Origin of the sequence: Advenella incenata (assembly GCF_004217095.1) — a bacterium.
Classification (GTDB): domain Bacteria; phylum Pseudomonadota; class Gammaproteobacteria; order Burkholderiales; family Burkholderiaceae_B; genus Advenella; species Advenella incenata.
The window spans coordinates 288,358-346,028 of the sequence record NZ_SHKO01000001.1 but is presented as its reverse complement, the minus strand read 5'-3'; the positions used below and the strand labels follow the sequence as shown (position 1 = coordinate 346,028).

Here is a 57,671-nt window from a genome sequence, read left to right as displayed (position 1 = left end):
GCGGCGGCGACAGTACAATGGGTGGCTTCGCCCTGTCTGTTATTCCGGTCAACAAAGAAGATGCCACCCGCATGTTCAACGCGCTTGCCGAAGGCGGCACGGTCACCATGCCGCTGGGCGAGACCTTTTTCTCCCCCTGCTTTGGCATGCTCAAAGACCGTTTCGGCATGGAATGGATGATTGCCATGCAACCGGCAGAGCAGGCGGCACAAGCCTGAGGCACACACGCGCCAGACCAGCTTTCCAGCACTGCTATCCGCAGCAAAAACGCGGGCGCCACCCGGATGCAGTGTATCCCACCAGATATCATTCGGGTGGGTGCACTGCAATAATTTGCTTCGCCCCCTTAGCTATCAACCAATATCGCGCGTGCCAGATCAAACAGTCTTGTCGATACCAGCGAGACCGTTCTGGAAGGACCCTTGCTTTTTGAAATGGCCATTGAAATCAACCGTTTTACCGGTGGGTTCACAATACGTGAGGCCTGGAGACGGCCGCCGGCGACATCATCCAGGACAGAGTGGATGGGCAGTGTTGTATGCAGTCCCTTTTGCGCGACCATCAGTTTCATCAGGGGCAATGAGTTTGTCTCCATAGAGACCAAAATAGAAAACCCCATATCACGCGCCAGCGACTCCAACGTACTGCGCAGCTCATTCGGCGTTCCTGGCAATACAAACGACAAATTCGCCAGTTCGCTGAATTGGACTTCAGCACGGGACGTCCACCGATCGGCAGTGCTGCCCACCAGATAACTGTCTACCGTCGCCAGCTCAAACTCATGTTCAGGGAGCGTATCTCCATATCGATACACGATGCCGATATCTGCACGTCCATCGGCAAGCCAGGCTTCGATCTGCCCCACATTGCCTTCCATATAAGACAAGCTGACACCCGGCGCATCCTTGCGAAGATCATCATATAGCCGGGCAGCAAGGGTCGACCCTATTGACGTAAAGCAGGCAAACGTGACCTTGCCGATAGGCGCTTTGACATAGTCCTGTAACCGTTGATCCAGCTGCTCTGCGTCTTTGAGCAGCGCCACGACCCGATCGAAGATCAAGCGCCCCGTCTCGGTAAGTGCTACGCCCCGTCCCGTCCGGTTAAAAAGCCGGACACCGCACTCACGCTCTAGCGCATTCAGCTGGCGGCTTAGTAAAGATTGATTGCTATCCAGAAAGGTCGCGGCACGCGTCAGGCTGCCCAGTTGAGCAATCACTACAAAGAACCGCCATCGGTTCAAATCCGACGATAAGCTAATTTGAAAATCGGTGGCGGCACTCTCTGGCTGCATGACGTTCTATTCCCAAGGCAGCCTCTTAGCCTGCCAGTATTGACAATTGCGTCTGCAGCTTACCATTCAATTGAGCTTGATATTTCCTTTTTCGGCGATGTGTTTCCACTTGCTGAACTCTGCCATCATCGCCTCGCGATACTGCTGGTCATTCAAATTAGCCGGCGCACCACCTTGTTCATGCAGAAATTTTTTGACATCTTCATTGGCATTCACAGCGGTCACCGCCTGTTCCAGACGATCAATCACCGCCCGGTCCATGCCAGACGGTCCAATCAGACCGTACAGCGTTTCCATAATGACCCCGGGCAATCCAGACTCCACCGTTGTCGGCACATCCGGCAATTGGGGCAAGCGCTCGTTACCGACAACAGCTACCACCTTTAGTTTGCCCGCACGGTGATATTGCAATACCGGGGCCAGATCTGACAATTCATATTGCACTTCGCCGGCCACCAATGCGGTGGTAGCAGGCGCAGCCCCTTTATAGGGAATATGCAGCGTTTTTATGCCCGCTTCCTGGGCAAATAACTCGGCACCAATATGTGGTGTCGTACCATTACCCGCCGAGCTATAGTTGAGCTTACCTGGTGACTTTTTCGCTGTATCCACCAGTTCCTGTAACGTTGATATACCGGATTTGACACTCACCGAAATCACAGGAGGGTACTTGACTACCCCGGCGATATATTGGATGTCCGATAGTTGATACGGCAGTGTCTGTAGTGCAGGTAGCCCGGCAACAGGGCCAGGCGCGACAAGCGCCAACGTGTAGCCGTCAGGTGTGGCCCGCAGTACTTCCCCCACACCAATTGCACCTCCTGCTCCTGGTCGGTTTTGCACCACCACCGTTTGCCCCAGCTGTTCTTCCAGGTGCTGGGCAATAAGTCGGGCAACGCCATCGGTAGGTCCACCGGCGCTATACGGCACAATCAGGCGCAGTGGCTTAATAGGCCAGGAAGCGGCATTCGCAACCGGCGCAACCACACAGGGGCACAACAAGGTGAACATCAGCAATAGCTTGCGCATAAAAACGTTATCTCCACATGGTTTTATTGTATTTTTCCGACCAGGCAGCGCATTTGCTGTCTGCAAGCGCGGCCACGATAACCCTTACTGTATGACGTCTGTATCTCTGCCGGCCAGCGCAGCAACTGCAATTCTGAATTGCAGATTTTGAGGTAGCTGGCAACCCGCGGCAACCGTATCATGCCAACAAGCTGGGAATTCTGGCACCTAACAACCATCGCTGCGGCCTGATTTGGCATGTTCTATCGCCTGAGCCGCGCACCTACACAGGAACATTGCATTGGAAATCGCTAACGTCAACATCAAAGAATGTACTCAGCGCCTGAAAGACCCCAGCTGGAAATTTGCGCGTGCTCTGGTGCCCCAATTGGAGGGGCATATCCTTGAATTGACCGACGATGCGGGTGTGACTGGCCTGGGATACGTGCACGCCATACCGGCAATTACCACTCACGGCGCCGGCGCGCGCAGCGCTCTGGATTGGATCAGACCTGTACTGCAGCAGCGGCGGATCGACAGCATTGCGTCTGTCATGGAGGAGCTGGATCTGCTACTTGCGTTCAACTGCAGCGTAAAAGCTGCTGTAGACATGGCTCTGCACGATCTGCTGGGCAAACGCAAGGGGCTCAGTGTTGCCACCCTACTGGGTGGACGTATGCACGACGCAATTGCTCAATCGCGCATTCTGGCCATCAAATCGCCATCAGAAATGGCCCACAGGGCAGAATTGCTGGTCACGGCGGGCTACCGTCAACTCAAACTCAAGCTCTCGGGAGACACCACGCTGGACATTGATCGGATCGCCGCAGTGCGCAGCGCGGCCGGTGCGAGTACCGTATTGACGCTGGATCCGAATCAGTCCTACAGTTGCAAGCAGATGTTGCATGCCTTTTCGAAAATGGAGCGTTACGATATCGCACTGATCGAGCAGCCCGTGCCCGCATCGGACACCGAAGGTCTGGCGTTATTGACCCGGACCTTGCCTGCGGCCATAGAGGCCGATGAGAGCGCGCAGACCGTCAGCGATGTGTTCAGACTGGTGGCGAACCGGCAGGCTGATGTGATCAACCTGAAAATAACCAAGCTCGGTGGTATACGACGGTTTATGCAGGCGGTCCATATTTGCGAAGCAGGTAATGTGATCTGCCGGGTTGGCGCTGCATTCGGCCCTGGTCTGCTTCAGGCGATGGCCGTTCAGGCTGCCAGTGTCGTCAAACAACTGCCCTATGCATGTGAACTGTCCGAACATCAGCACCTGGAGGACGATCCCTTCGAAAGCCTGCCCGTCGAAAACGGTCACATTGCCGTTCCTGACCTGCCGGGCGGCGGTATTTCCTATTTGCAAAAATAAATCGAACACATCCACTGGGAGCAGCCGCAGGCGTTCAATACATCTGTCCTCAGTTTCATTGCAAACATCCTGCCACTTAGCCGGTAAGAGCGATTGGCCTGCTTTACTCCTGCACAAGCCTCGCTGTATTATCTGGCATCGTGACATGATGCAAAACAGGAGAACAGGATGGATAAAACTGCGTTGATTACCGGCGGAGGTCGCGGCATTGGCGCGGCAACCGCCAAATACCTGGCCGCCAGAGGATATGGCATTTGCATTAATTATCATCGAAATGAACCGGCCGCCCAGACCCTGGTTGCCCAGATCAAGGAGCAATTTTCAGTCCCGTGTATTGCCATTGCCGCCGATGTCTCCGAAGAAGAACAAGTGTTGCGGCTCTTTGCTGAAATGGACGAGCTGCTGGGCCCGGTCACCCATCTGGTCAATAATGTAGGCGTGCTGTTCAAGCAGATGAAAGTGACCGAAATGGATGCAGAGCGCATCAACAAAACGCTCTCCACCAATGTAACCAGTTATTTTCTGTGCAGCAGGGAAGCGATAAAACGCATGCAACCTGGAGGCGCCATCGTTAATGTTTCCTCGGCGGCTTCCCGCACCGGATCTGCCGGCGAATATGTGGATTACGCTGCATCCAAGGGCGCAGTTGACACATTCACCCGCGGCCTGTCGCTGGAGCTGGCCCCGCAGGGAATCCGGGTCAATTGTGTGCGGCCGGGATTTATCTATACAGATATCCACGCAGATGGCGGCGAGCCCGGCCGGGTTGATCGCATCAGCAGCCAGATCCCCATGCTGCGCGGCGGCCAGCCAGAAGAGGTCGCATCGGCCATAGCCTGGCTATTGTCTGATGATGCGTCATACGTGACCGGCTCATTTATTGATCTGGCCGGCGGACGCTAGGCCTGCGCAAGCCCTGACCGGCAAGTGATCGCCCGGAAAGCCGGCCTGCGGCTTTCATTCACTATAGCAATCGTGTTACCGTATAGTATCCCCAGAGCCAGCGTGCCGCATACCTGCGAGCTATGCCTGTCAAGCGTGTTAAATCAGGTGTTATGTCAGTAGTGTTATATCGGTAAATAGCACACATCATATTGCAGCTGTAATAAGAATGTCATGGCTGCCGGCCTCTGAGTAACCCTATTGGACAAGGAGGTAGCGCAGTGCTTGAACGGTTCGCGACAGGGTCGCAGATATCCAGACTAACGGGCGAGCAGGCAGCCAGATCGTTGTCCGCCCTTGTACCTACCCTTATCCTCCGGTTATTTCTCCCATTTTTTCTGCTGCTCGCTGCACTGCTTTATCTGAATACGGCAGGCGCCCAGACTCCCCCCTCTTCTGAACCTGTCATCGCGCCTGCCTCTGCCGCGCAACTGGCCGATTTGCTGGAAAACGAAAAGACGCGCAAGCAACTCATAGAGCAACTGCGCGCGCAGGCGCCCACTGCACAACAAGCGCAGTCCGGCGAAGCGCCGCACGCTTCGGCACAGGGCAGCCTTGACGACTCCTTGCCTCGCCGGGTCGCCGACAGCACGCAATTTTTTCTGACCAAGCTACTGAACGATATGGGCGATGCAGCGGCTGCAATCGGCGCCATGGCGCGCGGTGAAAGTACGGGCGCCGCCGGCATGGCCGACTGGAAATCGGCGCTGGCCAATTTTGCACTGGTTATCGCAGCCACGGTCGTCGCCTTTATTCTGTTACGCTTGCTGGCCGCTCGTATTTTCTCCATAATCAATCGCTGGGCCGGACAGCCGGCTCCCGCCCTCGGGCGGCGGCGCCTGGCCCAGCCAGCCACATTGAAAAAAATAGCGGCTGTCATTGGCGCACTCATTGTTGACATTGCTGCCATTGCCCTGGCCGGTGTTGTCGGATATAGCGTTGCGCTGGCAGTCGCGGGGCCCGACGCAACAGTGGGCACATTCGAATCGCTATTTGTTAATGCCTTTGTCGCCGTTGAAATTGCCAGGGCGCTGGTGCGCACGGTATTTGCAACGCGCTTTCCGCAACTGCGACTGTTCACAATGCGTGATGAAGTTGCCATGTACTGGAACGGCTGGCTGTGCAGCCTGGTTGGCATCACCGGCTACGGCATGCTGGTTGTCGTACCGGTCGTTACAGCCCTGTTTACCGCAGCATTGGGCAATCTGGTCGGCCTGCTCATCATGCTTGGCATGTATATATATGCCTTGCGGGTGGTCTGGAATAACCGGGCCCTGATACGTGAGCGAATCGTAGAACGCGCCAACCAAACTTCCACTGCATTTTTTGCAACCATGCTGCGCCTGCTCGCCCGTGTCTGGCATATTCTGGCCATTATCTATTTCACCGTTCTGCTCGTGGTCAGCCAGGTGGATCCGGTCGATGCACTGCCATTTATGGCACGCGCCACGGTGCAAAGCCTGGTGGCCATTGCCCTTGGTCTGCTGGTCTCAGCCATTCTGACAGCCATTCTGAGTCACCCGATCCGGTTATCCGATGAGATCCGGGGCCGGTTGCCATTGCTGGAAGCGCGCGTCAATTCATATGTTCCGGCAACGCTCAAAGGCCTGCGTTTGATTACGCTTGTCATCGTGGTGCTGTTTGTGCTGGATGCATGGCATGCATTCGATCTGTCTGCCTGGGTCATGTCCGAATCGGGCCGCGCAACCATCAGCGCAGTTGTGCATGTGGCCATCATCCTGCTGTTCGCCGCCCTGGCATGGACCATTATTGCAAGCATCATCGAGAGTCGCCTGAGCGGCACGGGCAACCGGGCGCCCAGTGCTCGAGAAAAAACGCTGCTGTCACTGTTTCGCAATGCTGCACTGATCGTGATCATCACCATGACGATCCTGATCCTGCTATCACAGATCGGCATCAATATCGGCCCGCTCATTGCCGGCGCCGGTGTAGTAGGTCTGGCCATTGGTTTTGGCGCACAAAAACTGGTGCAGGACATTATCACGGGCATCTTCATCCAGCTTGAAAACGGCATGAATGTGAATGATGTCGTGGAAGCGGGCGGGGTTTTTGGCACCGTGGAAAAAATGACCATCCGCTCGGTGGGCATTCGCACCATGGACGGCGGCTATCACCTGATTCCATTCTCATCAGTTGACGTCGTTGCTAACCACATGCGTGATTTTTCCTATCACATGGGCGAGTACACCATTGCCCATAGGGAAAATGTGGACGACGCCATCGAACACCTGCGCGCTGCATTTGCAGAATTGATGCAGGATGAGGTGCTGTCGCCCGAAATACTGGAAGAAATCACCATTCCAGGCGTGACTGCCATCAATGAACGCGGCGTGACTATTCGAGTGCTGATCAAAACCACACCTGGCATGCAATGGGCAGTGCAACGCGGTTATAACCGCCTGGTCAAGAAACATTTCAATGCCGCCAATATTGAGCTCCCATACCCGCATACCGTGGTTTATTTTGGCCAGGACAAGGACGGCAATGCACCTTCGGCACGGGTGGATCTTGGACGCAAGGCCGAGCAGGCGCAAATGCCCAAGGGCAAGGCGCCAGCAGCCGGGCACACACCGCGCAAACTGGCGCCACGCCGCGGTGGTTCGGAAGATGTACTGGGCAATGAGTTGGAACAACGGGTGCCTGATGAAAACGAGAATGGCGAGGCGGACGACTCGCTGCGTCCTGGCCCGGCATCCTGACAAGGCCGCGGCCTTGCTTGACCATACCAGCTAAGCCAACCGCGCAGGCGGCCAGCCGCAGCCCCCCCTGCGCACCGCGCTCTGGCCAATGCAGCGCCTGTCTCAGTGCGCTGCTATGTCAGGTGTAATGAACGCAAATCCGATTATTCTGCCATTCGTGCACGACCACATCCAGTCCATATAATTGCTTGAGCACTGGCGGCTGGATGAAGGTCTGCGGCGGGCCCTGGTGCAGAACCTTGCCGTTGCGCATCCCGATAATCAGATCCGAATAACAGGACGCAAAGTTGATATCGTGCAACACCATCACAACTGTCTTATGCAGCTGGTCTGCGGCGCGCCGCATCACCTTCATGATGTCAACTGCATTTTTCATGTCCAGGCTGTTCAGTGGCTCATCCAGCAGGACATACTCTGTGTCCTGGCACAAGACCATGGCAATGAAAGCACGCTGGCGCTGCCCGCCGGAGAGCTCATCCAGGAATCGCTGCTCCAGCCCATTGAGATTCAGATAGGCGATGGCGCGCTCGACATGACTGCGGTCCTGCACCGTCAGGCGACCGTGCGTATGCGGATACCTGCCAAACGCCACCACATCCTGGACCGTCAGGCGCAAGGGAAGATGATTGTCCTGGCGCAAAATGGACAAATGCCGGGCCAGCTCGGCCGTATCGGTGCGAGCGATATCCAGCCCGCCAACCTGAACCGATCCGGCAGACATGGGCAACAGGCGGCTGATCATGCCAAGCAATGTGGATTTGCCTGCACCGTTGGGGCCGACAATGGAAGTGACACCGCCCCGTGGAATTTCAACTGAAACGTCATCCACCACGCGCAGATTTGCGTAGTCCTTGCTGACACCATTGACCTTTATCATCGTTGCCCCTTGCGCACAATCAGCGCGATAAACATCAGCCCGCCGGCAAACTCAATCACGACGCTGACCGTGGTATTCAGAGCCAGGCCATGCTCCAGCACGGTCTGGCCGCCTACCAGTGCAACAACACCAAGCAGTACGGCAGCCGGCACCGTATATTTATGTTTGTCAGTCTGCATGATCATGTATGCGAGATTGCTCACCAGCAACCCAAAAAACGTCACTGGCCCCACCAGCGCAGTTGACACCGACACCATCACGGCAATCAGCACAAGGGTGAGCCAAAGTGTCTTGCGGTAATGGATTCCCAGGTTGATCGCTACCTCGCGACCAAGCGAGAGGACATCATAGGCCCGGCGCAGCCGCCAGCCGATCAACGACACGCCCCCTACCATCACCACCGAGGCCAGCAGCAGGTTGGTGCGAATGGCGTTGAAGCTGGCAAACATTTTGTCCTGCAGAAACAGAAACTCGTTGGGATCAATCATTCTGACCATCAGGCCGGACAGGCTGCGAAACAGTAGTCCGAACACAATCCCGACCAGCAACAGCAAGTGCAGACTATGCGAGGCGCCGGAGAAAATCCACTGAAACAGCAGGCAGGCGAAAACGGTCATGACACCCACTTCCAGCACGAACTTGCCCGTCATGCCCCACTGGCCAGCTGCAGTCATGCCGAACCAGAAAATCACTACAGCCTGGATCAGGGTATAGAGCGCATCAAATCCCATGATCGATGGAGTGAGGATACGATTATGCGTGATGGTTTGAAAAAGCACAGACGACACCGCAACGGCATAGGCCACCAGCAGCATCGCGGCCAGCTTGCTGGCGCGGAAAGAGAGCACGAAGTCCCAGTGCCCGTTGGCGCCCCATGTCATGAACGCGGCCACCGAGGCCAGCGCAAAAAAAGCCAGCAGATAAAGTCGAAAGGCGGGTGACAGCTTAGCCAAAACGAGACCGCCTGTTCAGAAGTAAATAGAGGAACAGCCCGCTGCCGACCACCCCCACCACCGTACCGATTGGAATTTCATGCGGATAAATGATCAGGCGACCAACAATATCGCAGGCTAGGACAAACAGCGCCCCAAGAAAGGCCACCCACGGCAGCGAGCGCCGCATATTATCGCCAAAGATCAGGCTGACCACATTGGGCACCAGCAGGCCCAGGAACGGCACACTGCCCGCAGTGACCACGACCACGGCACTGATGGCCGATACCAGCACCATGCCAATCAGCATAAGACGTTTGTGATTAAGGCCCAGGTTGGTGGTAAATTGCTCGCCCATGCCCAGCACGGTGAAGCGGTCTGCCGCGAAATAGGCAGCGCAGGAAAGGGCAAACGCCACCCATAGCAGTTCGTAGCGTCCCCGCAGGACACCTGAAAAATCGCCCATGGTCCACGTATGCAAGGCCTGAAGCAGATCGTACTGGTAAGCAAAGAAGGTGGTAACCGCCTGTATGACGCCCCCCAGGACCAGGCCGACTACTGGAACCAGAAAGGCAGAACGCAATGGAATGCGTCGCAGGATCAGCAAAAACAGCGAGGTGCCGGCCAGAGCGAACAGGGCGGCAACCAGCATTTTCCCAAGCACAGAAATGCCCGGCGCCAATAATGTGACAGCCAGAATTCCCATGGTGGCCGATTCAACAGTCCCGGCCGTGGAGGGTTCGACAAAGCGGTTGCGCACCAGCATTTGCATGATTAACCCCGCAACGGCCAATGAGGTGCCTGCCAGCACCAATGCAAGGGCGCGCGGCAGGCGACTGATCAGCAGCAGTTGCCAGGCTTCGCTATCGAAGCGCAATAACGCGGCCAGTGACATATCACCCGCGCCCAGAAACAGACTGACCAGAAACAGAAAGCACAAAAGCATAAGCAGCGCGCTAACCAGTATCGGCCCGGCCTGTTTATTGCTTCTGCGCCCTTCGGGATAACCGCTCATGAAAGACCCGCAATGGCGTCAATCGTCAAGGACGCCGGGATCCGGACTTGCGAGCGCCCCATGATTACTGCTTGCCGTCCAGCGCGTTGGATAGCTGGTCCACGTTCTGCTGCATGGCGGTCAAGCCGGCGCTGCCGAGCAAGTACCAATCCATGGCGTTCAAATAGACAATCTGCTTCTTTTTCCATGCGGTGGTTTTATGGATTAGCTCGTTATCCAGCAATTTGCCGGCGGCCACACCCTCGCGGCCGATAGCGCCATCCCGGTCAATCACAAAAAGCCACTGCGGATCGGTTTTATAAATAAACTCAAATGACACCGCCTGCCCGTGATTTGACGTGGACAGCTCGGGCGCCGCAGCAGGAATGCCGAAGGTATCATGAAGAATACCGAAGCGGGAACCTGGACCATACGCACTCACTTTGCCGCCGGTGGTAAGAATAATCAGCCCCGAGCCGGCCTTGCCAGCCTTTTGTTTGAGCGCGGCAATGGATTGGTCCAGCCGGGCCAGTTGTTCCTTGGCTTTGTCCTGCTTATTGAAAATATCGGCCAGCGTAAGCGTGTTGCGTTTGACGCTGGCCAGCAGGTCTTTGGCATTGACGGTCAGATCAATGGTGGGCGCCAGTTTGCTCAGATCCGCATACTTGGGGGCCGAACGACCACCCACAATAATCAGGTCTGGCGACAACGCGTTGACTGCTTCGTAGCTGGGCTCAAACAGTGAGCCCACCTTTGGAACCGACTTTTCCGCGTAGGCAGCCAGTTGATTGATGTATTTGGCCTCGGGCACGGCGGAAGCCTGTACGCCTAGCGCATGCATGGTATCCAGTGAGGCAAGGTCAAAGACAACCGTTTTCTTTGGCTCGCCTTCGATGGTGGTTTTCCCGCTTGCATGGTCAACGGTCAGGGCAAAGGCCTGCCAGGGCAGCACGACGCTGGCGGCGGCCGCCAGTATGCCAGCGAGCAACCCGCGACGAACTTGAGACTTCCAAATATGCATGAAAAATGACTCCGCTTCTGATTCAAACTGCAAAGGTTACCCTCCTGAACACATTGCGGCATGGAGCTGCCGCAGGCCAAACGCCACACCGGGTATTGTGCCGCCTGTGCCTGGGCGCCTGCCGTGAGCTATAAATTCGCACGACAGTCAGACGCCACCCTGATGCCCCAAGATGCAATAAGCACGCAATTTACGCGCACACAAAGCCCGGGACAGAGTGTAGAGAGGGTAACAAAATGATTGATTTGACAACAGAAAATTGTAGCATAACTGCTAATAAGATGTATTCTTATTTGAGCTTTTCATACAGCGCGTCCCCTGAATTTGGGGCGCAAGCGGCATACAAGGTATGCCACAAGACAAAACGGCAATGGGGTCGATCCGGCGTGTGAACGCAACGCCGCTCGAACGGCCTGTAGCGCCCTGCCAGGCCTTACTGGCACTCACCGCTACGCTACGGGCCGATTGTTCGACTGCGCCAGAACCGGCCACGATAGCGTGGCCAGGTTGCGCGTCTTATTTTTTCAGTTGCAGGGCCAGCTGATCAAGCGAGCGTTGCTGTGCGGCTTCGTACAAGGCAAACTCGTCGTTCACTTTTGCACCCAGCGCCTCTTCGAATGCGGCCTGAGCTGCACTGACCTGATAGCTTTTCTGGTCATCGCCGCCCAGATTCGACTGAAAAATACCGGCAGCGCTGACGGGCAGAAAGTCCTCGTAAATAATCGGCTCAGCGTGAACCAGGCCGGCATCAATCAAGGCGTCGATATCGCTCGCATTGGTGGTCTGCTCGCCATTGGCCGCGCGCCCGTTTGGCGTCAGGCTGTAGCGGAAGTAGCCCAGGCCGCTCTTGCGGATCGTCGCCAGATCGTCCGGAAACTCAGCGAACACCCGCGTCAGGCGCTCTGCATAACTGCCGTCAGCCTGTTCGCCCGATTCGCGGGCACGCAATAACAACTGATCATACAAGGCGCGTCCCTTTGGCGTCAGGGCCAGACCGCGCTGTTCAATTTCACCGAAGCGCGCAGTATGGGCGCCGACCACTTTTTCGGTACCGGAATCGAACGTTACATTCTCTTCCAGCGCCTTGAAGCTGGTCTGGCGCAACAGAATCGGATGGCGCCTGGTCGGCGGACCCTCGATGGATTCCTTGGCAGGAATATTGCGATTGAGCATTTCCTTTTGTGCCGCGTCAATATCCAGCGTGCGGGGAGTCAGATGGTTGATATGGGGACCTTTGAAGCAAACCACATCTGCAATTAACCGATGGGCCTCAAGCAACTGGTTATACGTTTCAACACTTACCGTCGCTTCGTTGTGCCAGCGGAAAATATCGGTGGCCTGGATAACGAACTCATCAGCGTGTTCGCTGCTCAGGCCGCCTTCGGTTTCAAATTTTTCTGCCAGTTCCAGAACGCGCGCGCTGAATATGGAGCGTTTCTCCAGAATCGCAGCAGCCTTGGTGCGCAGCGCTTCATCGTCAATCAATTCCAGACGCAGCAAGGAAGTGAACACCCGAAACGGATTGACTGCCAGCGACGCATCATCCACCGGCCGGAACGCCGTGGCGTGTACCGGTACCCCTGCCACCGACAAATCATAATAACCCACCGGCTGCAGCCCCATCACCGCGAAAACACGCCGAATGCCGGACAGCTCGGCAGGCGTACCCAGACGGATGGCGCCATGCCGCTCCAGGTTCAGGCGCAGGATTTCGCCGGACTCATTCAATTGCGTTTGCAATTGCGGATTGTCCTGCAGCGTCTGTGCGTTAACGTCGGCAACCAGCTCCAGCAGATCGCGATAAAGCGGCACTTCCTGTCCATACATATTGGACATGGCAGTTGAAAACCGGGTGCGGATTTCGTCGGTCGAGACGAAATGATTGTTTTCCATAACGAGGATACTCTTTGTGGTTCAGTTGGCAAAATAAAGACAGGCGGACCACCCATGGCCCTGCCTGTAAATAGACACATTCCGGCTACCGGATTTACCCAGCGGGCAAACAGCAAAATGTGACCATAAAGTCACTTTTTAGTATAGCCGAATCAAACGGCGCGCCGTTACTATTTTTCTCTTGTAGAATGGGTTATCGGCATCACTGATGCAGTTTTCATACACTTGCGGATACCTATGTCCCGACGTCAGCAAACAGAACAACAGATCCTCCAGGCCCTGGAGGCCCAAATCCGCGAAGCCGGGATGGGAGGCATTGGTATCAATGCCGTTGCCCGTCGCGCCGGCGTAAGCAAGGAACTGATTTATCGTTACTTCAACGGGCTGGACGGTCTGCTGCTGGCCTGGATGCAGGAGCAGGATTTCTGGACCGGACACCGCGGAATGCTGGGCAACGACGAATCGAGCCAGCAGACGCCCCAGCAACTGGTCCTGTCCATGTTGCGCGCGCAGGTTGATGCGCTGGCCAGCAACGACACATTGCGTGAAGTGCGCCGCTGGGAACTGGTGGAACTCAATGAGGTCACGTCCAAGCTGGCGCAGCGGCGCGAAAAGGCTGCCCGCTCATTCATTGACCGGGTCGATGGCCTGACTCCGGAAATCGATATGCCCGCGACCGTGAGCATCATGCTTGCCGGCGTCCTTTATTTAATGTTGCGCGCCAAGACTGAAAGTCAGTTCCTGGGCATCCCCATACGCACGGACGAAGGCTGGGAGCGCATTTTCAACGCACTGGAAGCCATGACCGCCGCTTTCCCGCAGGCACTGCGCGAGCAGTCGCTGGATGAACTGGAAGCACAGCGCGAGCCAACATCATCCTGATTGACGAATGTAATATGACGCCTGCTCTGGCGCCAACTTGGGGGGGTTGGGCACAATGACGATGATGGCATTTCAGACAGGCAAAGCGCATACCTGTATCGCGATCAGGCAGACTACACTTCCCTGATTGCCAGAGCCACTGGGGCATATCATATCTTTGCCGGGTGCAAATACAGATTGGGCGGCGTGCCCAGCGCACGGCGGAACATTGCGCTAAACGCACTGGGGCTGCGGTAACCCAGTTCTCGTGAAATGGTGCCGATAGACTGGCCCATCGATAGTCTGCATACCGCATCGGCCAGCCTGACCTGCTGCAGCCACTGACGATAATGCATTCCCAGCTCTGACTGAAACAGCCGGATCAGCGTGCGCTCACTGGCACCCACCGCATCGGCCCACGCCCCCAGCGGGCGGTTCAGTCCGGGCTGATCCATGATGGTGGTGCAGATGGATATAAGGCGACGGTCCCGCGGCCACGGGATCTGGGTGGCCACCGTTTCGGCTGAGGGCAGTTCCGAAAGAATCAGCGCTGCTATCTGGCCACCCCGTTCATTTTGCGAATAGACAACAGGCTCGGCAGTCAGGCTCAGGATCAGCTCGCGCAGCAGGTTGCTCACTTCAATCACCTGGCAACCGGCCCACAACGATCTGGCGGCGCCTGCATCAATATACAGCGTGCGCATATCCACGTGGGAAACCGCTATCGTGCTGTGTGGAACATTGGGCGGCACCCATAAGGCGCGCAGCGGCGGCAGTAGCCAATACCCCTTGTCGGTGCTTACACGGATCACGCCGCGCGATGCAAAAAGCAGTTGCGCGCGCCGATGCGAATGCGTCGCCGATCCCGTACCGGCCGCAAATTCCTTGGACATGGCGGCCACGGCAGGGGCGATGTTCTGGTAATCTTCTGCGTTGATGCTTCTGGGAAGCGGATGCATCACTGTCACTTTCTCGACGAAAATTGGCACTTGCAATAATTCTAGCACGGCTACACTTATCAATTGCGAATGTCATATATATGTTGAATGCAATGTCGATAGAATCCACCGCAATACGCCCCTCCCAGCCAGAAAACAGCACCGCCTTCAAGGTGCTTGGCGCGATCAGTGTCGCCCATATGATGAATGACATGATCCAGTCCATTCTGCTGGCCATTTACCCGATGCTCAAGGATGACTTCAGCCTGAGTTTTGCGCAAATCGGCCTGATCACGCTGGTCTATCAGATTACCGCCTCGCTGTTGCAACCCCTTATCGGCCATTACACCGACAAGCACCCGCAGCCCTATTCGCTGACCATCGGCATGGGCTCAACGCTGCTGGGCTTGCTCCTGCTTTCGGTCGCGCCTTCCTTTCCGTTTCTGCTGCTGGCCGCCGTTCTGGTGGGCACCGGTTCGTCGGTATTTCATCCGGAATCGTCCCGCATTGCCCGTATGGCCTCGGGCGGGCAACATGGCCTGGCGCAATCGCTGTTCCAGGTTGGCGGCAATGTCGGCTCTGCACTGGGGCCTCTGTTTGCTGCGCTGATCATCCTGCCTCATGGTCAGGGTAGCGTTGCCTGGTTTTCACTGGCTGCGCTGTTGGCCATGGTGGTGCTGCTGCAGATCGGACGCTGGTATGAGCGCAACCGGGGCCTGCTTGTCCTGCGCAGCAAACGCTCGGCCAATGCGATTGAACTGCCGCGCAATAAAATCATCGCGGCGCTGGCTGTGCTGGGCGTGCTGATTTTCTCGAAATACTTCTACATGGCTTCCATGAGCAGCTATCTGACGTTTTATTTGATGGAAAAATTCGCCCTGTCCATACGCACCTCCCAGCTTTATTTATTCGTTTTTCTTGCTGCCGTCGCCGTTGGCACCATCGTAGGCGGGCCGATCGGCGATCGCATCGGCCGCAAGCGGGTCATCTGGGCGTCCATTCTGGGTGTCGCCCCCTTTACCCTGTTGCTGCCGTACGCCAATCTGTTCTGGACCGGCATCCTCATTGTCATTATCGGTCTGATCCTGGCATCGGCGTTTTCCGCCATTGTGGTCTATGCCCAGGAACTGGTGCCCGGTAAAACCGGCATGATTGCCGGTCTGTTCTTCGGCTTCGCGTTTGGCATGGGCGGCGTGGGTGCTGCTGCGCTGGGACATCTGGCAGATACCACCAGCATCTCCTATGTGTATAGCGTTTGCGCCTATCTGCCGCTGCTGGGTATTGTGGCCGCACTGTTGCCAGATACAGAAAAGCGTACTCTGGCACTCAGGCCATAATCTTATGAACGCGCCGCACTCGGCCTGGTCGGTATGACCACCCGCTCCGCTCCAGCCGCTGATCAGGGATCATGTGCCGCCCCGTAACGACATTGAACTGCCCTATTGTTGTCGGATAATTTGCGTTGCTGGCATGGGCACTGCCAGCGATCGCGACACATGAACTTGGGTACAATGGGCAAAATACGTTATGCGCCCTCACCGAGGCCGCCTCAACCTACGACAAGGAAGCCGCTCATGAGTACTCTGCCCAAATTTGCAGCCAACGGATGGCGGCGTCTTGATAATGGCAACGTTCAGCATCTGTCTGGGCTGGAGTTTGCGCCCGACCCTCATGAACGACTCAAACTGGTTGATGCCTCACTGTCTGTGTTTATCAGGAACCTGCGGCATGAAGGCGCCACCGAACAGCAGGCAGAACGCCTGCTGCACAAGCTCACGCAACAGGCGGCCCAACAGTTTGTTGGCTTGCATTAACCCACGACATGGGCTGTTATCTTGATTGGCCTCAAATAACAAAATCGGCTGGGCATATACAATTGCTTGCCAGCCAACCTGGCGTAATGCGCTAAGATACACAAAATAATTATTCCATCGACAAAGGAGACGCTGTAATGATTAAAGTCAGTGTGATGTACCCCAATACCCCAGGCGCGCGCTTTGACCACGATTACTATCGTGACAAGCATTTGCCTCTGCTCAAGGAGCGCATGGGCGAGCGTTGCCGATATTACACCATAGACCGGGGTATCGCCGGTGCCACGCCCGACGCGCCTCCTACCTATATCGGCATGTGCCATATTTTCTGTGACAGCGCCGAAGACTTTCAGGCTGGGTTCGGCCCCCACGCCGATGAGATTCTGGGCGACATTCCAAACTACACAGATCTGAGCCCGATACTGCAGCTCAGTGAAGTGGTCACCGATACTCGCAACTAGCGGCGTTGCCACACACGTTTTCTGAAGTTTCAAGCGCGATCAGCGGCTGGTTCCGACGCCGGTACATCAGACCGTCGATAGCCGCCATCGAGCTTGTGATATCTCCCAGCAATAAAGGCACGCCAGACGGTCATGAACGAAAGGTGATCGAATGGTAATCTTCTGTTCATGCACGACAGTGAGGGTGCCCCTTATGATAGACCTGATCTGTACCCGAGGGCGACTTTCATGCGTACGCCGATCAACGATCGACGCAGCATGAACCTGGCACCAACGGCGCTGCAGATCACGTTTGCCCCGGTCCCGATCGCACCGCCCAGCGATATCAGTTAACGGAACTGGGAAGAACAGTGTGTAAGTCAGCGAGTGGCACGTTAAATCAAACCCTGACAGGCGGCACAATGATATTCCCGGGCACGGGTAACCTTCCATTGGGGCCGCCATCTTTTGGCCTTTTCGGCGCGATAGTGCACGACAGGCACGCCCGCGGCGGCAACCGTCAACAGCCGCTTTGCCAGGGCCACTGCTGTTGCATCAAAAGCCGTATCAATAACCGACCGTGAAACGCGCCCGTACGTGTCGGGGCGTTTCCAGCTCATCGATCATGGCCAGCGCAAAATCCTGGGTAGAGATACGGCTCTGACCGCCGGCATCCACGATCAGCTCATCGCCGGCCTGCCTGAATGTGCCGGTACGCTCGCCTGGTTCAATGATTGCCGACGGGCTCAGCATGCTCCAGTCCAGATCGCTTTCATTACGCAGTTGTTCCAGGACATCCCTGGCGCCCTGCGCCGTGGCTTTCCACTGTTGCGGGAAATCGGGCGTATCGATGACCAGCACGCCTGGCTGGGCGTACAGACTGCCTGCCCCGCCGACAATAAGCAGGCGCTTGATTGCTGCTTGTTTTGTTGCGGCAATAATCGAATCCACACCTTTCATGTAGTACCCGTAGACGTCCTGCTGGGCATGCCCACTGAATGCACTGATCACTGCATCATGCCCTTGGAGCTGCGCCGCCAGTTTTGCGCCATCCAGCACATCGGTCTGCTCAATCGCCAGATTATCCTGCGCTTGTAATTTTTCGGGATGGGCCACCAGGGCAGTTATCTGATGCCCACGAGCCAGCGCCTCTGTCAGCAAGGCGCTGCCGATAAAACCCGTAGCACCGATGAGTGCGATTTTCATATTGAACTCCTGAATGTAATTTGACCAATGCCTGGAAACCTTGCGTATCCGAACGGCCAGAAAACACATCATTACAGAATTCATTGATTCGATAAACAGGTAAAACTATAATTCATTGTTTCTATATCATTAACAATGGTTATCATGAACACTGCTGCCGGCATTGATTTGAACGCCCTCGCTATTTTCTGCATGGTGGCCCGTTTGCGCGGGTTCACGGCGGCAGCAATGCAGTTGGGCATGACCAAAGCCAAAGTCAGCATTCAAATAAGCCGCCTTGAAAAGCATCTGGGCACCCCACTGTTCACGCGAACCACGCGCCAGGTCAACCTGACCGATGCCGGCAGGCGACTGTTCGAGCAATGCGAACCCATGCTGGGCCAGCTGCAGGAAACGCTGGATCAATTGGAGGAAGATAGAACAACGCTGTCCGGTACCTTGCGACTGAGCTCGACGGTAGATCACTCCATTCTGTCGCTAGCCAGTGCAGTGGCGATTTTCGCCCGGCGCCATCCTGATCTGCACATTGACCTGCGCTCAAGCGATCGTGTCCAGGACCTGGTCAGCGAAGGCATTGACGCCTCAATTCGGGTGGGCTGGTTGCGTGACTCGTCCATGCGCGCCATCAAGCTGGGGGGCATGCGTCAATTCGTCGTTGGTTCCCCTGCCTATTTACGCGACGCAAAACCCATCCTGACACCCGCCGATCTCGCAGACCATCCCTGGATTTGCCTGTCCTTGCTGCCTGCCCCGCTCACCTGGACCTTCGAGCATACCAATAACGCGAGCACGACCATACACGTCAGGTCACGCATCCGCGTCGACTCCCCCGGCGCACTGCGTGCCATGCTGCGCGAAGGTTACGGCATCTCGATATTGGACGAGCACAGCGTAACCGGAGACATCGCAGCAGGCAGGCTTGAACCTGTACTGCAGCAGTGGACGTTACCGCAGGTCGGCATCTACGCGGTCTACCCGCCAGGCCGTCGGATCTCTTATCGCGTGCAGCGGTTTATTGACTTCTATCGCGGCTATCTGAACGATCTGGAAACCATAAAGTGAGCAATGTGAACAGGTATTGAATTTTTTCATAACGGTGCCCGGTTGGTCACGAACACTGCGCAATGCGCCCTGCACGACGGTCGAAAACCTCGTTTGCGCCCCTGACCCCGGGATGTCCACATAGCGCATACCACATGAAACCTGGCCAACCGACAAAGGCTAAAGACTATCCCGCCAATCTTATACAGGCCGGCAACGCAATGTCAGCCTGGTCCAATGCACGAGGCCAATTCAACAAATATTCAGGTTACCATGGCAATTCATTTTCTCTACACGCCTTTTTGCCGGGCATGGTCGAGACAGTCATGCTCCCGGACACCACACACTGTTGCTGGTGTCTGACGTGATCAAACGTGCTCAAAGGTGCAATTTCCGGAGAAAATGATTTGTCGAATAAAAGGAGCAACATATGAATAACACTGCGCTTGCGCTGCTTGCATTTCTGCCGCTGATTCTGGCGGGCGTGCTATTGATCGGATTCAGAATGACCGCCAAAGTGGTCATGCCTATTGTATTTATTGTCACGACCGTGATCGCCCTTACTGCATGGCAGATGAGCGTCAATCGCGTGGTCGCTTCAGCCCTGCAGGGCCTGATTCTGACCGCCTCCATTCTATGGATTATCTTTGGCGCAATTTTGCTGCTCAATACCCTGAAGCACTCGGGCGGCATCACTGCCATCCGCAACGGATTCTCGGACATCAGTCCCGATCGGCGGGTACAGGCCCTTATTGTCGCCTGGCTGTTCGGCTGCTTTATTGAAGGCGCCTCGGGCTTCGGTACGCCGGCCGCCGTGGCCGCACCACTGATGGTGGTTCTTGGTTTCCCTGCCCTGGCAGCAGTTGTTGTCGGCATGATGATACAGTCAACTCCCGTCTCTTTCGGGGCAGTTGGTACGCCCATCGTGGTAGGGGTATCCGGCGGGGTCGACAAGGCAGGCATCACTGAACAATTAGTGGCGCAAGGCTCATCATGGGAGGAATATTTTCGCCTCATCACTTCCGAAGTGGCCTTAACTCACGGCGTGGTTGGCATATTGATGCCACTGATCATGGTCATGATTATGGTCAGGGCCTTTGGCGCAAATCGTTCGTGGAAGGAAGGGCTTGCCATCGCGCCATTCGCCCTGTTCGTGGGCATCTGCTTTGTGGTTCCCTATATGTTGGCCGGTGTTTTCCTCGGACCTGAATTCCCATCACTGATTGGCGCCCTGGTGGGATTGGCCATCGTCATTCCTGCGGCCAAGCGCGGCTTTCTGGCCCCTCGCGAGATATGGGATTTCCCTGAGACAAGCCGCTGGCCAAAAAGCTGGATTGGAGACATCGATGTCCAGCCGGTAGAAACAGCAGGAAAAACGCCGATTTCCACCTTCAACGGCTGGGTGCCCTATATTCTGCTGGCCGTCTTCCTGGTTATCTCCCGCACGGTTGAACCCGTCAAGCAGGCGCTCAATGCCGTGAGTTTCGGCTGGAGCGATATCCTGGGGGAAGACAAGGTGTCTGGAACCCTGGAGCCACTGTATCTGCCCGGCGGTATTCTGGTGTTCGTTGTGCTCATTACGATTTTCCTGCATCGCATGACTCGTAACGATATACAGCAAGCGGTGGGCGAATCATGCCGCACCATCCTTGGCGCCGGCTTCGTTCTGATTTTCACCATTCCAATGGTGCGGATTCTGATCAATTCGGGCGTTAACGCTGCGGACCTGGTATCCATGCCTGTAGCCATGGCGCAATTTGTTTCAAACAGCGTGGGAAGTGTTTACCCCTTCTTTGCGCCGGCGATGGGTGCGCTAGGTGCCTTCATTACCGGTTCCAATACGGCCTCCAATCTGATGCTGGCTGATTTCCAGTTCAATGTGGCTCAACAGCTGGGCGTCTCCACCGCGATGATGATTGCGGTGCAGGCTGTCGGGGCTGCTGCGGGCAACATGATCGCCATTCACAACGTCGTAGCCGCCTCGGCAACGGTGGGCCTGCTCGGTCGTGAAGGTATCACCCTGCGCAAAACCATCCAGCCGACGCTGTACTATCTGATTTTCACCGGCATTATTGCCATGTTGGCTTTCTATACGTTCGGCATAACTGATCCGCTGATCGGCAAGTAACAACCTGCCCGTCAGCCATTTGGCCGCCCCAGATTGAACAGACTGGGCGGCCAAATTATTTATACTTTTGCCTGCGCGCGAGCGTTTGATCCGGATAAGCAAGGGTCGGAAGCCCTGTTCCAATATCCGCATGGCGCGCTGATGTAATTTTTTATTTCTTTTGTGATCAAACAGCAGGTTCAGCCCTCCGTGTTTGCCACTGCAATTAAACTCGATGCGCGCGCTGCCAGCGCACTGGCAGAAAAAAAATCATTTAATATCTGAGACCATTCCCAAGGAGAAAATAACATGCTCGTCAAATTACCCCGTCGCCGCGCGATTCTGGCCACGCTTGCACTATCCACAGTACTGGCCGCTTGCGCCCACATGCCGGGACAATCCCCGAAAAATACGATAACGGTTATCTCGTCGGGCGGCTTTGCCTCTTCGGTCGAAGCGCTTGCCCCGCAATTTGAAAAACAGTCTGGCTATCACGTGCAAATTGTCCATGGCTCGTCCATGGGCGGCGCGCCTGATTCCATCCCGGCCCGACTGGATCGCCAGGAGCCCGCAGACATGGTTATCCTGGCCCGCAAATCACTGGATCAGCTCGTCAATAAAGGACAAGTCGTCAAGGGCAGCCAGGTGGACCTGGTGCGTTCGCTTATCGGCATCTCCGTGCAGAAGGGTGCCCCCAAACCTGATATCAGCAGCGCCGAGGCGGTCAAACGCGCCCTGCTGGCTGCGCCTTCCATCGCCTATTCGGCCAGCGCCAGCGGCACCTATTATGAAAAAGAAATGATCAAGAAGCTGGGTATTGAAGCCCAGGTCAAGCCCAAGAGCAAGCGCATTGTTTCCGAGCGCGTAGGTGCCGTGGTAGCTCGCGGCGACGCGGCGCTCGGCTTGCAACAGGTCAGTGAATTGTTGCCGATCAAAGGGGCCGATTACGTGGGCGTGCTGCCGCCGGCCCTGCAAAAAGCAACCGTCTTTTCGGCTGGCGTGACTACACACGCGCGCAATCAACAGGGCGCCAACGATCTGATCAAATTCCTGACTTCCCCGGCTGCGGTCCAAACAATTCGGCAAAACGGCCTGGAACCGGCCTTCCCCGCACAATAAACAGGATCAGCCCCGCCCGTAGGTCCATCGGCTTGTGGCCATTGTGGACCACGAGTAGTCTGGTAACAGAAGCGCAAGCTGTCGCGGATCATCCTATGATCCGCGACACATGTACACGCCGATCCGGTCTCCTCGCGCAAATGCGCATATCCTGACGGGCAGTCGCCGCCCCGGCGCGTACACTAGGTGCGGGCCATCACCGTCGGAGCAGAAGACTCATTGGCCGGCGCGGGCGCCGCCTGGCATTCAATTGTCAAATGTGATATTTCATGGACTGGCTGCAACTGCTCGCGTATTTGTCGGGCCGTCAGCCCGCCGCCTGCCACGCTGACAATAGCTGCGCGAGCCTGTGGTCCGACCTGCCATACGTGCAGGTCTGTAATTTTCATATCGGGCACCGGCGCCAGAATGTCGCGAATCTCCTCTGCTACGTGTTCGTCTGTCACATCCAGCAACACAGCTGCGCTGGCTTTCATCAGGCTATAGGCCCATCTGCCGATAACCAATGAGCCGACAACGCCCATGACAGGATCCAGCCATACCCAGCCAAAATAACGGCCCGCCAACAGAGCCACAATGGCCAGGACCGAGGTCAGGGCATCGGCCAGCACATGAATGTATGCCGCCCGCATGTTATTGTCGCCACCGGTTGCATGCCCATGCGCATGGTCGTGTTCAGCCGCATGGCCATGATGATGGTGACTGTGATGATCGTGTCCGTGATGATGCCCGCCCGACAGCATGAGCGCACTCACAATATTGACCAGCAAGCCCACCATCGCGACAATTGCCGCCTCCCCGAACGCAACGCTGGTCGGATTCAACAATCTGGCGACCGACTCAACTGCAATGCCAAGGGCCACCATGGCAAGGATGAGCGCAGACGCAAACCCGGCCAGGTCTCCCACCTTACCGGTTCCGAAACTGAAGCGCTGATTGTTCACATTACGCCGTGCAAAGGCGTAAGCCCCTGCCGCAATACCCAGGGCGCCCGCATGCGTGGCCATATGAAAGCCATCAGCCAACAAAGCCATGGAACCGGTCACATAGCCAGCGGCAATTTCCACAACCATCATGACAAAAGTCAGGGTAACGACCCACAGGGTCCGCCTGGCATTTTCATCATGGGCCGCGCCCAGAAACGCATGGCTGTGGGTGCTGTGTTCCGAATACATCATCTGTTCCTATTATTTCGAATACTGGCGAATCGCTTTGAGCAATTCATTCAAGCCCGCCTGGCGTTGTTCATCGCTAAGCCCCGGATCGGCAACATGAAATTGCGCATGGGCCTCAATAATCTGTTCAAGCAACCCGTTCAATGCCCCGCGCGTTGCCGCCACAAGATGCAGTGTTTTGCCACAATCGGCCTTGGCCTGGAGCGCGCGCTCGATGGCCTGGACCTGTCCGGCAATTCGGCGAACCCGTTTGAGCAACTCGTCATTATCGGCGTGCAAATGAGACATACCCTACCCCCCTATACTATATAGGCACTATCATAAGCCAGCCGGACCATTTGCGCAATCGACATCGGGTGCTGCGTATATTCCTGCGCTGCACCTGTGCGGGCTAACCCCTACTTGTTTATTTCAATTGTGCTTATTAATATGATGATATGCACAATGAAATAAAACCTCGCAACGAAAGCCGCATGCCACTGTACCTGCAAGTGGCCAAGCTCATGCGCCAGAAGATCGAAAGCCAGCAATGGCGTTTCGGCGAGCAGATTCCTACCCTGGACAATCTGGTGGCGCAGTTCGAGGTGTCGCGAATCACCTTGCGCGCCGCACTCAACCTGCTGGAAGACAATGGCATTATCCGGCGCACGCGTGGAGTTGGCACGTTTGTCGCAAAGGACCTGTCAGAACAGCGCTGGTTCAGACTAGCCAACAGTTTTGGTGAACTGGTACAGGCGGTATCGACGCTGAAAATCCGCATGCTGCCAATAGAGCCAGGCGAGCGGGCGCCGGATCCGGCTTTCGGCTTTGATGGCAACAGCGCTGCTTACCAGCGATTGCGCCGAGTGCATTATCGTGAAAACACACCTTATTGCCTTATTGATATTTATCTGGACAAGACGATTTTCAACAGCGACCCGGAAGGCTTTCGCACTGCGCCGGTAGTGCCGCAGCTGGCCAAACGGCCTGATATCAGCATTCATCAGGCCCGGCAGATCATGCGCATCACCGTATCGGATAAGGAGACGGCGTCGCATTTGAACATTGGCGTGGGCGATCCGATTGCCGATGTCTGCCGAGTATTTAAGGATCCCTCGGACAAAATCCTGTATTACGCGCATATTCAGTATCCTGCGCAGCTGATACAGATTGACACCGATCTGCTGCAAAACGATATTGCCCATCACCAGTACTGAGGTCACTGGACGCTGCACCCTAAAAAAACATATGGAGACAAGGATGGCAAAAGCCACAAGAAGCAGCAACCGGCTGGGCAATCTGGCCTGGTCCGTTTTTCCGTTTATCTGCCTGATTGCAGTCTGGATGCTTGTTCACGCTTCGGGCTGGATCAGCCCGGCATTGCTGCCGTCGCCACTGGAAGTGCTGCAAACGTTCTGGACACATCTGACCCAAGGCGGGCTGCTGGTGAATATGGCCATGTCCATCCAGCGCGTCGTAGGCGGGCTACTACTGGGTATGCTGCTGGCGGTACCTATCGGCTTTCTGATCGGCTGGTACAAGCCCATACGGCGTTTTGTCGATCCGCTGATCAATTTCTTTCGCGCCCTGCCGCCCATCGCGCTTATTCCACTTGTGATTGTGTATTTCGGCATTGGAGAAATGGCCAAGATTGCCATCCTTTTCTATGCCTCCTTTTTTGCCGCCGTCATTGTGATGTACGAAGGCATGAACCAGATCAGCCCTGTATATATCCGCGTGGCCAAGACGCTGGGCGCCACGGATATGGAAATTTTCCTCAAAGTCATGGTGCCCATGACCGTGCCTCACATGCTGACTGCGCTCAGGGTTGCGCTTGGCGTGGCCTGGGCAACCCTGGTCGCGGCTGAACTGGTGGCAGCCCAGGAAGGCCTGGGCGCGATGATACAAAACGCCTCTGCATTCTTTGATCTGCGCGCCATTTATGTTGGGATTATTTGCATTGGCGCCATTGCGCTTTTGATGGATGTGGGCATCCGCAAATTATCGAACCGATTGATCAGCTGGCAGGATAGGGCCGGGGAATAGACATGCAGACAAACAAAGAACGGATTGTTTTCGACAATGTGTCCATGCAATTTGATACACCGGGTGGTGTACTGGAAGTTGTCCGGGATATGTCCTTTAGCGTTAACCAGGGCGATTTTATTTCACTAGTGGGACCATCCGGCTGTGGCAAGACCACTCTGATGAATATGGCTGCAGGCTTTATCAAACCAACCAGCGGCGCGGTTATGCTCGATGGCAAACCAATTGAGCAGCCGGGCCCGGATCGGGGCGTCATGTTCCAGGAGTATGGCGTTTTCCCCTGGCTCACGGTCGAGCAGAATATTGCATTTGGGTTACACCTGAAAGTAAGCAAGAACCTGAATGCCGCAGACAAGAAAGCGATTGTTGATCGTTATCTGAACTTGATGGGACTGGCCGATTTTCGCAAGGCATTTCCAAAAACACTGTCTGGCGGCATGAAGCAGCGCCTGGCGCTTGCCCGGACCTATGCGGTACGCCCCGAATTTGTCCTGATGGATGAACCGTTTGGGGCGCTGGATGCGCAGACCCGCAGCGCGATGCATGATCTGCTGCTGGATGTGCTGTACGCGGAAGGCAAAACGGTCATGTTAATTACACACTCGGTCGAAGAAGCCGTCTATCTATCCAATAAGGTGCTGATCATTTCTGCACGCCCTTCGCGCATTCGGGAGGTGATCGACATCCCCTTTGCCTATCCGCGCAATCGATCGTTGCAGGAAACACCGGAATTTAATGCCCTGCGCGCCCGTATCCACAACAGCGTAATGCAGGAATACGCGGCACAGGAAGCATTGGCAAAGGAAAAACGCGTCGCCTAGACGCACTGGCTGTCAAATACCAAAGGAGATCGTTGCTATGAAACGTAGAACTTTTATCAAGATGGCGGCCGGCACCGCAGCCGTTGGGTTACATGCCTCACCCGTTTTCGCCCAGAGCACCACCAAAGTCAAGGTTGGCTATCTGCATACCCTGGCCGTAGATGGTCAGATCTGGCTGGCCGAGGACATGGGTATCTGGAAGAAGAACGGGCTGCAGATGGAATTCATTCAATTTCAGACTGGTCTGGAACTGTTTCAGGCCATGAGCGGCGGCAGTATCGACGTACTGAGCACCGGTGCCGTCATGTCCAATTTCCCTGCTCGCGGACAAGGCAAGGTATTTCTGATGAATGACGTGGAGTTTGCCACGGCACAGTTGTGGGTGCACCCGGATATGGGTATCAACTCGATCGCTGATATGAAAGGCAAGCAGATATCCACCACCACAGGCACGACTGCGCATGTGTTCCTGGACAATGCCCTGCGCAAAAACGGACTGGACCCCAAGAAAGACGTGAAAATCATCAATCAGCGCATGCAGGATGCGGTCACTGCGTTTATTTCCAAAGCGGTGCCGGCCATTGCCTTATGGGTTCCGTTCAACATTCCCATTCGCAACAAAGTGCCCAGCGCAAAAATGCTGGTAGATGCCTCCAAGTTTTATCCCGAAGCGGCCATCATGGGTGGCTGGGCGGCGCGAAACGATTATTACGACAAGAACAAGGACGTGCTGGAAAAAATTATACGTGGCTGGGCCCAGGCTAATGACTATCTGATTGCCAATACCGACAAGGCGCTAGAAGCAATTCAGGCAAAACATTACCCCCAGGTGCCATTGGCAGATATCAAGGAGCAATACGCGGCCCAGAAAATGTTCACCTCTGCGGAATGGGCCAAGCTGTATGCCGACGGTTCCGTCACCAAATGGCTGCAGCGCGTCAGCGATTTCTTCATTGATTTTGCCAGCATTCCGAATGCCACACCGGCAGCCCAGTATTTTGATCCCAAACTTTATCTGAACGTGATCAAAGCATGAACCAAATGAGTGAACAACGGTCGATACAGCATTCTGGCGCCTACGATTATATTATCGTGGGCGCCGGTTCGGCCGGCTGTGTCCTGGCCAATCGGCTGTCAGCCAACCCAGCCGTGCGTGTGCTGTTGCTCGAAGCGGGTAAGCCAAACAAAAATTTCTGGCTTCACCTGCCGGTCGGCTATTTCAAAACCATTTACGATACGCGTTTTTCCCGACTTTTCGATACCGAACCGTGTGAAGGCACGGCGGGCAGAAACATCATCTGGCCGCGCGGCCGGGTGCTGGGCGGATCCAGCTCCATCAATGGCCTGCTGTACATTCGAGGCCAGCATCAGGACTACGACGATTGGGCCGCCAGGGGCGCCACCGGCTGGAATTATCAATCGGTATTGCCTTTCTTCAAACGCTCCGAGGGCTACGAACATGGTGAAAGCCAATATCACGGTGGTCGCGGTGAATTGGGCGTATCCGATCTGAAGAACGACCATCCTTATTGCCAGGCGTGGCTGGAAGCCGGGCAGCAGTTCGGGCTGCCCTTCAACCCCGATTTCAATGGCGCCACCGAATTTGGCGTAGGCGCCTATCAGTTGAGCATGAAAAACGGCTGGCGCTCCAGTGCAGCAACCGCGTTTCTGCGACCGGCTCAGGCCCGCGCCAACCTTACCGTACTGACCGAAGCGCATCTGACCCGAATTGTGTTCAACGGTACAACAGCTACTGGTGTGCAATGGCTGCAAAATGGCGCGCTCCATCAGGCGCAAGCAGATGCCGAAGTGATTCTATCGGCCGGCGCCGTGCAGTCTCCGCAAATATTGCAGTTGTCAGGCATAGGGCCCAAAGCGTTACTGGAAAAGCATGGTATTCCCGTGGTCTTTGATGCGCCTGAAGTGGGGGAAAACCTGAAAGACCACTACCAGGCGCGCACAATTGTTCGTCTGAAAAAGAAAATGTCGCTCAATAATGACGTTCGCAATCCGCTGAAACTGGCGGCCATGGGTTTGCAATGGGCGTTCAGGCATGCCGGCCCGCTTACCGTTGGTGCGGGACAGGTTGGCGGATTTGCAAAAACACAATACGCGACCGACGATCGCTCAGATATACAATTTAATGTGATGCCATTATCGGTAGACAAGCCCGGCACCCCGTTGCACGCCTACCCCGGCTTTACCGCCTCGGCATCGCAATGCCGACCGGCATCACGAGGCAGACTGCAGATCCGCAGCGCCGATCCATTGGCCCCGCCCGCTATTGAAACCCGTTATCTGAGTGAAGAGATTGATCGCCAGACGCTGGCCGCCGGGCTGCAAATGCTGCGAGACATATATAACCAGCCGGCTTTCCGCGACCTGATCGACACCGAAGTGCTGCCCGGCGGCGACCGCCAATCACGTGAAGGAATGATTGCATTTGCTCGTGAATGCGGTGGCACGGTTTTTCATGCCGTTGGTTCCTGCCGCATGGGCTCGGACAACCGTGCAGTGGTCGATCTCATGCTCAAGGTCCAGGGCGTGCAGCGTCTGCGGGTGATCGATGCGTCTGTCATGCCCGAAATGATCTCGGCCAATACCAACGCCGCCTCGATCATGATCGGCGAAAAAGGCGCGGATCTGATCCTGAACGCAAAAGGCTAGCGCGAGCGCAAAAAAGAAATTTCAATCGCAATAAAGGATAATCATGCAGGACACCGATAGCCAAAGCGCTGGTTGCACCACGCGGGAACACAGCGCGGATGCCGATCTGCAATTGCAGCCGATCAAGCTGTCACACGTGGATGCGCTGGTTTTTCGCGCCCCCGTCAGCGAGCCGGTGCAAACTTCATTTGGCATCATGTACGATCGGCCGGCAGTGCTGGTGCGAATGCAAAGCCAGGACGGCCTGGTCGGCTGGGGCGAAATATGGTGCAATTTTCCCAGCGTCGGCGCCGAGCACCGCGCCCGCATTCTGCAATCATGCATTGCACCGATATTGCTTGAGCGCACCTGGGACAACCCCAGGCAGGCATTCCAGACCCTGCACCAGCGCCTGCATGTGCTGGGCATACAGAGCGGCGAGCCGGGCACGCTGGCACAGGCCATCGCCGGCGCCGACATCGCCCTGTGGGACCTGGCGGCAAGGAAGGTGGGTAAACCGTTGTGGCAGCTATTGGGCGGCACATCAGAGATTGCCGTTTACGCTTCCGGCATCAGCCCCAGCGACCCGGAAAAACTGGCCCTGGCCAAGCAGCAGGAAGGCTATCGCGCCTTCAAGCTGAAAGTGGGATTCGGCCGCGAACGCGATATCGGCAATCTGCGCAGTCTGCGTGAACTGCTGGGACCGGACACGCCTTTGATGGTGGATGCGAACCAGGCCTGGTCTGCGGACGAGGCACAGCACATGGCCAGGCTTCTTGCGCCCTTTACGCCCGACTGGCTGGAAGAGCCGATGACGGCCGATTCACCGCTGGGCGCCTGGCAGCAACTGGCCGCAGCCAGCGACATTACCCTTGCCGGCGGCGAGAACATCCGGGGAGAGGCCAATTTCCGCGACATCGTTGATTCAGGCGCTTTCGGCGTGATCCAGCCCGATCTGGGCAAATGGGGCGGCTTCAGTGGCTGCGTACCGGTTGGCCATTATGCCGTCGCCCACCAGCGTCTGTTCTGTCCACACTGGCTGGGCGGCGGCATTGGCCTTGTGGCCTCCATGCATCTGAAAGCCGGTGTCGGCGGCCCGGGCTATGTCGAAGTAGATTCTAATCCGAATCCGCTGCGGGACCTGATTGCCGGGCCTTATCTTAAGCCATATGAAGGCCGGATATCGCTTTCTGATGAACCCGGAATTGGTATCACACCCGACATGGACCAGCTACGACAATTCCAGTTGAAATATTAAGCCGACAGCCGCCAGAATGCCCTTCAAAGATTGATTAACGCTGCCTCCTTGGCGTCTACCGGCGCATCTCCCTGCATGACGATAATGCTGTTGGTCGCAGAAGCGTCGGTTGAACCTGCCTTGGCCGGCGTTCTCAACGGTGCGATCATCGTACCGTTAGCATTGCCTTTCTGATCAGTCTGAAAACTTGCTGCCGGCATCTCTTTGCCATTCAGATAGACGCTATATACGGTCTTGGGCTTCAGACGAAACAGATTGACTTCCAGCGCGTCAACCAGCCCCAGATTACGCAACACGACAAAACCACGCGCGTCCTCTTTGACCGGTTTCAGGGACAGATTGGCCGGATCACTATTTACCCGTGGTACCAGATTGTCCTTGCCTTCTCCCTGCGTGATGACATTTGACACATACGCCAGTGCCTGTGGCGCCTGGCCAACCGGGATACGCGCCACCACTTTACCTGCCGCCGGATCAATCACGTCCACGGCATCGCCATTTTCCAGACCTACATAAAGACGACTGCCATCGTCCGAGCGCCATATGCCGTGCGGCAGAGCCCCAGTGGGAATGGTCGACACCAGTTTTGCCTCTTTATCTGTCGTATATACCTTCACGGCATTTTCACCACCCACGGTGACATAAGCAAGGGTCTTCCCGTTCACTTCGGCAAAAGCCAGATGGTTGGTAATGAATCCGATATCCATCACACCGGTCACCTTCAGCGTTTTGGTATCAATCCGCGTGACCTTGCCCACATCCTTGTGAGTCATCCAGATCTCCCGGAAATCGGGCGTGAACTGCACGAAAGGAGAAAACGGGCTGACCACGTCGATTTTCTTGATGATCTTGTGGGTCTTCACATCGACCACCGACACTTTCGCCGTGAAGCTAGAGACCACAAAGGCAAGTTTGCCATCGGGTGCGAACATAACCATGCCCGGTCCCGGATCGGTCTGGATACGCCGTTTTTCCTTATAGGTTTTTGGATCGATCACCGAGACGTAGTCTTCGCCACGCACCACCACCCACACTTCGCTACCATCGGCAGTGAAGAAACCTTCGTGCGGCGAACGGCCCACATAGGTTGTGCCTTTCACGGCGTTGGTTGCAGTATCGATAAAGGTAACGGAATTGGAACCATTGGATACCACAACCAATGTCTTGTGATCCGGTGAGAACCCCATGCCATGCACGTTGATCTGTCCCTTGTATAAGGGGGAAAGCAGATCGGGACGCGGGTTGCCCAGCTTGATCTGGCCAAGCAATGTATTTGTGGCCGGATTGATCACCGAGACGGTATTGCTGTTCTGATCCGCGGTGTATACACGATCATGCGATGAAGGAGACGCGGCAACGGTGCTGCCATACAAAGCGGTGGCCGCCAGTACCGGAAGTGCGGAGAATTTTTTCATACTGAATTCGCTTATAAAGTTCGTTGAAGATGTGATAACGGAATGCGCTGCTCGCATCATTCCGAAGTATTTTCGGCATGTTTCTGCAGAAAAGTCTGCATCACATTGATCTCGTTTTGCTGTTCGGCAATAATGCCCAGCGCCAGGTTACGAAGGCCGGTATCCCTGGAATACAGCAGCACCGCTTTGGCCATATCCACCGCACCCTGATGGTGGGGTATCATCATCGTGACAAAATCGTGCTCGGCATTACCATTCATGGGGGCCTGCAGCATTCCATAATCCATCACCGCCATAGCGTCGTTCATCAGGGCATCAAAGGATTTGGCGGTGCTGGCGACAAAAGCAGGAGGTTTGGTGTTGGTCTTTGTTGAACTGGTCTCGGACGAGCTCGCTCCATGGTGGGCATGCCCGGCATGCGCATAGGCAAAGGTGCCCGACAAGCCCATGCACAGGCACAGGGCGGCAGCGACAATGCGCGCTCTGACAGGCAACGCAGTAAACTGAATAGGCGACATATCACAAGTCCTTAATCATTAGGGGTTTCAAAGCAGGGGTTGGCCTCGCGCTATCATCGTTGTGATAGCCAAAGCCTTCATATGCATCGTAACGATCGGCTCCTGTCAGCAACATGGCTTTTTGATGACATATTTGTCATTAACCGCTTAAGATAACGTGGTACGATTTCCTGCCCAATCCCGTGGAAGCGACCGTGACCATTCTCGTTATTGAAGACGACTCAAAAACCGGTGATTACCTCAGAAAAGGCCTGCTTGAATCGGGCTATGCCGTCGATCTTGCCCGCAATGGCGTGGACGGCCTGCATCTGGCTCAGACACAGGACTATGATCTAGTCATTCTGGATGTGATGCTGCCCGGCAAAGATGGCTGGCAGGTCATGAGCGCGTTGCGGCGCGAGCGCGATGTACCCGTCATATTCCTGACCGCCCGCGACCAGGTGGATGACCGGATTCGCGGCCTGCAGCTTGGCGCCGACGATTATCTGGTCAAACCATTTTCATTTACCGAACTGGTCCTGCGCGTTCGTACACTGTTGCGGCGTGGCGTCGTACGTGATTCTGAAGTATTTCAATTGGCGGACCTGCAACTGGATCCCTTGCGACACAAGGTGACCCGCCAGGGAGTCAATATCGTTCTGACCAATAAGGAATTCATGCTTCTGCATTTGCTGATCCGACGGCAAGGCGAGGCGCTGTCACGCAGTGATATTGCCTCGCAGGTTTGGGATATGAATTTCGATAGCGATACCAATGTGGTCGATGTTGCCATCAAGCGGCTGCGCGCAAAGATTGACGCCCCGTTCGACCGCAAGCTGATCCACACCGTGCGCAGCGTCGGCTATATGTTTTCGGAAGAGTCCTGATGCCCGGCAAGCGCCGTTCGCTGGCAATCTGGGCCACGCTGTCGTTTGCGGTTATTTCATGCCTGATTGTCTCTTCACTCGGATTCTATCTTTATTCCTCGGCGAAACAGGCACTGGAAGTACGCGCCGACTACACACTGATCGGCCGCGTTGAACGCTTCCGTGCCCTGTTGCACGACTTGTACAATGTGCGGCAAATGGAAGAGCGCCCGGCAATTTTTGAAAGCATGCTGGGCAACGAAAAAGATGTACGGATCTTCCAGCGCGAAAACGGGACTCCATTTATTGTCGTCAATCCCGATCGCATGACGCCCCCGCCCATGATACCAGTGCCTGTCGGCCAGCGGCTGACCATCAATGCGCTGCATGCCGGAGAACGCGCCGACGGCATCAGGGTGCGCTGGGTATCGGCGCTGGCGGACATTGGCGATCAGGGAGGCACGGTACGGATCACTGCAGCCTATGTCATGACTCAGGAAGCCGGCCTGCTGCATGATTATCTGCTGCGCGTTATCGGCGCCATTGTACTGGCAGTGCTGCTGACCACACTGCTGAGCTATCTTCTGCTCAAACGGGGTCTGAGGTCTCTGACCAGAATGAGCCAACTTGCTGCACAAATCACACCATCACAATTGACATTGCGCTTTCCCGATACGGGAGTACCCAGCGAGCTGCACCAGCTTGCGATTGCCTTTAATGCAATGCTTGACAGGCTGCAAGGTGGCTTTGAGCATCTGTCCCAGTTCTCTGCCGACCTGGCCCACGAGCTTCGGACGCCGGTAAACATTCTGATGGGGCAGACACAGGTGGCGTTGGGAAGAGTTCGAACAAAAGAAGAATATGAACAGTTGCTGGAGTCCAATCTTGAGGAATTGGAGCGTATTGCGCATATCATCGAGAACATCCTGTTCTTGTCTCGCGCCGATCACGCCACAATAGCCATCGAACGCGCGCCGCTGGATCTGGCCACGGAGCTGCACAAGATAGGCGAGTATTTTGAAGGACCCGCCCAGGAGCGGGGCATGGCGTTGCACGTCAGTGCCAGCGGCCAGGTGGTGGCCAACACCGTCATGTGGCGTCGCGCCGTGAACAATCTTGTGATCAACGCCATACGCTATGGCAGGTCCGGCATGCCCATACTGCTATCTGCGCATGCAGAGCCGTCAGGCTGCACGGTGACAATCGAGAATACCAGTGAGCCGGTATCCCAGTCTCAGGCCGAGCGCATGTTCGACCGCTTTTATCGTGGTGATCAATCGCGCAATGAATATACCGAATCGAACGGACTGGGTCTTGCGCTGGTCAAGGCCATCATGGCCCTGCATGGTGGTACCGCTACAGTGCTTGCCATGCCCGCTGGACAGATACGCTTCGCACTGCATTTTCCTGCAGATCCGGCATCTTCACAAACGTGATTCGATTGCCGGGCGCTGCATCAGCAGTGCGTGCATGACTGCATGGCTTATCCGGAACGCAGCGAACAGCCGGTGCGCCACAGCCACGCCGGCGCCGTCCGTGTCGCATATAGCATAAAGCCAACGCGACGCCTGACAATCCCATGGCGTGACCTGCCGCAGCACTTGTGGCTCCGCGAGACTTCTGATCAGAACGTGCCGCTGTACATACCGCCATCAATCAGCATGTTCTGGCCTGTGATATAACCGGCCTGCTGACTGCACAGAAAGGCGCACAGGGCACCGAATTCGTCAGGATGGCCAAACCGTTTGGCAGGAACAACCGCCTGCTGAGCCTGTCTGATCGTGTCCTCGTCCTTGCCTGATTTGGCGGCCGTCACTTTGATATTGCCTTCCAGGCGATCGGTGGCAAATTTTCCCGGCAGAATGTTGTTGATGGTCACACCCTTTTCCGCGATGCTCGAGCGCGCTACACCGGCAACAAATCCCGTGAGCCCCGAGCGTGCTCCGTTTGACAACCCCAGGATATCGATGGGTGCCTTCACTGCGCTTGACGTGATATTGACGATGCGCCCGAAGCCGCGTGATGCCATGCCATCAACGGTAGCCCTGATCAGTTCGATCGGTGTCAGCATATTGGCGTCAATCGCTTTTATCCAGGCGTCACGCTCCCATTCTCGGAAGTCGCCCGGAGGAGGCCCACCCGCATTGGTCACCACAATATCGAAGTCCTTGCCAGGACCGCCTGCGGCACTGAATACCGCCTCGCGCCCTTCGACAGTCGTGATATCGCAGGCAATGGAAATGACTTTTGCGGCAACAAACCCATCGCGTTTTGCCGCGGCTTCGGATACAGCAGCCAATTCACTTGCTGCGGCTTGCAACACCTCGGCGCGCCTTGCATTGATCACCACATTGACGCCATTATCAACCAGCGCCTTTGCGCATCCAAAACCCAACCCTTTGCTGGCGCCACAAACCAGGGCCCACTTGCCCGCTATTTCCAGATTCATACCTGCTTCCTTTTCATGCTATTGATATCATTTACGTTATTCATTCTGCACAGGGCAAAAGAGACAGATGTGCAGAGCATGGGAAATCATAAACGAAATATCCAATCTATACTTGCATGGCCTTACAGCCAGTACATATGAGGCGATCGGGGTTCCAACAACTGCCGGCAACCTGGGCTGTCGACAGACATAAATGCCGGGCCGCTGTCGTGGCAACGCAACCGTGCGCGCACACCACTGGTGCGCTTTGAACTGATTTGTATTCACAGCCGATCAATTTATGATATTTTATGGTGCATGAGCTCGTTGGCGAGCCGATTCGAAACGAACAGGTACGAACCAATATTTAATTAATCGATCAATTATGAAAAAAACAGAGCAGCTTGCAAGAAAAACCTCCGTACGACGGGCCCGAAAAATCAATGGCCCTGGTCGCCCCGAAGGGGCCAGTGTTGTGCGAGACGAAATTCTGGATGCAGCCGAAGTCATCTTTTCAGACAAGGGTTATGCGGGGACGGCATTGCGAGAGATTGCCGACCAGGCCAATGTAACTCAAGCACTGATCAGCTATTATTTTGGTTCCAAATTTGGACTGTTCCAGGCCGTGTTTTTGCGCAGGAGTGAACTGGTATCCCGGGAGCGCCTGGAGCGGCTTGAAGCGCTGGAACGGCAGAAGACTCCTCAAGTCAAGGATATTGTAAGAACCTTCCTGGAGCCGGTACTGTCGTTGCGAGGTACGTTCCAGGGACGTGCCTTTCTTCGGTTGCAGGCCAGGCTTCATACCGAACCATCAGAAATCTCCTACTCACTTCGCTCCGAGGCCTACGGTGGTTCAACGCAGCGCTATGTTGCGGTGCTGAGAAAGGCACTACCCAAATTGAGTGAGCTGGACGCCTGCTGGCGGGTAACGTTCATGATTGGCACCTATTTATATGCGTTTTCCGACACCCACCGGATGGAAGAAATGACCCCCAAAGGACTTTACGATGTCAATGATACGGACGAGTTGATCGACCAGGTGACACGATTCATGGTTGGAGGATTGCAGGCACAATAAAACATCAGCGCTGGCTCTTGCGGTGGCCTGGGGGTGGCCACCAACCAGCCAAGCCGCACTTCAACTGCCCGGCACCGCCTGGCTGCAAAGCGCGAGCGCCGCGTGGCAGTCCATTACCATCGCGTATTTCTGCTGCATATCAAACAAACTGGCATCATGTGGCCCAATGGCGCGATCACCCACACAATCGGCCACCACTAGCGGTGTAAAACCCAGGGACATAGCATCCACAACACTGGCGCGTACGCAACCGCTGGTCACGCAGCCGGCCACCAGCAGCGTGCTCACGCCGCGCTGCGCAAGCCAGGCTGCCAGCATCGTCCCGAAAAAAGCCGACGGCACCGTCTTGCGAACGACCAGTTCGCCCGCTAACGGCGCCAGCTCTGGCACAATCGCACTGGCATGACTATTTTCCAGAAGGGTCAACATTCCCGGCACTTTGCGACTGAAAATATTATGATCTGCGCCGTCGTCCGCAAACACAATCCGGCTATGGGCGACAGGCCAGCCGCTGCGTCTTGCGTGCTGCAACAGCGGCTGTGTTGAAGCAATTGCACTTGCGATATTGCCGCCGCCAAAAACGCCGGGGTCTGCAAATCCATTGACAAAGTCGACGATCAGCAGGCCAAAGGGCGGCGCCAGAGCCACATCCGTCCCGAAACCCTGGCGCTCGAATACTTGATTTTCCTCGCTCATTACGCACTCTCCCGCTGCGTCAGCGTGGACTCTACTACCCTGCCATCGGCAACCACCTGCAGATCATCCAGATAAACATTGCATCGCCTCATCGGCACATCAATATGGCACGCTGTTGTTCGGCTGCCGCCCGCCTCGTTGTTCGGGCCCAGAGAAAACAGGAAGTTGCCGCTTACTGCACGGGCATCCATGCCGATGGTCGCCTCTCTGTCGTATAAACCTAATGTGGACCAATAGGCCCGTTTCTGCAGACCCCACCCAATGTGGGATATGGCGTAAGCTTCAGGATCGGCAAACGATTCTATGTATTCCGATAGCATTTGCGCCTCCACCCCGCCAGTTATATCTGTCACAAAGCCGTCTTTCACCGTCAGTGTGATTGTCTCACCCACATAGGACTTCATTGGCAGCAGAATATCGCCTTTTGACAACACGATGGTGCCCTGGGTTTCTCCCTCATTTGGCCACGTAAAGGTAAAGCCGCTAGGCCAATGATCCCAGCGACCCGGTTCATCGACAAATCCATATTCAGATACGCAGGGATACTGGCCCAACGGACAGCGCAAATCGGTTCCCGCTGCCGAGGTAACACGCATTTGCCCGGCCTGTTTCAGTAATGCCGCGGCGGCCTGGGTTCGCACATAGTCTTCCTGGGTTGGCACCATGCGCAAGAGAACCTCCGGCGGCTCCACCGCCAGCAGGATTTTGCCGCCGCCTTGCAAAATGTCATGCTGTTCCGGTGAAAACAGCAGCGTCATCAAGTCCAGAACAAGGTCACTTGCCTTTAAGGCGGCAATGGCCGGTTTATTGCCGGTAAGCGGCGTCGTGCCAAGATAGGCTAGTGGGTCGCGGCTTAGCGATTTTTCTGCGTTTACCGGTGGCAAATCCAGGCGACTGACAACCGCGCCCAGCATGGTCGCTGCTGTCATGGCGCAGCGCAGTGTTTGCGGATGCGTATGGTCACTGGTCAGCACCGTAACCGCATCCCCTTTTTTCAGTTTGGACAATTTCAGTACATTGATCCACGCCTGGATCAGATCTGTATCGCGCACAGCCATAATATCTCCCTGTTTCTGCCTAGAAAATCACGTTCATCAATGGTCCAGAGGATGGCCCAGAAAGTCCCCGAACGCCCGATAAAATCCGGCTTCGTTATCCCAGGGAATCATATGGCCGGCGTCTTTGACCCGCAGGCACTGCATCGATGGCAACAGCTGCCGCAACTGTTCAGCCTCGGCATCACGAATCACGTCGCCCCGTTCTGCCGTCATTAGCAAAACCGGGACATTGATCCGAGCCACATCGGCGTGAATGTCATCCGTCTGAAATGCATGAAAGCTTGTCGTGATCGCACGCTCGTTGCAGGTATGCAGCCATTGGGCACGTAGCCTCAGTTGCTCTTCGTTCCAGGTTGGACAGTATTGACGCATCTGTTCAACGCTCATCCCCCGCTGTGCCTGCCGGATCGAATCGACATACCAGGCAAGATTTGCCGGGTATGGACGCCGCCCCGGGCCGGACACCGGCGGGTCTACTGCGACCAGACGCCTCAGTCCTGCAGGCTGCTGTCCCGCCACGCGGATACCAATACGTCCGCCCATGGAATGCCCGACGATCGAGTACGCCGGCAGGTTCAGGGCCTGCACAAAGGCAATAACGTCGGCTACCATCGCATCAAGGCTGTAATCCAGCTCGTCACTGGCCTGGCTCAGCCCCCGGCCCCTTGCGTCCAGCACGTAAGTGTCGAAATGGCGGCCCAGTCGCTCTGCGACAAAACGCCAGGTTTCAACCGGGCTGGTAATACCTGGTATCACGATTACCGGATCACGTTGAGCCCGACCATCTGTCTGTCCGCCAAACCGCAGATAGTGCTGACGTATGTCATTGGCCCAAACGTGGGCGCCATAAAGATAAGTATTTGTCATCGAATGTGTTTCCTGATATTTACCGCAGAGCACAGGGGCGTGAGCATCGACAGTGCCGTTGCTTTTCCCATATCTAACCACTCACAAAACTGCGCATTTGAGCTCGTTGCCGCTTGCTTATGCGACCGTTTCCACCGTGCCGATACGCTCTTTGCAACGGGTCGCATCGTATTCATAAACCCATTCGGCCTTGATGCCGACAGCGTTGGGATTTTCAGCCTGTTGCTTTCTGAGCGCCTCGTCACGTGCACGCTGTTCATCGGGCGTGGACAAATGGTATGTACGGCCGCGTTCGCGTGCTTCCAGTTGGACCCGGGCTGTACGTGCAAGCCGCTCGGCTTCATAGCACCTGAGGGCCGCTTCATGATCTGTTGGAAAATGCGCAATCATCTGGGCCAGCACGAACGCATCTTCCAGCGCCATGGCCGCACCCTGTGACAGGAAAGGCAGCATTGGATGTGCCGCGTCGCCAAGCAGCGTTGCCCTGCCTTTTGCCCATTGCTTCATCGGATCCCGGTCAAAGAGTCCCCATTTGAAGGTTTGATCAGGATCGGTGCGTTGCAGCAGATCGATAATGTTCTGATGCCAACCGTCATAGGCTGCCAGTAGTTCTTCGCGAGTACTCGGTTCAGTCCACGACTCAGCCACCCAGTCTGCACTTTCATTGACCGCGACAATATTGACAGCCGCCCCGCCTTTGACGTAGTAAGTAACGATATGGGCCTTGGGGCCAAACCAGAATGATGCGTCCGGGCTCACAAAAGGCAATGGGTGCTGCTCTACCGGCACCAGGGCACGCCAGCACATATGGCCGGTAAAGCTGGCCTGATCCTTGCCCCAGAGTGAGTCGCGCACGGCCGAATGAATGCCATCGGCTCCCACGATAATATCTGCCTCAAAACTTGAGCCGTCTTCAAAGTGTGCCGTGGCAGAGTCGGCATCCTGCGTAATCTCGGTGCAGATTGTGTTGAATGTCACCTGATCCGAGGCAATGTCCTTACACAAAATGGCATGCAAGTCTGCGCGATGTACATGATGAAAGTCGGCCCCGAAATTTTCCCGGCACATTTGCTGTAAAGGAGTACGGAACAGCTCACGTGCATCATCCCAGTTGCGACCCACCATCGCTTTGGGCAAAAATCCGATCCGATCCAGGTCCGTCTGCAGCCCCAGCGCTCGGAGTACTTTGACCGCGTTAGGCGTCATCTGCACCCCGGCGCCAATTTCACCAAAGGCAGGCGCGCGTTCAAAAACATGGGCTTTTATACCGTGCTGCTGCAATGCGCGGGCCAGTGCCGCGCCGCCAATACCGCCCCCGATAATTCCTACTTTCAACGTTTTCGACATACATTCCACTCCAGTTTCAACAACATGCACAATTGAGCACATATTATTTATTAAATAACTAATTAATTAATTTAAATACATTCAACGCTGCCCGCCACATGCCTGGTGGGTCAGGCTCCCAGATAGGCGCTCAGCAGCTCCGGATCGTCCAGCAAGCCCGCTGCCTCCCTTTGCGCAACGACTTTGCCGGTTTCGTATACATAAGCGCGCGTAGAGACCGACAGCGCGTTATAGACATTCTGCTCAACCAGGACAACTGTCACGCCATGCGTGTTGATTTCCCTGACAAACTCAAAGACCTCCTCGGCCATGCGTGGACTCAGCCCAAGACTGGGTTCATCCAGGAGCAACAGTGAGGGTTCCGACATCAGGGCGCGGCCGATTGCCAGCATCTGCTGTTCACCTCCGCTGAGCGTGCCTGCCAGTTGGCGATGCCTTTCCTTGAGACGGGAAAAACGGTCATACACCAGCGCAACGCGCCGCTCCACTTCTGCGTCTTTTTTGCATAGATAGGCGCCCAAAGTCAGGTTTTCATACACAGTCATGGTGGGCCAGATATGACGTTCCTCTGGTGACTGGGCGATCCCCTGGGCGACAATGCGATCGGCAGAAACACCGGCGATATTCTTACCCTGGTAGATAATCTGCCCTTGCGTCGGCTTGAGCAGGCCGGAAATTGCCCGCAACGTTGTGCTCTTTCCGGCACCGTTGGCGCCGATCAGGGCAATGACCTCACCCTGCCGGACCATCAGATCGACCCCATGCAATGCCTGGGTCTTTCCATAGCTGACGTGCAGGTTGCGAATTTCAAGCATCGGGTTTGCCGGTGCACTACTGTCCTGATCAGAGGTCTGTGGCAACACTATTGCATTCATGATCTTTCCTTTCCGTTTCCGCCCAGATAGGCCTCCACCACTTTCGAGTTTTTCTGCACCTGTTCTGGTGTTCCCTCGGCCAGCTTTTGACCGAAGTGCATGACAACGACACGATCGGATACGCTCATGACCAGCCCCATGTTGTGTTCGACGATCAAAATAGATTCGACCAGATCGCCAATCAGTTTCCTTAGCACATTGCCGAACTCCCGGGCTTCGTGGCTATTGAGGCCGGCAGCCGGCTCATCCAGCATCAGAATCCTGGGCTTGGCAGCCAGTGCCAGCGCCACCTCCAGTAAGCGCAGTTCGCCGCAGGACAGTTGGGCTGCAGGCACGTTCATATGCCGCGACAAACCAATCGTATTGACAATGCGCGCGGCACTGTCACGGATCGCCGCTTCTGTCTGTCGCACTTTTGCGGTAGGAAAAAACGTTTTCCAGACCGGCTGGCGTGCTTCAATATAGTGGCCGGTCAGCACGTTCTCAAACACCGAAAGCGATTTCAGGATATTGGTTTTCTGAAAGCTGCGTACAATGCCACGGCGCGCCATGCTATACGGTTTTTCGCCCGTCACCTCCTGTTCATCAAAGTGAACTGTCCCGGAGGTAGGCGCATAAAAGCCGGTGATCAGGTTGAAACAGGTTGTTTTTCCAGCGCCATTGGGCCCGATCAAACCGACAATTTCCCCGCGATTCACGTTAAAGCTGATGTCCTTGACAGCATGTATGCCACCGAATGACTTGCACAACCCACTGACCTGCAGTACGCCACTGGGGTGTCCGTTTTGCGCGTGCGTGTTCATCATGCCGACCTCCGTTTTGTGCCGTTTACAGGCACGGTCACCGGCGCTGCCGGTTTTTGCGCCCTTTTTTCACGATGCCGCGTAACAAATCCCATGATTCCGTTGGGCATGAATAGCACAATCGCAATAACGATCAGGCCGAACAGTGACAATCGCAATTCCTGTGCTTCCCTAAGATATTCTTCAAGAAACGTCACCAGCAGCGCCCCCACCAACGGTCCGATCAGCGTACCCTTGCCACCGATGAGCACCATCGTGATCATGGTGACCATGAATGCAAACCGAAACACCTCCGGCCCTACAAATGAAATGTAATGTGCATAGAAGCCGCCTGCGGTACCACTGAGGAATGCACCCAGCACCAGCGCCATCATGGAATAGCTCAGCGGACGAATGCCAATAGACTGCGCAACATACCTGTTTTCCCGAACGGCTACTGCAGCGCGTCCGGCGTTGGAATTGACAAAACGGTATGCCAGGTACAAGGCAATCGCCAGCAGTAGCCATGCAATGGCGTAATAAAAGTGTTTACCGACCAGATTGTCTACCTGCGCCAGAAAAGCTGGCTGTGGCACCCCGGCAATGCCCATCGGCCCCTTTGTGACTGCGACCCAGTTGTTGGCAATCAGCCTCAATACTTCCGAAAACGATAGGGTAATGATCACGAAAAACGGCCCGTGCAATCGCAATGTGATGGCGCCGATAATTGTTCCCATGACTGCGGCGCACAACCCGGCGGCAGGGATCGTAGCCCACATTGGCCAGCCTGCCTGGGTCGAGAGCAGTGCTGCCGCATACGCACCGGTTCCCAGAAATGCCGTATGTCCCAGGGAAAACTCACCAACATAGCCAACCACAAGGTTCAGACTGGTTGCCAATACAGCATAGAACATCACAATGATGGCCACATGCAGAATGTATTGATCGTTTATGACAAATGGCAGTACCGCTGCCAGCAGCATGAATGCCGTCAGGCAATTGCGTTGAATCTTCATGCTCTCTCCGCGCGTTTAACAAATAATCCATAAGGACGAAACAACAGGGTCAGAATCACCAGTATGAAACCGATAATATCCACCCATCCTGTGGCAACATAGCCGCCCCACAATGCTTCGGCCAAGCCCAGCAGCAAGCCGCCCACGATCGCGCCGGCAAAGCTGCCCATGCCCCCGAGAATGACCACCACAAAGGCTTTCATGCTTACCAGTCCGCCGATGGATACCTGGGTGGAATAAATGGACCCCAGCAACATTCCCGCCATGGAGGCAATCACGGTTCCCATTGCAAAAGTACCCGCATAGATATTCGCGGTCCGGATCCCTACCAGCTTTGCTGCCATAGGATCCTGAAACGTCGCCCGCATCGCACGGCCCAGGCGGGTTTTCTGGATAACCAGATACGTGATAATCATCAAAGCGATACTGACTGCGACAGCGAACAGGCGCGCCTTGGTCAACACGATCGGTCCAAGAAAGAGCGGGCCGCCGGCCAGCGGCGATTCTATTTTCAGCGGCGCGGTGCCAACCAGAAGCAAAGCAGTGTTGGCCAGGAAAATTGAAAGGCCTATAGTCAACAGAATCCCCGGTTCTTCACCCTGGTCACGTATCCGCTCAATCAGAAATCGGTCAATCAGCCACCCAAACGTACCCAGCACAACAGCGACAAGCAACAGTCCTGAAAAGAAATCAAGCCCCAGGCGTGTCGTGGCCCACCACCCCATCACGCCACCGACCATGTACAACTCACCGTGCGCAAAATTGACGACACGCATCAGACCCAGAATCAATGTCAGACCCAGCGCAGACAATGCATAAAATGACCCGATTACCAGCCCGTTGGCGATAAACTGCGGTAATAACTCCATACCGATTTCCTTATTTTGTTATCCCGAAATAATTACGGCTTCTCGGTACGAGCCTGAGTGACCACATGTGTCTTGCCGCCCTGGATTTGCACCAGGACGGTATCAAAGCCGTAGCCCTCGCCTTTTTCGGTGAACTGGAATCGTCCGTTAGGCGCCGCATAGTCCGTCTTGTATAGTGCATTCCGGATTTTTTCCGGTTCATCGGAACCCGCACGCTCAATTGCCTGCATCAGGATGTTCATGGCGTTGTAGCCTGACGCATCGTACTTACCGGGAAGCTGCTTGTACTCTTTCTGGTAGTTTTCGACAAACCCGGCATTGCGCTCGCCCTTCATGTTGGAAACATAAGGCACCGCAGCATAAATGCCTTCCGATGCCTCTCCGGTCAAACCGATAAAATCAGCGGTCGCCCATGAGCCGACACCAAACACTTTGGTTTCAATGCCGAATTCTTTGAGTTGTTTCACCAGGATGGAACCATCCTGCGTTTCGGCTGCCACGAATACACCGTCAGGTTTGAGTGCCCGCAGTTTGGTCAACAGCGTATAAAAATCAGTCGTTCCATGGTCGAAGTATTCCTTCATGACAGATTTGACGCCCAGGGCATTCAGATCCTTTTCGAAATCCTCCACACCGCCGCGCCCCCAATCGTCGTTGACGCCGATATAGGCCACAGTCTTAAGTTTAAGATCCTGCGCCAGTATCTTGCTGAATGTCCTTGCCATCAGCCTGTCGGTCTCTGCCGAGCGGAAAAAATATTTCATGCCTTTCTCGGTCAGATCTGCCTTGGAAGAGACGCCCGATAACAGCGGTATTTTGTATTTTTCGGTAACGGACATCACAGCGGCTGTGGCAGAACTGCAGAATGCGCCAGCCAGCACGGGCACCTTGTTGCGCTGAATCAGTTTTTCCGCAGCATTAACCGAGTTTGCCGGCTGGCATTGCCCGTCTTCTATCTGCAGTTGAACCTGTCGACCATTAATCCCGCCTTGCGCGTTGCGTTGCGCAACAGCAAGCTTTGCGCCTTTGACATACGCCTGCCCGTTGTATGCGACTGAACCTGTCAAGGGCTGGATCACGCCAATTTTGACTGGCCCCGCGCCTTCGGCAGCAACCGCCGCACAGCTGACAAGCATTAATCCACTGATACCTGACGTGAGATATTTCATAAAACACTCCAACAATGATGGCTGGCGATTGCGCGAAAACGCATTCCCTGATTCGATTTGAATGGACTGAATGATTAAATAATTAAACACTCAATTAATTATTAAGGTACAACGAGCGCCATCACAGATGCAATAAGGGAAAACGTTAATAAGCAATTGAACGGCCGGCAAACCAGCGCTTCAGGCGCTCATGCAGGCAATATCTGTGCACCGCAGCGTAGCCCAGATCCAGGGCTGTTTTTCCCCTTCGGCGCGTATGGCGCAATGGCAATGTCCACTCGCAGGCGGTGCCGGGCAACCAGCAAGCAGTACGGTGTTCGATACGGCGCATTCGTACAGCCATTTTATCTGCGTATCGCTAAAAAGCGACCAGGCTGCCTTCGCGCCGTATATGCACTAAATGTGTCTCTTGGTCACACCATGGCGCCAAGGGGCTCGCGTATAAATAATCGTGTTAATGGTCAACTCAGATGTTTGCGTCGTTCCAGTTCGGCTGGCGAGGGGCTCTCGGCAGCGAACGAACCCGTTTCAATATCGCCAGCGCGCACATAGTGGTTGACAATGACACCGCTATCGGATGCCTGCGTGCTTAACAACTCAAATGCCGCCGGCGCCGCCCCTTCTGCAAAAAGCCTTTTGCCTTTACCCAGAACCAGTGGAAATATCATGATGTACATTTCATCGACCAGATCATGTGCGTGCAGGGTTTGCAGAAAATCAGTCGAGCCCTGGGTAAGCAGATCCGGCCCTTCCTCTTCTTTCAGTTTGCGCACTGCCGCCACCACATCAGCACCCAGCACCCGGCTGTTCTGCCAGTCCGGCTTGAAATTTGCATTACGTGTGGCAACGTACTTTTCTATCTGATCGAATAATGCGCCTAATGGTTCTTCCGGGCCGACATATGGCCAGTGGGCAGCAAAAATATCATAGGTTTTGCGCCCAAGCAGCAAATCAAATGGACGGGCGAAGATCTCTCCGACCTTGACGCCCAGTGATTCATCAAAATAAGGCACCAGCCAGCCGCCATACCGGAACCCGCCCACCGGGTCCTCCTGCGGGCCGCCCGGTGCCTGCATAACCCCGTCCATACTCACAAATGCGCCAACAATGACTTTTCTCATCAACGTTCTCCTTTGCAGATAGCAACAACCGCAGTAATTTCAGTTGAAATGCAAATGCCCACCTACGATAATAAAGTATATACCCGCTGCCAGCCGACCGATAGATAGCTGGCGGGCTGCTGGCGGGCTGCTGGCTCGCTGCGCCGCCGGACACGTTCCGAACCGCCCGTTGCCCGGCCGACGCTTATCCTGATGCTGCCAGTGCCAACGGCGCTACCGAGACCATCAATGCTCGCGCAAAGCGCCAATCTGCGCAGCGGTAATATCACCAGGTAAACCTCCCCAGGCAGTACGGGTGTAATTGACCAGCTCGGCCATCTGCTGATCGCTCAACTTGCGGGCAAACCCCGGCATACTTTGCATGTTGCCATTGCCCGGAAACGCCTGCTCGGGCAGACCATCAAGAATCGAGGCGATCAGGTTGGTGGCATCAGCCTGACGGATCGTTGCATTGCCTGCCATCGCCGGCGCAACATTCGGTTTGCCTTCGCCAGAAACGCCGTGACAGCCAGCACAAAGATTCAGGTACTGCGCTCTTCCCTGGTCTCCCCCTGGCGTCAATTGCGCCACTTTGGGTGGCGGTGGTTTATCACCCATCAGATACGTGGTCATGGCCTTCATATCGTCTTTTGTCAGGTACTGCGTGCTAAGGGCGACCACCATATGCATTTCACTGAAGGCAGAGCCTTGCGGGGCCGTGCCGGTTGCCAGGAATTGACCCAGGTCGTCAGGTGTCCACCCACGCTCTGCCAATGCGGTCGGCGTGATGTCTGCGGCCTTGAAGCGCCCAAGGGTGCCGCCCTTGAGTGATTGGGCCAGATCCATCTGGCCAAACATGCCACGTGGCGTATGGCATTCGGCGCAATGCCCCATCACATCTGTCAAATACCGCCCTCGCACCCATAATTCGGAGTCGCCTGAAGAGACTGCCGGCAGCGGATCCGTGTTCTGAAACAGCAGGTTCCAGCCGATCATCAGAAAGCGCTGATTGAATGGGAATGGCAGATCATTCTTGGGCGTTGGCACATCAATAGCCGGTCTGGTCATCAGATAGGCATAGATATCATCCAGGTCCTGATCGCTCATCATGTAATAAGAGTTGTACGGCATCGCAGGATACAAATGTCTTCCGCCAGGCGTGATGCCTTCTCTGACTGCACGATAAAAGTCTTCCCGGCTCCAGCGACCAATGCCGTGATCGGCCGAGGGCGTGATGTTGCTGCCATGCACGGTTCCAAAGGGTGTTTCCATAGGAAAGCCGCCGGCAAACAGACCACCGCCTTCCACGGTATGACAGGCGGCGCAGTCTGCCGCCCTGGCGGCATAGCGTCCGCGCTCTATCTGTTCATCCGTAGCCGAAACCTTCTGCACGGGATTATCATTACTGCGATTTTCACGCCACCACAAGATGGCGACAATAATCAGCAACACAATTGCGATCAGGAAAAGGGCCGGAAGATAGCGTCGTTTAGCCATTATTTTTCTCCCTGATCAGGCCTGGCGTCTTAAGGACCAGGTCACGCACCGCTTCATAGTAGCGGACATAGCCCGTGCAACGACAAATGTGATTATTCATTGCCTTGAGGATCGCGTTTTCCAGCTCATCCCTGGCAATGGGATTGCGCTTGAGCCCTTCAATGAATACCGTCGCGGCGTTCACAAACCCTGGCGTGCAGTAACCGCACTGGAAGCTGTAGTGATCCATGAAGGCCTGTTGCACGGGCGACGGAACTTCTTCGCCCTTGTCATTGAGTACAGCATGCCCTTCCACGGTACGGATCGCCTTGCCATCGAAATAATGGGCGCCGGTGATACAGGTTCGCGTCTCCTGGCTGCTGCCGTCTGGCTGATCTTCAATAACAACACAGGCATGACAAACACCCTGACCACACCCAAGGCGTGAGCCGGTCAAGTTAACGTACTCATGCAGGAAGTCGATCATCATCATGCCTTCGGCAATATCAAGCGGACCCTGTTTCTTGCCGTTGATGGTCAGCGTAATTGGTCTGGTGGTGATTTTCATTGGAAGACCCCTTTGATGTTGTCAGCGCGGACCGGCAGATGGCGAAAATAATGTCCGCTGGCATGCGCAATCGCATTGATGACCGCCGCAACCACGGGAATCATCACCACTTCGGCCATACCCTTGGGCGGATCGGTCTCGGACAAGGGAGGAAGAATATCCCCTGTTTGCTGCCACACGGCGACATCGCTCGCCCGTGGCACCTGATAGCGATTGAAATTCCAGGTTCCGTCGCCAGGTCCGTCCTCATACAAGGGAAGGTATTCGTGCAGCGCGTGCCCAATACCCATGGCGATGCCGCCCTGCAATTGGCCGGACACCAACTCGGGCACGATCAGATTGCCGCATTCCATAAAAGAATGATGATTAAGAATTTCTACCTTGCCCGTCCCCGTATCGACAGACAGCTCCACCAGCGTGCCAACGGCACTGTAGTAGGTCACTGCCGCATTGTTGCGCTGCATCGGAGGATAGTAGACACGGTCGCGGGCAATCGCCTGGTAAGCACTCTCGCTGCCCGTGCGTAGCGCCAGCCCGTCAACAGGCAGTCGCAACTGGTTGGCATTGACCGTAAAGTCAGCTTCAGCCCACTGCCAGCGGTTGAAACTGTGCACCACCACCCCGGTGACCAGTCCCATCTCATGCGCCTTTTTTGCCAACGTGGCAAAGGGCAGGATTTGCATGCCTGCAGCAGTAAGCCCGCCGGGGACCCAGCGCGCATCTTCTCTGCGAACGACCAGCGGGGCGGCCTGGCCGCCCCCTATGCCGGACTTCCAGATGGCCAGTGCAGCAGGCCACAGGCTCTGCTCAAAAAGCAGTCGCGACGCTTCCCTGGTGGTATGCGAGAAATAGAATGCCGAATTGCTGGCACTGGACGGAGAACAGTACGACGGCGTCCAGAAGGGATCGGCAGATAGTTTGTCCTGGTCCGCCTGCGGCATCATATAAGGATCTGCCGTTGCGACCATGGGCAGCATGTCCCAGTTGGTGGCCGAGAAGTGGGATTCATCGGCCGGCTTGCCCATCCATTGGGCACAGACCACGGCCTGCGAGGTGGTCATGCCGGTGCCCATTTCCGCACCGCTGTGATGGAGTACCAGCTTGCCATCGGCCGAGAATTCCACCCGCGCAAATGATGTCTCGGCGCCCGTGCCGAAGTCTTTCTGCACACAGGCAAAGCCAACGCCATAGCGTTTGCCTGGATGCTTTGTCTCAAATTCGGCCTTGCGTTTGTTTCGTGCCGTCCAGATGTCGTGCTTAGCCGCCAGGTCCAGAATCTCATCGGCACGGACAGCGCCCGCCGGGATCGCGCCCTGCGTGTTCTTCATGCCGGACTTGAGCACATTGCGTTTGCGAAAATCGATGGGGTCCAGATTGAGCCTGGCCGCCATTTCATCCATCATCATTTCGGTTGCTGCCATGCTCTGCAAGGTCCCGTAGCCCCGGGCAGAACCGGCGTCAATGGCGCGCGTGGCCACACCCACAGCAGCAAAGTCGCTTTTGGGAATGTAGTAAATGGATTGGGCCGCGGTTGCCGCCACCATTACGACAGACGGCGTGAAATTGCGTCGTCCTCCGCCGTTGCCGGTCATATACCCGCGGAAAACATCAATTTTCCCGGTATCCTTGTTTACCGTCATCGAATATGAAATATCGAATGCGTGGCGTTTGATCGACGTCTGAAACTGTTCGTACCGGTCATTGGCCAGGCGCACCGGATGACCATCACCGTATATAGCCACCATAGTGCCGACAAACGGAAAGCTGCTGTGATCCTTTGAACCATATCCCACGGTATAACAGGGATGCAGGACCAATCGCCTGATCGGCGTATTCATTTTGGCCAGCATCTTGGGGATTTCTTCGGCCAGCTCCGGCGGCGACTGCGTCGGGATAACCATGTGCAGGGTCTGGCTGGCCTGGTCAAACCAGCCGTTGGTGTTATCGGCCTCCATTGCCGCAGTATCAATCGATTGCGAGAAATAATCTGCCGACAAGACTTCAATCTTGTCCGATGGATTTTTTATTTCACTGTCCATCTGCTGCGCATGATACATCCCCTCTTCGTCCAGCTTGCCGCCTTCTTTTCCTTCGGGCCAGACCGGCAATCGTTTGCGCAGGCCGGCCGGGAAAATGGGCATGTCCTTCAGGCTGGAAAAGGTATCTTCATCATAGGGCGAAGGGCCGCCGACACGGACAAACCGGAACGTGCCCCACGGGTCGCGTTCCAGCGGCCCGGTCTGCTGGCCATAGCGAATCGCATCCGGATGAAATTGAATGGCGTTTTTGGCAAAGCGGAATCGGGCAAAGTCGTGATAGATCAGCACCGCCACAGCCTGTCCCAAATAGGCAGGCGTCTTGCCAATCGGCAGCAACATGTCGTCGCCGTAAAACTCAGGAAACGCAAGGCCGTCGCGGGCCAGGTCCTCGGCGGTCACAAGGCGATCGGGCTTTAACTCGTCCCCAAGACGGGACAGGTCAATCCCCTCAAAAATACGGTCGGCCAGGGTGGTGCGCAGAATGAATGCATGTGCCTGTTTTTGCGGCCAATGCGGCATATCTGCGGCGCGAATATCGTAGCCAAACACCTTTTTTCCCAGCGCCTTGGACTGGGCATCGATCCGGTGACGAATTCTTTTTGTTTTCGAATCCCAGATGGGGGCTGCCAGGATTTTTTCTTCGAACAGCGCATTGTATGCATTGCTGTTGAGCGGGGCCAGATATACGGTAATACCTGCAACCACGGTTTTCTTAAGGAAAAGTCGTCTTGACTGATTAAGCTGACTCATGGATTTGCCTTTTCAATGATTGAAGCGTGCTATTTAACCCGTAGAAATGTTGCTGCGACCCGCAGTTTTTGCCATTACACAGCAGATGATGGCAAACCCGTAAGTGTTTTTATCGATTCTATCCGACCGACTGTATGTAGTATATTGGTCCCGTTCTCAGTGGAGCTGCTCTGGGAGCTACGTTATCACAATATTCATAATTACGGAGACAACACCTATGAAATTCGCTCCTATGCGCATTATCAATGCGCTCGGCATGAGCGTTGCACTGGCCTTTTCAGCCAGCACGCTGGCCGCCGACAAACCCATTGTCATCAAGTTCAGTCACGTCGTAGCCGCCAACACGCCAAAGGGACAAGGTGCCCAGAAGTTCAAGGAAGTGGCGGAAAAACTGCTGCCAGGTAAAGTTCAGGTCCAGGTCTTTCCCAATTCGCAATTGTTTGGCGATGGCAAGGAACTGGAAGCGCTGCTGCTGGGCGATGTCCAGCTGATCGCTCCGTCACTGTCAAAATTTGACCGTTACACCAAAAAGGTCCAGCTATTTGATCTGCCATTCCTGTTCAACGATATGGCTGCCGTCGATCGCTTCCAGCAGAGCGACAAAGGCAAGGAACTGTTGAACTCCATGAAGGATCGCGGGCTCAAAGGTCTTGCATACTGGCATAACGGCATGAAAGAGCTGTCCACCAATAAGGCACAACTGCAACGTCCCGACGACGTCAAGGGCTTAAAGTTCCGGATCCAGGCATCCGATGTGCTTGAAGCGCAGTTCCGGGCGCTGGGCGCCAACCCTCAGAAACTTTCTTTCAGCGAGGTTTATCAGGCACTACAGACCGGCGTGGTTGACGGCCAGGAAAACACCTGGTCCAACATCTATTCGCAGAAGTTTCATGAAGTGCAGAAAACCATTGCCGAGACCAACCACGGCGTGATCGACTATATGGTCGTCACCAACGCGCAGTGGTGGGATGGCCTGCCCGAAGATATTCGTGCCGGACTTGAAAAAGCCATGACCGAAGCAACGACTTTTGCCAACCAGGAGGCTGCCAAACTGAACGAAGAGGATAAACAACGGATCGTCGATGCCAAAAAAGCCAAGGTAGTTTCCTTGTCCAAGGAGGACGTGCAGGCATGGCGCACGGCTATGGCCCCAGTGTGGAAAAAGTTTGAAGCCGATATTGGTGCCGACCTGATCAAGGCGGCGCAGCAAGCCAATAAGTAAATTGTATTTTCATTTGCACAGACCGCTTGCCCGCCCGACATATGGCTGGCGGCGGTTGCATGGATAATCGTCTGACCGACAGGCTTTTTGCGGGTTCAAAAAGGAGTATCACAAATGAACGCTCACTGGTTTCATCGGCTTGAGGAAGGCCTGATCGCCTTTCTGCTGGCCGCCATGACGCTGATCACCTTCGCTCAGGTCATAGCGCGCTATGTCTTCAACTACAGTTTTACCTGGGCGCTTGAGCTGGCCATGTTCATCTTCGGCGGCTTGATCTTTCTTGGCCTGTCCTACGGTGTGCGCGTCAAGGCGCATATTGGGGTCGATGCGCTGATCAAGGCCCTGCCCAAAAAGGCCGCCCGCATCACCGGCATCGCCGCCTGCGCACTATGCCTGATCTATACCGCTATCGTGTTCTACGGCGCCTGGATCTACGTCGATAAAATGTACACCATCGGCATTCTTGCCCAGGATATGCCCGTTCCCCAATGGATTCCGCGGTTGGTATTGCCAGTGGGCTTTGCTCTTTTATTCATACGTTTTGCCCAAATCCTGCTCGATATGCTGCGGGGTCGTCGCGCCCAGCTGCTTGGCGATGAAGCCGAGGAAGCGCTGAAACATGCCAGTGATGACACATCTGTGATCAATCAGGAGGCCAAATGACTACCGTCGCCCTATTCATTATGCTGTTCGTGTTCATGTTCATGGGCACACCGGTTGCGGTTGCATTGGGCCTATCCTCGTTGCTGACCATCCTGTTCTTCGGCACAGATTCCCTGGCCTCATTGTCTCTGAAAATGTACGAGACGTCAGAGCACTTTACGCTCATGGCTATCCCGTTCTTCGTATTGGCAGGGGCCTTCATGACAACCGGCGGCGTGGCCAAACGCATGATCCGCTTTGCGGTCGCTACTGTCGGACATTTCCATGGTGGGCTGGCTATTGCATCTGTCATGGCCTGCTGCCTTTTTGCGGCGGTCTCCGGCTCGTCCCCAGCAACCGTGGTTGCAGTGGGCTCCATTGTAATTGCCGGTATGGTTCGCTCTGGGTATCCTCAGCCCTTCGCAGCAGGCGTGGTGTGTAACGCCGGTACGCTGGGCATTCTGATTCCGCCTTCGATTGTCATGGTGGTCTACGGTGCAGCAACCGAAACCTCGGTAGGTGCGCTTTTTATGGCAGGTGTAGTACCAGGCATTTCGCTTGGCATCTTGCTCATGATCGCCATTTATATTGTAGCCAGGATCAAGAACTACCCCAGACAGCCGCGCGCCAGCGCCACGGAAGTGATGGCGGCGGCCCGTGATTCCATCTGGGGCCTGGCGCTTATCTTTATCATCCTTGGCGGCATTTACGGTGGTGTCTTCACGCCGACAGAGGCGGCCGCAGTGGCCGCGGTCTATGCATTCCTGGTGGCCGTCTTTGTTTATCGCGACATCGGTTTTCGCCAAGTCCCCGACGTGCTTATTGATGCTGCCAAAGTCACAATCATGCTGATGTTCATTATTGTGAACGCGCTCCTGTTTGCTCATGTGCTGACTACAGAACGTATTCCACAGATGATCGCAGAACAGATCATTGCGTGGGACATGCAAGCATGGCAATTTCTGATTGTCGTCAATATTCTGCTACTGATTGCCGGCATGTTCATGGAACCTACCGGCATTATTCTGATTCTCGCGCCAATCCTGTTCCCGATTGCCATGCAACTTGGCATCGATCCGGTTCACCTGGGCATCATCATGGTTGTCAATCTGGAAATTGGAATGGTTACGCCTCCAATAGGGCTGAACCTTTTCGTTACCGCAGGAATCACCAAGATGTCTATCGGGCAGGTCGTACGAGCCGCCTCGCCATGGTTGATCCTGTTGTTGGCGTTTCTGGTTGTCATCACCTATTTTCCCGCCATCTCCTTGTGGCTGCCACAGCTATTGGGATAGAGAGATATTGATGGGATAACGAAATACTGATCTGCCGTTTTTCGTCAAAAAGACAGGCATGCCGCCTGTCTTTTTTTTACTGTCGTTATCACTATGTCAATTGAAAAGTGTATGCTATCGGCATGGACTCTCTGACTGCCGCTTGCGCTCGTATGCTTGCTGCCGGCGATGTGCTCAACGCCCTGAAGCTGGTTGCGCTGCGCGATGATCCGCCCGCGCTCGCCTTGCGTGGCGTTGCCATGGCACGCCTGGGCGACTACATGCGAGCCCGCGAACTGCTTGAGCAGGCGGCCCGCAAATTCGGCGCTCATGAGCCGCTGCAAAGAGCGCGCTGCGTTGTTGCCAGTGCTGAAGTGGCCCTGGCCATGCGCCAGCTCGATAGGCCGCTGCATGCGCTTGCCGCCGCGCTGGCAACTCTGCAGGCGCGCAAAGACCATGCCAATGCCCTGCAGGCCAGGCTTATCATGGCGCGTCGCTTTCTTTTGCTCGGTCGCCTCCAGGACGCATCGGCAACCGTTTGCAATATTGATACAAACGGCGTACCAGCCTCTCTGGCAGCCGTAGCCGAACTGGTTCGGGCCGAGCTTGCACTGCGCTCATTGCATATGGAACGCGCGCATGCCGCGTTGCAACGGGCACAGGCAGCGGCCGACCAGGCAAATATCCCTGCACTTCAGGCCGAAGTGACAGCAATGCAAAAAATACTTCTTCGTCCGGCCGCGCGCCTGCTCACGACCCATGACGATAAGGCATTGACGCTAGCAGAGGTTGCCGACCTGTTCTCATCGACAGCACTGGTGGTCGATGGCTGTCGTCGTGGCATCAGTATTGACGGCACATGGCTACCGCTGTCCAGGCGGCCCATTCTGTTTGCACTGATCCGTGCGCTGGCCAGTGCCTGGCCCGGTGACGTTTCGCGGCAGTCGCTGATCGCATCGGTCTTTCGGCTTCACGATCCCGATGAATCACATCGCGCACGATTGCGTGTGGAAATGGGACGCCTGCGCAAGCTGATCAGCCCGCTGGCGCAGATCGAGGCAACCCGCAATGGGTATGCGCTTGTGCCGCTGGACAATCGAAGCACAGTGGTGCTGGCTCCGCCCATTGACAGTGATGCAGCGGCATTGTTGGCGCTGCTTGCCGACGGTGCGCCCTGGTCAACCTCGGCCCTGGCGCTAGCATTGGGCGCCAGTCAGCGCACAGTACAGCGGGCACTGGCCGACCTTCAAGCCAGCAGCCTGGTCCATGCAGTGGGAAAATCCCGTGTACAGCGCTGGGTATCTTCGTCTCTGGCAGGTTTCACGACAATATTGTTACTCCCCTCTGTCCTGGCGTTGAAATAGAATGTCCTTAACGTACCACTTTGCGGTACGACAACGGGAGACAGACATGAAGCAATCAGCAAACACAGGCATTGCCGCGGCAACCTCCAGCCTTGCACAAATCGTGCAGGAGTATGGACCCTTTCCTGATGCAGATACCATTCACGGCGTGACCTTTGACGGACACCACGTCTGGGCCGCCACCGGATCCAGCCTGCTTGAGTTCGATCCTGCACAGCATCAGATCACACGCAAACTGGCGTGCACCTGCGATGCAGGCACGGCATTTGACGGTACCTATCTGTATCAGATTACCGGTGAGCAAATCAACAAAATCGATCCAGCCGACGGCAGCGTGCTGGCGACCATTCCGGCGCCTGGCCACGGCAATGACTCTGGCCTGGCCTGGGCCGAAGGCAGCCTGTGGGTGGGTCAATATCGCAATCGCACGATCGTTCAGATCAACCCTGAGACCGGCGACGTCATCCGCAGCATCAAGTCCGATCGCTTCGTCACCGGCGTGACCTGGGTCGACAGCGAGCTCTGGCACGGTACATGGGAGGCAGATGAAAGCGACATACGCCGGATCGATCCCGACAGTGGCGCTGTGCTGGAGAAACTGGTCATGCCGGCAGGCACCGGCGTCAGCGGACTCGAGTCTGACGGCGCCGATCTTTTCTACTGCGGAGGCGGCGCCAGCGGAAAAGTGCGCGCCGTACGACGTCCGAAATAATTGCAATTGCATTAGCCAGAATGACTCGACGAGTCAGGGAGAACGTAATGAATATGTCTTATACAGAAACAACAGCCGATCGCCATGCAGTGGTCACTCACGATGAATGGATAGCCGCCCGCCAGCAATTGCTGGCGCGTGAGCGGGAGCTAACTCACTTGCGTGACCGTATTGCAAGTGATCGCCGCGCCTTGCCATGGGAACGGGTCGATAAGAATTACCTTTTCGATACGCCCGAAGGTCCAAGAACATTGTCAGCGCTGTTTGGCAAACACCGTCAATTAATCGTACAGCATTTCATGTTCGCGCCAGACTGGGAACAGGGATGTAAAAGTTGTTCCTACATGGCCGATCACACCGACGGCATGACAGTACATCTGGCACAACGCGATATTGCATTCGTGGCCATTTCACGCGCGCCGATAGCGACGATTGAACGCTTCCGCCAGCGAATGGGATGGCAGTTTAACTGGGTCTCGTCCAACGAGAGTGAATTTAACTACGATTACGGTGTCAGTTTCCTGCCAGAACAACACGCCACGGGTAAAGTGCACTACAACTACTGCGACCAGTATTTCCCCGATGTAGAGGCCCCCGGCATCAGCGTCTTTTATAAAGATGACGATAATAATATTTTTCATACCTATTCCACTTACAGTCGGGGCGTGGAAGTGATGATGGGTGCCTACAACATGATCGATCTGACGCCCATCGGCAGAAACGAGCGTGATGTGCCCAACAAAATGGAATGGGTTCGCCACCATGACCGCTACGACGTATCTGATGCGGGCGCGGCGTCATGCTGTCACACAGCCAAATGAATCAGACCGGAGGCGGATATGCAAGACCTTTGGCCATGGCTGACGGTTGCCGGGGCGGGCGCGCTGCATGGGTTGAATCCGGCCTCCGGCTGGCTCTTTGCCGCAGCGCTGGCTTGCCATGACAAGAAGCAGGCAATACGTGCCTTAATTCCCATTGCAATTGGCCATATGGCCTCGCTGGGATTGGTGGCGACCACGGTAGTTTACGGGCTGCCCATGAGTCCCGTTCTGTTGGC

The 57,671-nt window shown here is 55.5% G+C and carries 55 protein-coding genes (2 of these 55 only partly in view); 27 read left to right on the top strand and 28 right to left on the bottom strand.

Annotated features, from left to right (window positions below):
- On the top strand, nt 1-218 hold the final stretch of the coding sequence (locus EV681_RS01580; protein WP_128393615.1) for a VOC family protein. It extends 223 nt beyond the left edge of the window; 218 of the gene's 441 nt are visible here — the last part of the coding sequence; its start codon lies beyond the left edge, outside the window; its stop codon occupies nt 216-218.
- A 128-nt stretch (nt 219-346) separates the two neighbouring features.
- On the opposite strand, the gene EV681_RS01575 is transcribed toward EV681_RS01580, so the two are convergent.
- Both EV681_RS01575 and EV681_RS01570 read right to left on the bottom strand, forming a co-directional pair.
- Nucleotides 347-1,294 carry a LysR family transcriptional regulator gene (locus EV681_RS01575; protein WP_128393614.1) on the bottom strand — a complete coding sequence of 316 codons (948 nt, stop codon included), beginning with the start codon at nt 1,292-1,294 and terminating at the stop codon, nt 347-349.
- Between the two features lie 66 nt (nt 1,295-1,360).
- Complete coding sequence (locus EV681_RS01570; protein ID WP_128393613.1) at nt 1,361-2,323, bottom strand: Bug family tripartite tricarboxylate transporter substrate binding protein; 963 nt, start codon at nt 2,321-2,323, stop codon at nt 1,361-1,363.
- Between the two features lie 280 nt (nt 2,324-2,603).
- Between EV681_RS01570 and EV681_RS01565 the strand changes: the two genes are divergently transcribed.
- The 3 genes from EV681_RS01565 to ybiO all read left to right on the top strand — a co-directional run bounded on the left by EV681_RS01565 (nt 2,604) and on the right by ybiO (nt 7,336).
- Nucleotides 2,604-3,674: a mandelate racemase/muconate lactonizing enzyme family protein gene (locus EV681_RS01565; RefSeq protein WP_130303162.1), complete on the top strand. Its 1,071-nt coding sequence runs from the start codon at nt 2,604-2,606 to the stop codon at nt 3,672-3,674.
- 168 nt (nt 3,675-3,842) lie between these two features.
- On the top strand, nt 3,843-4,577 hold the full coding sequence (locus EV681_RS01560; protein ID WP_128393611.1) for an SDR family oxidoreductase: 735 nt from the start codon (nt 3,843-3,845) through the stop codon (nt 4,575-4,577).
- 377 nt (nt 4,578-4,954) lie between these two features.
- Nucleotides 4,955-7,336: a mechanosensitive channel protein gene (gene ybiO / locus EV681_RS01555; RefSeq protein WP_130303987.1), complete on the top strand. Its 2,382-nt coding sequence runs from the start codon at nt 4,955-4,957 to the stop codon at nt 7,334-7,336.
- 118 nt (nt 7,337-7,454) lie between these two features.
- Here ybiO and EV681_RS01550 read toward each other — a convergent pair whose 3' ends face one another.
- The 5 genes from EV681_RS01550 to hglS form a co-directional block, all read right to left on the bottom strand.
- On the bottom strand, nt 7,455-8,213 hold the full coding sequence (locus EV681_RS01550) for an iron ABC transporter ATP-binding protein (protein WP_128393610.1): 759 nt from the start codon (nt 8,211-8,213) through the stop codon (nt 7,455-7,457).
- Nucleotides 8,210-9,166: an iron chelate uptake ABC transporter family permease subunit gene (locus EV681_RS01545; RefSeq protein WP_130303161.1), complete on the bottom strand. Its 957-nt coding sequence runs from the start codon at nt 9,164-9,166 to the stop codon at nt 8,210-8,212. Before EV681_RS01545 ends, EV681_RS01550 begins: the two co-directional genes overlap by 4 nt.
- Nucleotides 9,159-10,160 (bottom strand): ABC transporter permease, encoded by a 1,002-nt coding sequence (locus EV681_RS01540; RefSeq protein ID WP_207226988.1) that lies wholly within the window; start codon nt 10,158-10,160, stop codon nt 9,159-9,161. The genes EV681_RS01545 and EV681_RS01540 overlap by 8 nt, the downstream gene beginning before the upstream one ends.
- A gap of 64 nt (nt 10,161-10,224) precedes the next feature.
- Entirely contained in the window at nt 10,225-11,160 is a 936-nt protein-coding gene (locus tag EV681_RS01535; protein ID WP_130303986.1) for a siderophore ABC transporter substrate-binding protein, read from the bottom strand.
- A 516-nt stretch (nt 11,161-11,676) separates the two neighbouring features.
- Nucleotides 11,677-13,053, bottom strand: coding sequence for a 2-oxoadipate dioxygenase/decarboxylase HglS (hglS, locus tag EV681_RS01530; RefSeq protein ID WP_128393607.1), 1,377 nt, complete (start codon nt 13,051-13,053; stop codon nt 11,677-11,679).
- Between the two features lie 237 nt (nt 13,054-13,290).
- Here hglS and EV681_RS01525 point away from each other — a divergent pair, with 237 nt between their 5' ends.
- Nucleotides 13,291-13,935: a TetR/AcrR family transcriptional regulator gene (locus EV681_RS01525; RefSeq protein WP_128393606.1), complete on the top strand. Its 645-nt coding sequence runs from the start codon at nt 13,291-13,293 to the stop codon at nt 13,933-13,935.
- 149 nt (nt 13,936-14,084) lie between these two features.
- On the opposite strand, the gene EV681_RS01520 is transcribed toward EV681_RS01525, so the two are convergent.
- On the bottom strand, nt 14,085-14,921 hold the full coding sequence (locus EV681_RS01520; protein WP_321196385.1) for an AraC family transcriptional regulator: 837 nt from the start codon (nt 14,919-14,921) through the stop codon (nt 14,085-14,087).
- A gap of 44 nt (nt 14,922-14,965) precedes the next feature.
- Between EV681_RS01520 and EV681_RS01515 the strand changes: the two genes are divergently transcribed.
- From EV681_RS01515 to EV681_RS01505, 3 genes are all read left to right on the top strand, one after another.
- A complete protein-coding gene (locus EV681_RS01515) occupies nt 14,966-16,189 on the top strand; it encodes an MFS transporter (protein ID WP_242612104.1) in 1,224 nt (407 codons plus the stop codon).
- A 237-nt stretch (nt 16,190-16,426) separates the two neighbouring features.
- Complete coding sequence (locus EV681_RS01510; RefSeq protein WP_014749015.1) at nt 16,427-16,666, top strand: hypothetical protein; 240 nt, start codon at nt 16,427-16,429, stop codon at nt 16,664-16,666.
- Between the two features lie 137 nt (nt 16,667-16,803).
- The gene (locus tag EV681_RS01505) at nt 16,804-17,127 is read left to right on the top strand and encodes an EthD family reductase (protein ID WP_128393604.1); all 324 of its coding nucleotides are present in this window, start codon (nt 16,804-16,806) and stop codon (nt 17,125-17,127) included.
- Nucleotides 17,128-17,673: 546 nt separating this feature from the next.
- On the opposite strand, the gene EV681_RS01500 is transcribed toward EV681_RS01505, so the two are convergent.
- On the bottom strand, nt 17,674-18,312 hold the full coding sequence (locus EV681_RS01500; RefSeq protein ID WP_128393603.1) for an NAD(P)-dependent oxidoreductase: 639 nt from the start codon (nt 18,310-18,312) through the stop codon (nt 17,674-17,676).
- A gap of 144 nt (nt 18,313-18,456) precedes the next feature.
- Here EV681_RS01500 and EV681_RS01495 point away from each other — a divergent pair, with 144 nt between their 5' ends.
- From EV681_RS01495 to EV681_RS01485, 3 genes are all read left to right on the top strand, one after another.
- Nucleotides 18,457-19,374 (top strand): LysR family transcriptional regulator, encoded by a 918-nt coding sequence (locus tag EV681_RS01495; protein WP_130303160.1) that lies wholly within the window; start codon nt 18,457-18,459, stop codon nt 19,372-19,374.
- 409 nt (nt 19,375-19,783) lie between these two features.
- Nucleotides 19,784-21,481, top strand: coding sequence for an L-lactate permease (locus tag EV681_RS01490; RefSeq protein WP_130303159.1), 1,698 nt, complete (start codon nt 19,784-19,786; stop codon nt 21,479-21,481).
- Between the two features lie 288 nt (nt 21,482-21,769).
- A complete protein-coding gene (locus EV681_RS01485) occupies nt 21,770-22,579 on the top strand; it encodes a substrate-binding domain-containing protein (RefSeq protein ID WP_130303158.1) in 810 nt (269 codons plus the stop codon).
- A gap of 182 nt (nt 22,580-22,761) precedes the next feature.
- On the opposite strand, the gene dmeF is transcribed toward EV681_RS01485, so the two are convergent.
- On the bottom strand, nt 22,762-23,754 hold the full coding sequence (gene dmeF / locus EV681_RS01480) for a CDF family Co(II)/Ni(II) efflux transporter DmeF (protein WP_130303157.1): 993 nt from the start codon (nt 23,752-23,754) through the stop codon (nt 22,762-22,764).
- Between the two features lie 12 nt (nt 23,755-23,766).
- Complete coding sequence (locus EV681_RS01475) at nt 23,767-24,042, bottom strand: metal/formaldehyde-sensitive transcriptional repressor (RefSeq protein WP_130303156.1); 276 nt, start codon at nt 24,040-24,042, stop codon at nt 23,767-23,769.
- 185 nt (nt 24,043-24,227) lie between these two features.
- Between EV681_RS01475 and EV681_RS01470 the strand changes: the two genes are divergently transcribed.
- The 6 genes from EV681_RS01470 to EV681_RS01445 are packed head-to-tail and all read left to right on the top strand — an operon-like array spanning nt 24,228 to nt 30,504.
- Nucleotides 24,228-24,950, top strand: coding sequence for a GntR family transcriptional regulator (locus EV681_RS01470; protein ID WP_165392908.1), 723 nt, complete (start codon nt 24,228-24,230; stop codon nt 24,948-24,950).
- A gap of 43 nt (nt 24,951-24,993) precedes the next feature.
- Nucleotides 24,994-25,779 carry an ABC transporter permease gene (locus EV681_RS01465; protein ID WP_128393596.1) on the top strand — a complete coding sequence of 262 codons (786 nt, stop codon included), beginning with the start codon at nt 24,994-24,996 and terminating at the stop codon, nt 25,777-25,779.
- Between the two features lie 2 nt (nt 25,780-25,781).
- Nucleotides 25,782-26,600, top strand: coding sequence for an ABC transporter ATP-binding protein (locus EV681_RS01460; RefSeq protein WP_130303155.1), 819 nt, complete (start codon nt 25,782-25,784; stop codon nt 26,598-26,600).
- Nucleotides 26,601-26,637: 37 nt separating this feature from the next.
- On the top strand, nt 26,638-27,636 hold the full coding sequence (locus EV681_RS01455; RefSeq protein ID WP_130303154.1) for an ABC transporter substrate-binding protein: 999 nt from the start codon (nt 26,638-26,640) through the stop codon (nt 27,634-27,636).
- A gap of 5 nt (nt 27,637-27,641) precedes the next feature.
- Nucleotides 27,642-29,267, top strand: a complete 1,626-nt coding sequence (locus EV681_RS01450) for a GMC family oxidoreductase (protein WP_130303153.1) — start codon at nt 27,642-27,644, stop codon at nt 29,265-29,267.
- A 43-nt stretch (nt 29,268-29,310) separates the two neighbouring features.
- Nucleotides 29,311-30,504 (top strand): mandelate racemase/muconate lactonizing enzyme family protein, encoded by a 1,194-nt coding sequence (locus EV681_RS01445; RefSeq protein ID WP_130303152.1) that lies wholly within the window; start codon nt 29,311-29,313, stop codon nt 30,502-30,504.
- Nucleotides 30,505-30,527: 23 nt separating this feature from the next.
- Here EV681_RS01445 and EV681_RS01440 read toward each other — a convergent pair whose 3' ends face one another.
- Both EV681_RS01440 and EV681_RS01435 read right to left on the bottom strand, forming a co-directional pair.
- Nucleotides 30,528-31,919: a YncE family protein gene (locus EV681_RS01440; RefSeq protein WP_130303151.1), complete on the bottom strand. Its 1,392-nt coding sequence runs from the start codon at nt 31,917-31,919 to the stop codon at nt 30,528-30,530.
- Nucleotides 31,920-31,975: 56 nt separating this feature from the next.
- Nucleotides 31,976-32,437, bottom strand: coding sequence for a DUF305 domain-containing protein (locus EV681_RS01435; RefSeq protein ID WP_165392907.1), 462 nt, complete (start codon nt 32,435-32,437; stop codon nt 31,976-31,978).
- A gap of 194 nt (nt 32,438-32,631) precedes the next feature.
- On the opposite strand from EV681_RS01435, the gene EV681_RS01430 reads away from it, so the two are divergent.
- Both EV681_RS01430 and EV681_RS01425 read left to right on the top strand, forming a co-directional pair.
- Nucleotides 32,632-33,303 carry a heavy metal response regulator transcription factor gene (locus tag EV681_RS01430; RefSeq protein WP_128393590.1) on the top strand — a complete coding sequence of 224 codons (672 nt, stop codon included), beginning with the start codon at nt 32,632-32,634 and terminating at the stop codon, nt 33,301-33,303.
- Nucleotides 33,303-34,718: a heavy metal sensor histidine kinase gene (locus EV681_RS01425; protein WP_130303150.1), complete on the top strand. Its 1,416-nt coding sequence runs from the start codon at nt 33,303-33,305 to the stop codon at nt 34,716-34,718. The genes EV681_RS01430 and EV681_RS01425 overlap by 1 nt, the downstream gene beginning before the upstream one ends.
- A 188-nt stretch (nt 34,719-34,906) precedes the next feature.
- Here the strand turns inward: EV681_RS01425 and EV681_RS01420 are convergent, their stop codons facing one another.
- Nucleotides 34,907-35,731 carry an SDR family oxidoreductase gene (locus tag EV681_RS01420; RefSeq protein WP_128393588.1) on the bottom strand — a complete coding sequence of 275 codons (825 nt, stop codon included), beginning with the start codon at nt 35,729-35,731 and terminating at the stop codon, nt 34,907-34,909.
- Between the two features lie 364 nt (nt 35,732-36,095).
- Between EV681_RS01420 and EV681_RS01415 the strand changes: the two genes are divergently transcribed.
- Nucleotides 36,096-36,788, top strand: coding sequence for a TetR/AcrR family transcriptional regulator (locus EV681_RS01415; protein ID WP_128393587.1), 693 nt, complete (start codon nt 36,096-36,098; stop codon nt 36,786-36,788).
- Nucleotides 36,789-36,848: 60 nt separating this feature from the next.
- On the opposite strand, the gene EV681_RS01410 is transcribed toward EV681_RS01415, so the two are convergent.
- The 14 genes from EV681_RS01410 to EV681_RS01345 all read right to left on the bottom strand — a co-directional run bounded on the left by EV681_RS01410 (nt 36,849) and on the right by EV681_RS01345 (nt 51,400).
- A complete protein-coding gene (locus EV681_RS01410) occupies nt 36,849-37,484 on the bottom strand; it encodes an isochorismatase family protein (protein ID WP_130303149.1) in 636 nt (211 codons plus the stop codon).
- Nucleotides 37,484-38,542 (bottom strand): 2,5-dihydroxypyridine 5,6-dioxygenase NicX family protein, encoded by a 1,059-nt coding sequence (locus EV681_RS01405; RefSeq protein WP_128393585.1) that lies wholly within the window; start codon nt 38,540-38,542, stop codon nt 37,484-37,486. Before EV681_RS01405 ends, EV681_RS01410 begins: the two co-directional genes overlap by 1 nt.
- A 36-nt stretch (nt 38,543-38,578) precedes the next feature.
- Complete coding sequence (locus EV681_RS01400) at nt 38,579-39,409, bottom strand: alpha/beta fold hydrolase (RefSeq protein WP_128393584.1); 831 nt, start codon at nt 39,407-39,409, stop codon at nt 38,579-38,581.
- 117 nt (nt 39,410-39,526) lie between these two features.
- Complete coding sequence (locus EV681_RS01395; RefSeq protein ID WP_130303148.1) at nt 39,527-40,756, bottom strand: FAD-dependent monooxygenase; 1,230 nt, start codon at nt 40,754-40,756, stop codon at nt 39,527-39,529.
- Nucleotides 40,757-40,866: 110 nt separating this feature from the next.
- Entirely contained in the window at nt 40,867-41,571 is a 705-nt protein-coding gene (locus EV681_RS01390; protein ID WP_207227038.1) for an ABC transporter ATP-binding protein, read from the bottom strand.
- Nucleotides 41,572-41,627: 56 nt separating this feature from the next.
- Nucleotides 41,628-42,437, bottom strand: coding sequence for an ABC transporter ATP-binding protein (locus EV681_RS01385; protein WP_128393581.1), 810 nt, complete (start codon nt 42,435-42,437; stop codon nt 41,628-41,630).
- Nucleotides 42,434-43,429 (bottom strand): branched-chain amino acid ABC transporter permease, encoded by a 996-nt coding sequence (locus tag EV681_RS01380; RefSeq protein ID WP_130303147.1) that lies wholly within the window; start codon nt 43,427-43,429, stop codon nt 42,434-42,436. Before EV681_RS01380 ends, EV681_RS01385 begins: the two co-directional genes overlap by 4 nt.
- On the bottom strand, nt 43,426-44,298 hold the full coding sequence (locus EV681_RS01375; RefSeq protein WP_128393579.1) for a branched-chain amino acid ABC transporter permease: 873 nt from the start codon (nt 44,296-44,298) through the stop codon (nt 43,426-43,428). Before EV681_RS01375 ends, EV681_RS01380 begins: the two co-directional genes overlap by 4 nt.
- A 32-nt stretch (nt 44,299-44,330) precedes the next feature.
- A complete protein-coding gene (locus EV681_RS01370; RefSeq protein ID WP_130303146.1) occupies nt 44,331-45,467 on the bottom strand; it encodes an ABC transporter substrate-binding protein in 1,137 nt (378 codons plus the stop codon).
- 145 nt (nt 45,468-45,612) lie between these two features.
- Nucleotides 45,613-45,810, bottom strand: coding sequence for a hypothetical protein (locus EV681_RS01365; protein WP_128393577.1), 198 nt, complete (start codon nt 45,808-45,810; stop codon nt 45,613-45,615).
- Between the two features lie 118 nt (nt 45,811-45,928).
- Nucleotides 45,929-46,588 (bottom strand): dihydrofolate reductase family protein, encoded by a 660-nt coding sequence (locus tag EV681_RS01360; protein ID WP_130303145.1) that lies wholly within the window; start codon nt 46,586-46,588, stop codon nt 45,929-45,931.
- 225 nt (nt 46,589-46,813) lie between these two features.
- A complete protein-coding gene (locus tag EV681_RS01355) occupies nt 46,814-48,064 on the bottom strand; it encodes a c-type cytochrome (protein ID WP_128393575.1) in 1,251 nt (416 codons plus the stop codon).
- Complete coding sequence (locus EV681_RS01350; protein ID WP_128393574.1) at nt 48,057-48,611, bottom strand: (2Fe-2S)-binding protein; 555 nt, start codon at nt 48,609-48,611, stop codon at nt 48,057-48,059. The genes EV681_RS01355 and EV681_RS01350 overlap by 8 nt, the downstream gene beginning before the upstream one ends.
- On the bottom strand, nt 48,608-51,400 hold the full coding sequence (locus EV681_RS01345) for a xanthine dehydrogenase family protein molybdopterin-binding subunit (RefSeq protein WP_128393573.1): 2,793 nt from the start codon (nt 51,398-51,400) through the stop codon (nt 48,608-48,610). Before EV681_RS01345 ends, EV681_RS01350 begins: the two co-directional genes overlap by 4 nt.
- 217 nt (nt 51,401-51,617) lie before the next feature.
- Between EV681_RS01345 and EV681_RS01340 the strand changes: the two genes are divergently transcribed.
- From EV681_RS01340 to EV681_RS01310, 7 genes are all read left to right on the top strand, one after another.
- On the top strand, nt 51,618-52,622 hold the full coding sequence (locus EV681_RS01340; protein ID WP_130303144.1) for a TRAP transporter substrate-binding protein: 1,005 nt from the start codon (nt 51,618-51,620) through the stop codon (nt 52,620-52,622).
- Between the two features lie 114 nt (nt 52,623-52,736).
- Nucleotides 52,737-53,285 (top strand): TRAP transporter small permease, encoded by a 549-nt coding sequence (locus tag EV681_RS01335; protein ID WP_130303143.1) that lies wholly within the window; start codon nt 52,737-52,739, stop codon nt 53,283-53,285.
- Entirely contained in the window at nt 53,282-54,559 is a 1,278-nt protein-coding gene (locus EV681_RS01330) for a TRAP transporter large permease (protein ID WP_130303142.1), read from the top strand. The genes EV681_RS01335 and EV681_RS01330 overlap by 4 nt, the downstream gene beginning before the upstream one ends.
- A gap of 122 nt (nt 54,560-54,681) precedes the next feature.
- Nucleotides 54,682-55,902 carry a helix-turn-helix domain-containing protein gene (locus tag EV681_RS01325; protein ID WP_130303141.1) on the top strand — a complete coding sequence of 407 codons (1,221 nt, stop codon included), beginning with the start codon at nt 54,682-54,684 and terminating at the stop codon, nt 55,900-55,902.
- Nucleotides 55,903-55,948: 46 nt separating this feature from the next.
- The gene (locus EV681_RS01320; protein ID WP_130303140.1) at nt 55,949-56,614 is read left to right on the top strand and encodes a Vgb family protein; all 666 of its coding nucleotides are present in this window, start codon (nt 55,949-55,951) and stop codon (nt 56,612-56,614) included.
- 47 nt (nt 56,615-56,661) lie between these two features.
- On the top strand, nt 56,662-57,435 hold the full coding sequence (locus EV681_RS01315; protein ID WP_130303139.1) for a DUF899 domain-containing protein: 774 nt from the start codon (nt 56,662-56,664) through the stop codon (nt 57,433-57,435).
- Between the two features lie 18 nt (nt 57,436-57,453).
- Nucleotides 57,454-57,671, top strand: the start of a protein-coding gene (locus EV681_RS01310; protein WP_128393566.1) for a hypothetical protein. It continues 358 nt past the right edge of the window; 218 of the gene's 576 nt are visible here — the first part of the coding sequence; its start codon is at nt 57,454-57,456; the stop codon falls past the right edge of the window.

What these genes read in the sequence shown, in the direction of transcription:
- EV681_RS01405 (WP_128393585.1), bottom strand. Translation starts at nt 38,542, where the DNA reads ATGGCTGTGCGCGATACAGATCTGATCCAGGCGTGGATCAATGTACTG.
- EV681_RS01525 (WP_128393606.1), top strand. Translation starts at nt 13,291, where the DNA reads ATGTCCCGACGTCAGCAAACAGAACAACAGATCCTCCAGGCCCTGGAG.
- EV681_RS01400 (WP_128393584.1), bottom strand. Translation starts at nt 39,409, where the DNA reads ATGACAAATACTTATCTTTATGGCGCCCACGTTTGGGCCAATGACATA.
- EV681_RS01575 (WP_128393614.1), bottom strand. Translation starts at nt 1,294, where the DNA reads ATGCAGCCAGAGAGTGCCGCCACCGATTTTCAAATTAGCTTATCGTCG.
- EV681_RS01385 (WP_128393581.1), bottom strand. Translation starts at nt 42,437, where the DNA reads ATGATGAACACGCACGCGCAAAACGGACACCCCAGTGGCGTACTGCAG.
- EV681_RS01500 (WP_128393603.1), bottom strand. Translation starts at nt 18,312, where the DNA reads ATGAAAATCGCACTCATCGGTGCTACGGGTTTTATCGGCAGCGCCTTG.
- EV681_RS01410 (WP_130303149.1), bottom strand. Translation starts at nt 37,484, where the DNA reads ATGAGCGAGGAAAATCAAGTATTCGAGCGCCAGGGTTTCGGGACGGAT.
- EV681_RS01510 (WP_014749015.1), top strand. Translation starts at nt 16,427, where the DNA reads ATGAGTACTCTGCCCAAATTTGCAGCCAACGGATGGCGGCGTCTTGAT.
- EV681_RS01395 (WP_130303148.1), bottom strand. Translation starts at nt 40,756, where the DNA reads ATGTCGAAAACGTTGAAAGTAGGAATTATCGGGGGCGGTATTGGCGGC.
- EV681_RS01505 (WP_128393604.1), top strand. Translation starts at nt 16,804, where the DNA reads ATGATTAAAGTCAGTGTGATGTACCCCAATACCCCAGGCGCGCGCTTT.
- EV681_RS01495 (WP_130303160.1), top strand. Translation starts at nt 18,457, where the DNA reads ATGAACACTGCTGCCGGCATTGATTTGAACGCCCTCGCTATTTTCTGC.
- EV681_RS01315 (WP_130303139.1), top strand. Translation starts at nt 56,662, where the DNA reads ATGAATATGTCTTATACAGAAACAACAGCCGATCGCCATGCAGTGGTC.
- EV681_RS01475 (WP_130303156.1), bottom strand. Translation starts at nt 24,042, where the DNA reads ATGTCTCATTTGCACGCCGATAATGACGAGTTGCTCAAACGGGTTCGC.
- EV681_RS01365 (WP_128393577.1), bottom strand. Translation starts at nt 45,810, where the DNA reads ATGGCTGTACGAATGCGCCGTATCGAACACCGTACTGCTTGCTGGTTG.
- EV681_RS01340 (WP_130303144.1), top strand. Translation starts at nt 51,618, where the DNA reads ATGAAATTCGCTCCTATGCGCATTATCAATGCGCTCGGCATGAGCGTT.
- EV681_RS01440 (WP_130303151.1), bottom strand. Translation starts at nt 31,919, where the DNA reads ATGAAAAAATTCTCCGCACTTCCGGTACTGGCGGCCACCGCTTTGTAT.
- EV681_RS01485 (WP_130303158.1), top strand. Translation starts at nt 21,770, where the DNA reads ATGCTCGTCAAATTACCCCGTCGCCGCGCGATTCTGGCCACGCTTGCA.
- EV681_RS01325 (WP_130303141.1), top strand. Translation starts at nt 54,682, where the DNA reads ATGGACTCTCTGACTGCCGCTTGCGCTCGTATGCTTGCTGCCGGCGAT.
- EV681_RS01350 (WP_128393574.1), bottom strand. Translation starts at nt 48,611, where the DNA reads ATGAAAATCACCACCAGACCAATTACGCTGACCATCAACGGCAAGAAA.
- EV681_RS01540 (WP_207226988.1), bottom strand. Translation starts at nt 10,160, where the DNA reads ATGAGCGGTTATCCCGAAGGGCGCAGAAGCAATAAACAGGCCGGGCCG.
- EV681_RS01380 (WP_130303147.1), bottom strand. Translation starts at nt 43,429, where the DNA reads ATGAAGATTCAACGCAATTGCCTGACGGCATTCATGCTGCTGGCAGCG.
- EV681_RS01460 (WP_130303155.1), top strand. Translation starts at nt 25,782, where the DNA reads ATGCAGACAAACAAAGAACGGATTGTTTTCGACAATGTGTCCATGCAA.
- EV681_RS01345 (WP_128393573.1), bottom strand. Translation starts at nt 51,400, where the DNA reads ATGAGTCAGCTTAATCAGTCAAGACGACTTTTCCTTAAGAAAACCGTG.
- EV681_RS01455 (WP_130303154.1), top strand. Translation starts at nt 26,638, where the DNA reads ATGAAACGTAGAACTTTTATCAAGATGGCGGCCGGCACCGCAGCCGTT.
- EV681_RS01355 (WP_128393575.1), bottom strand. Translation starts at nt 48,064, where the DNA reads ATGGCTAAACGACGCTATCTTCCGGCCCTTTTCCTGATCGCAATTGTG.
- EV681_RS01360 (WP_130303145.1), bottom strand. Translation starts at nt 46,588, where the DNA reads ATGAGAAAAGTCATTGTTGGCGCATTTGTGAGTATGGACGGGGTTATG.
- EV681_RS01465 (WP_128393596.1), top strand. Translation starts at nt 24,994, where the DNA reads ATGGCAAAAGCCACAAGAAGCAGCAACCGGCTGGGCAATCTGGCCTGG.
- EV681_RS01450 (WP_130303153.1), top strand. Translation starts at nt 27,642, where the DNA reads ATGAGTGAACAACGGTCGATACAGCATTCTGGCGCCTACGATTATATT.
- EV681_RS01560 (WP_128393611.1), top strand. Translation starts at nt 3,843, where the DNA reads ATGGATAAAACTGCGTTGATTACCGGCGGAGGTCGCGGCATTGGCGCG.
- EV681_RS01390 (WP_207227038.1), bottom strand. Translation starts at nt 41,571, where the DNA reads ATGCTTGAAATTCGCAACCTGCACGTCAGCTATGGAAAGACCCAGGCA.
- EV681_RS01435 (WP_165392907.1), bottom strand. Translation starts at nt 32,437, where the DNA reads ATGTCGCCTATTCAGTTTACTGCGTTGCCTGTCAGAGCGCGCATTGTC.
- EV681_RS01535 (WP_130303986.1), bottom strand. Translation starts at nt 11,160, where the DNA reads ATGCATATTTGGAAGTCTCAAGTTCGTCGCGGGTTGCTCGCTGGCATA.
- EV681_RS01335 (WP_130303143.1), top strand. Translation starts at nt 52,737, where the DNA reads ATGAACGCTCACTGGTTTCATCGGCTTGAGGAAGGCCTGATCGCCTTT.
- EV681_RS01550 (WP_128393610.1), bottom strand. Translation starts at nt 8,213, where the DNA reads ATGATAAAGGTCAATGGTGTCAGCAAGGACTACGCAAATCTGCGCGTG.
- EV681_RS01415 (WP_128393587.1), top strand. Translation starts at nt 36,096, where the DNA reads ATGAAAAAAACAGAGCAGCTTGCAAGAAAAACCTCCGTACGACGGGCC.
- EV681_RS01470 (WP_165392908.1), top strand. Translation starts at nt 24,228, where the DNA reads ATGCCACTGTACCTGCAAGTGGCCAAGCTCATGCGCCAGAAGATCGAA.
- EV681_RS01570 (WP_128393613.1), bottom strand. Translation starts at nt 2,323, where the DNA reads ATGCGCAAGCTATTGCTGATGTTCACCTTGTTGTGCCCCTGTGTGGTT.
- hglS (WP_128393607.1), bottom strand. Translation starts at nt 13,053, where the DNA reads ATGGAAAACAATCATTTCGTCTCGACCGACGAAATCCGCACCCGGTTT.
- EV681_RS01425 (WP_130303150.1), top strand. Translation starts at nt 33,303, where the DNA reads ATGCCCGGCAAGCGCCGTTCGCTGGCAATCTGGGCCACGCTGTCGTTT.
- EV681_RS01515 (WP_242612104.1), top strand. Translation starts at nt 14,966, where the DNA reads ATGTCGATAGAATCCACCGCAATACGCCCCTCCCAGCCAGAAAACAGC.
- EV681_RS01445 (WP_130303152.1), top strand. Translation starts at nt 29,311, where the DNA reads ATGCAGGACACCGATAGCCAAAGCGCTGGTTGCACCACGCGGGAACAC.
- dmeF (WP_130303157.1), bottom strand. Translation starts at nt 23,754, where the DNA reads ATGTATTCGGAACACAGCACCCACAGCCATGCGTTTCTGGGCGCGGCC.
- EV681_RS01490 (WP_130303159.1), top strand. Translation starts at nt 19,784, where the DNA reads ATGAATAACACTGCGCTTGCGCTGCTTGCATTTCTGCCGCTGATTCTG.
- EV681_RS01330 (WP_130303142.1), top strand. Translation starts at nt 53,282, where the DNA reads ATGACTACCGTCGCCCTATTCATTATGCTGTTCGTGTTCATGTTCATG.
- EV681_RS01375 (WP_128393579.1), bottom strand. Translation starts at nt 44,298, where the DNA reads ATGGAGTTATTACCGCAGTTTATCGCCAACGGGCTGGTAATCGGGTCA.
- EV681_RS01320 (WP_130303140.1), top strand. Translation starts at nt 55,949, where the DNA reads ATGAAGCAATCAGCAAACACAGGCATTGCCGCGGCAACCTCCAGCCTT.
- EV681_RS01370 (WP_130303146.1), bottom strand. Translation starts at nt 45,467, where the DNA reads ATGAAATATCTCACGTCAGGTATCAGTGGATTAATGCTTGTCAGCTGT.
- EV681_RS01420 (WP_128393588.1), bottom strand. Translation starts at nt 35,731, where the DNA reads ATGAATCTGGAAATAGCGGGCAAGTGGGCCCTGGTTTGTGGCGCCAGC.